Origin of the sequence: Nocardiopsis sp. NPDC057823 (genome assembly GCF_042797335.1) — a bacterium.
GTDB classification, from domain to species: domain Bacteria; phylum Actinomycetota; class Actinomycetes; order Streptosporangiales; family Streptosporangiaceae; genus Nocardiopsis; species Nocardiopsis changdeensis.
In genome coordinates this window covers 1-56,489 of sequence record NZ_JBHVLR010000003.1, presented here as the reverse complement: position 1 = coordinate 56,489, position 56,489 = coordinate 1, and the positions used below count along the sequence as shown (strand labels likewise).

At 72.5% G+C, this 56,489-nt stretch carries 54 protein-coding genes and 1 riboswitch (1 of these 55 running past the window's edge); of the genes, 29 read left to right on the top strand and 25 right to left on the bottom strand.

Annotation, left to right across the window (positions count from 1 at the left end; translation table 11 throughout):
- From sucB to ACFVNO_RS06750, 5 genes are all read right to left on the bottom strand, one after another.
- A protein-coding gene (gene sucB, locus ACFVNO_RS06770) for a 2-oxoglutarate dehydrogenase, E2 component, dihydrolipoamide succinyltransferase (protein ID WP_378890751.1) crosses the window boundary here: on the bottom strand, positions 1-911 show its 5' portion. The gene continues 823 nt to the left of window position 1, outside the view; only the first 911 of its 1,734 coding nucleotides appear in the window; its start codon is at positions 909-911; the stop codon falls past the left edge of the window.
- A 123-nt stretch (positions 912-1,034) separates the two neighbouring features.
- Entirely contained in the window at positions 1,035-2,411 is a 1,377-nt protein-coding gene (gene lpdA, locus ACFVNO_RS06765; protein ID WP_355265734.1) for a dihydrolipoyl dehydrogenase, read from the bottom strand.
- 122 nt (positions 2,412-2,533) lie between these two features.
- Positions 2,534-4,039, bottom strand: a complete 1,506-nt coding sequence (locus tag ACFVNO_RS06760; RefSeq protein WP_355265731.1) for a leucyl aminopeptidase — start codon at positions 4,037-4,039, stop codon at positions 2,534-2,536.
- A 300-nt stretch (positions 4,040-4,339) separates the two neighbouring features.
- Positions 4,340-5,128, bottom strand: coding sequence for an adenosylcobinamide-GDP ribazoletransferase (locus ACFVNO_RS06755; RefSeq protein WP_355265728.1), 789 nt, complete (start codon positions 5,126-5,128; stop codon positions 4,340-4,342).
- A complete protein-coding gene (locus ACFVNO_RS06750; RefSeq protein ID WP_355266006.1) occupies positions 5,125-6,114 on the bottom strand; it encodes a bifunctional adenosylcobinamide kinase/adenosylcobinamide-phosphate guanylyltransferase in 990 nt (329 codons plus the stop codon). The genes ACFVNO_RS06755 and ACFVNO_RS06750 overlap by 4 nt, the downstream gene beginning before the upstream one ends.
- 211 nt (positions 6,115-6,325) lie before the next feature.
- Here ACFVNO_RS06750 and ACFVNO_RS06745 point away from each other — a divergent pair, with 211 nt between their 5' ends.
- Entirely contained in the window at positions 6,326-6,532 is a 207-nt protein-coding gene (locus ACFVNO_RS06745; protein ID WP_378890056.1) for a hypothetical protein, read from the top strand.
- Between the two features lie 130 nt (positions 6,533-6,662).
- Here the strand turns inward: ACFVNO_RS06745 and ACFVNO_RS06740 are convergent, their stop codons facing one another.
- Together ACFVNO_RS06740 and ACFVNO_RS06735 are read right to left on the bottom strand one after the other, a co-directional pair.
- Positions 6,663-7,667, bottom strand: a complete 1,005-nt coding sequence (locus ACFVNO_RS06740) for an aldo/keto reductase family protein (protein WP_355265722.1) — start codon at positions 7,665-7,667, stop codon at positions 6,663-6,665.
- A gap of 215 nt (positions 7,668-7,882) precedes the next feature.
- Entirely contained in the window at positions 7,883-8,548 is a 666-nt protein-coding gene (locus tag ACFVNO_RS06735; protein ID WP_220559879.1) for a DUF3043 domain-containing protein, read from the bottom strand.
- Positions 8,549-8,644: 96 nt separating this feature from the next.
- Here ACFVNO_RS06735 and ACFVNO_RS06730 point away from each other — a divergent pair, with 96 nt between their 5' ends.
- From ACFVNO_RS06730 to rpsD, 8 genes are all read left to right on the top strand, one after another.
- Positions 8,645-9,415: a PspA/IM30 family protein gene (locus tag ACFVNO_RS06730; RefSeq protein WP_355265719.1), complete on the top strand. Its 771-nt coding sequence runs from the start codon at positions 8,645-8,647 to the stop codon at positions 9,413-9,415.
- Positions 9,412-9,690, top strand: coding sequence for a hypothetical protein (locus tag ACFVNO_RS06725; RefSeq protein WP_355265716.1), 279 nt, complete (start codon positions 9,412-9,414; stop codon positions 9,688-9,690). Before ACFVNO_RS06730 ends, ACFVNO_RS06725 begins: the two co-directional genes overlap by 4 nt.
- Positions 9,691-9,898: 208 nt before the next feature.
- Positions 9,899-10,816: a zinc metalloprotease HtpX gene (gene htpX / locus ACFVNO_RS06720; RefSeq protein ID WP_355265713.1), complete on the top strand. Its 918-nt coding sequence runs from the start codon at positions 9,899-9,901 to the stop codon at positions 10,814-10,816.
- A 25-nt stretch (positions 10,817-10,841) separates the two neighbouring features.
- Positions 10,842-11,438, top strand: a complete 597-nt coding sequence (locus ACFVNO_RS06715; RefSeq protein ID WP_220559883.1) for a hypothetical protein — start codon at positions 10,842-10,844, stop codon at positions 11,436-11,438.
- A 90-nt stretch (positions 11,439-11,528) separates the two neighbouring features.
- Positions 11,529-12,629, top strand: a complete 1,101-nt coding sequence (locus ACFVNO_RS06710) for a glycerate kinase (RefSeq protein WP_355266003.1) — start codon at positions 11,529-11,531, stop codon at positions 12,627-12,629.
- A 261-nt stretch (positions 12,630-12,890) separates the two neighbouring features.
- On the top strand, positions 12,891-13,238 hold the full coding sequence (locus ACFVNO_RS06705) for an iron-sulfur cluster assembly accessory protein (protein ID WP_306367561.1): 348 nt from the start codon (positions 12,891-12,893) through the stop codon (positions 13,236-13,238).
- A gap of 195 nt (positions 13,239-13,433) precedes the next feature.
- Complete coding sequence (locus tag ACFVNO_RS06700) at positions 13,434-14,405, top strand: carbohydrate kinase family protein (protein ID WP_220559885.1); 972 nt, start codon at positions 13,434-13,436, stop codon at positions 14,403-14,405.
- Positions 14,406-14,700: 295 nt separating this feature from the next.
- Positions 14,701-15,312 (top strand): 30S ribosomal protein S4, encoded by a 612-nt coding sequence (rpsD, locus tag ACFVNO_RS06695; RefSeq protein ID WP_220559886.1) that lies wholly within the window; start codon positions 14,701-14,703, stop codon positions 15,310-15,312.
- A 141-nt stretch (positions 15,313-15,453) separates the two neighbouring features.
- Here the strand turns inward: rpsD and ACFVNO_RS06690 are convergent, their stop codons facing one another.
- Positions 15,454-15,714: a sulfurtransferase TusA family protein gene (locus ACFVNO_RS06690; RefSeq protein WP_255646423.1), complete on the bottom strand. Its 261-nt coding sequence runs from the start codon at positions 15,712-15,714 to the stop codon at positions 15,454-15,456.
- A 571-nt stretch (positions 15,715-16,285) separates the two neighbouring features.
- Between ACFVNO_RS06690 and coxB the strand changes: the two genes are divergently transcribed.
- From coxB to ACFVNO_RS06670, 4 genes are all read left to right on the top strand, one after another.
- Positions 16,286-17,107, top strand: coding sequence for a cytochrome c oxidase subunit II (gene coxB, locus ACFVNO_RS06685; protein WP_355266000.1), 822 nt, complete (start codon positions 16,286-16,288; stop codon positions 17,105-17,107).
- Positions 17,107-18,783 (top strand): cytochrome c oxidase subunit I, encoded by a 1,677-nt coding sequence (gene ctaD / locus ACFVNO_RS06680; protein ID WP_378890046.1) that lies wholly within the window; start codon positions 17,107-17,109, stop codon positions 18,781-18,783. The genes coxB and ctaD overlap by 1 nt, the downstream gene beginning before the upstream one ends.
- Positions 18,784-18,789: 6 nt before the next feature.
- A complete protein-coding gene (locus tag ACFVNO_RS06675; RefSeq protein ID WP_220559890.1) occupies positions 18,790-19,215 on the top strand; it encodes a cytochrome c oxidase subunit 4 in 426 nt (141 codons plus the stop codon).
- Positions 19,216-19,390: 175 nt separating this feature from the next.
- Positions 19,391-20,677, top strand: a complete 1,287-nt coding sequence (locus ACFVNO_RS06670; protein WP_355265707.1) for an Ig-like domain-containing protein — start codon at positions 19,391-19,393, stop codon at positions 20,675-20,677.
- Positions 20,678-20,683: 6 nt separating this feature from the next.
- Here ACFVNO_RS06670 and ACFVNO_RS06665 read toward each other — a convergent pair whose 3' ends face one another.
- From ACFVNO_RS06665 to ACFVNO_RS06645, 5 genes are all read right to left on the bottom strand, one after another.
- Positions 20,684-21,808, bottom strand: coding sequence for a glycosyltransferase family 4 protein (locus tag ACFVNO_RS06665; RefSeq protein ID WP_378890042.1), 1,125 nt, complete (start codon positions 21,806-21,808; stop codon positions 20,684-20,686).
- Between the two features lie 92 nt (positions 21,809-21,900).
- A complete protein-coding gene (locus ACFVNO_RS06660; RefSeq protein ID WP_355265701.1) occupies positions 21,901-22,914 on the bottom strand; it encodes a C40 family peptidase in 1,014 nt (337 codons plus the stop codon).
- Positions 22,915-23,204: 290 nt separating this feature from the next.
- Positions 23,205-24,206, bottom strand: coding sequence for an NlpC/P60 family protein (locus tag ACFVNO_RS06655; RefSeq protein ID WP_220559894.1), 1,002 nt, complete (start codon positions 24,204-24,206; stop codon positions 23,205-23,207).
- A 274-nt stretch (positions 24,207-24,480) separates the two neighbouring features.
- Positions 24,481-25,854 (bottom strand): NYN domain-containing protein, encoded by a 1,374-nt coding sequence (locus tag ACFVNO_RS06650; protein WP_355265698.1) that lies wholly within the window; start codon positions 25,852-25,854, stop codon positions 24,481-24,483.
- Complete coding sequence (locus tag ACFVNO_RS06645) at positions 25,851-26,132, bottom strand: hypothetical protein (RefSeq protein WP_220559896.1); 282 nt, start codon at positions 26,130-26,132, stop codon at positions 25,851-25,853. Before ACFVNO_RS06645 ends, ACFVNO_RS06650 begins: the two co-directional genes overlap by 4 nt.
- A gap of 125 nt (positions 26,133-26,257) precedes the next feature.
- Here ACFVNO_RS06645 and ACFVNO_RS06640 point away from each other — a divergent pair, with 125 nt between their 5' ends.
- Genes ACFVNO_RS06640 through ACFVNO_RS06630 form a run of 3 tightly spaced genes read left to right on the top strand, consistent with a single transcriptional unit; the run spans position 26,258 to position 29,055 of the window.
- Positions 26,258-27,985, top strand: a complete 1,728-nt coding sequence (locus tag ACFVNO_RS06640) for a DEDD exonuclease domain-containing protein (RefSeq protein ID WP_355265994.1) — start codon at positions 26,258-26,260, stop codon at positions 27,983-27,985.
- On the top strand, positions 27,963-28,727 hold the full coding sequence (locus ACFVNO_RS06635) for a rhomboid family intramembrane serine protease (RefSeq protein WP_355265695.1): 765 nt from the start codon (positions 27,963-27,965) through the stop codon (positions 28,725-28,727). Before ACFVNO_RS06640 ends, ACFVNO_RS06635 begins: the two co-directional genes overlap by 23 nt.
- A gap of 52 nt (positions 28,728-28,779) precedes the next feature.
- A complete protein-coding gene (locus ACFVNO_RS06630) occupies positions 28,780-29,055 on the top strand; it encodes an Lrp/AsnC family transcriptional regulator (protein ID WP_220559899.1) in 276 nt (91 codons plus the stop codon).
- Between the two features lie 82 nt (positions 29,056-29,137).
- On the opposite strand, the gene trpD is transcribed toward ACFVNO_RS06630, so the two are convergent.
- Both trpD and ACFVNO_RS06620 read right to left on the bottom strand, forming a co-directional pair.
- A complete protein-coding gene (gene trpD, locus ACFVNO_RS06625) occupies positions 29,138-30,223 on the bottom strand; it encodes an anthranilate phosphoribosyltransferase (RefSeq protein WP_355270020.1) in 1,086 nt (361 codons plus the stop codon).
- A gap of 199 nt (positions 30,224-30,422) precedes the next feature.
- Complete coding sequence (locus ACFVNO_RS06620) at positions 30,423-30,860, bottom strand: hypothetical protein (protein WP_220559901.1); 438 nt, start codon at positions 30,858-30,860, stop codon at positions 30,423-30,425.
- Between the two features lie 554 nt (positions 30,861-31,414).
- Between ACFVNO_RS06620 and ACFVNO_RS06615 the strand changes: the two genes are divergently transcribed.
- From ACFVNO_RS06615 to ACFVNO_RS06600, 4 genes are all read left to right on the top strand, one after another.
- Positions 31,415-31,969 carry a heme-copper oxidase subunit III gene (locus ACFVNO_RS06615; protein WP_355270022.1) on the top strand — a complete coding sequence of 185 codons (555 nt, stop codon included), beginning with the start codon at positions 31,415-31,417 and terminating at the stop codon, positions 31,967-31,969.
- 95 nt (positions 31,970-32,064) lie between these two features.
- On the top strand, positions 32,065-32,958 hold the full coding sequence (locus tag ACFVNO_RS06610) for a c-type cytochrome (RefSeq protein ID WP_355270024.1): 894 nt from the start codon (positions 32,065-32,067) through the stop codon (positions 32,956-32,958).
- A complete protein-coding gene (locus ACFVNO_RS06605) occupies positions 32,951-34,066 on the top strand; it encodes a Rieske 2Fe-2S domain-containing protein (protein WP_355270026.1) in 1,116 nt (371 codons plus the stop codon). The genes ACFVNO_RS06610 and ACFVNO_RS06605 overlap by 8 nt, the downstream gene beginning before the upstream one ends.
- A gap of 3 nt (positions 34,067-34,069) precedes the next feature.
- Positions 34,070-35,722 carry a cytochrome bc complex cytochrome b subunit gene (locus tag ACFVNO_RS06600; RefSeq protein WP_378890032.1) on the top strand — a complete coding sequence of 551 codons (1,653 nt, stop codon included), beginning with the start codon at positions 34,070-34,072 and terminating at the stop codon, positions 35,720-35,722.
- Positions 35,723-36,383: 661 nt separating this feature from the next.
- Here the strand turns inward: ACFVNO_RS06600 and ACFVNO_RS06595 are convergent.
- Positions 36,384-38,183: an AMP-dependent synthetase/ligase gene (locus ACFVNO_RS06595; protein WP_355270030.1), complete on the bottom strand. Its 1,800-nt coding sequence runs from the start codon at positions 38,181-38,183 to the stop codon at positions 36,384-36,386.
- Between the two features lie 376 nt (positions 38,184-38,559).
- On the opposite strand from ACFVNO_RS06595, the gene ACFVNO_RS06590 reads away from it, so the two are divergent.
- Both ACFVNO_RS06590 and ACFVNO_RS06585 read left to right on the top strand, forming a co-directional pair.
- On the top strand, positions 38,560-38,961 hold the full coding sequence (locus ACFVNO_RS06590; RefSeq protein ID WP_355270032.1) for a hypothetical protein: 402 nt from the start codon (positions 38,560-38,562) through the stop codon (positions 38,959-38,961).
- A 130-nt stretch (positions 38,962-39,091) separates the two neighbouring features.
- Positions 39,092-40,033, top strand: coding sequence for an ROK family glucokinase (locus tag ACFVNO_RS06585; protein ID WP_220559909.1), 942 nt, complete (start codon positions 39,092-39,094; stop codon positions 40,031-40,033).
- Positions 40,034-40,102: 69 nt separating this feature from the next.
- Here ACFVNO_RS06585 and ACFVNO_RS06580 read toward each other — a convergent pair whose 3' ends face one another.
- A complete protein-coding gene (locus tag ACFVNO_RS06580) occupies positions 40,103-40,924 on the bottom strand; it encodes a lysophospholipid acyltransferase family protein (protein WP_355270034.1) in 822 nt (273 codons plus the stop codon).
- A 274-nt stretch (positions 40,925-41,198) separates the two neighbouring features.
- On the opposite strand from ACFVNO_RS06580, the gene ACFVNO_RS06575 reads away from it, so the two are divergent.
- The 3 genes from ACFVNO_RS06575 to macS are packed head-to-tail and all read left to right on the top strand — an operon-like array spanning position 41,199 to position 44,041.
- Complete coding sequence (locus tag ACFVNO_RS06575; RefSeq protein ID WP_355270036.1) at positions 41,199-42,002, top strand: alpha/beta fold hydrolase; 804 nt, start codon at positions 41,199-41,201, stop codon at positions 42,000-42,002.
- Positions 41,999-42,856 carry a hypothetical protein gene (locus ACFVNO_RS06570; protein WP_355270038.1) on the top strand — a complete coding sequence of 286 codons (858 nt, stop codon included), beginning with the start codon at positions 41,999-42,001 and terminating at the stop codon, positions 42,854-42,856. Before ACFVNO_RS06575 ends, ACFVNO_RS06570 begins: the two co-directional genes overlap by 4 nt.
- A 3-nt stretch (positions 42,857-42,859) precedes the next feature.
- A complete protein-coding gene (gene macS, locus ACFVNO_RS06565) occupies positions 42,860-44,041 on the top strand; it encodes a MacS family sensor histidine kinase (protein ID WP_378890743.1) in 1,182 nt (393 codons plus the stop codon).
- A gap of 73 nt (positions 44,042-44,114) precedes the next feature.
- Here macS and ACFVNO_RS06560 read toward each other — a convergent pair whose 3' ends face one another.
- A complete protein-coding gene (locus tag ACFVNO_RS06560; protein WP_370634683.1) occupies positions 44,115-44,660 on the bottom strand; it encodes a molybdopterin-dependent oxidoreductase in 546 nt (181 codons plus the stop codon).
- Positions 44,661-45,044: 384 nt separating this feature from the next.
- On the opposite strand from ACFVNO_RS06560, the gene aroF reads away from it, so the two are divergent.
- Positions 45,045-46,091, top strand: coding sequence for a 3-deoxy-7-phosphoheptulonate synthase (gene aroF / locus ACFVNO_RS06555; RefSeq protein ID WP_220559914.1), 1,047 nt, complete (start codon positions 45,045-45,047; stop codon positions 46,089-46,091).
- Between the two features lie 97 nt (positions 46,092-46,188).
- Here the strand turns inward: aroF and thiI are convergent, their stop codons facing one another.
- Positions 46,189-47,469, bottom strand: coding sequence for a tRNA uracil 4-sulfurtransferase ThiI (gene thiI, locus ACFVNO_RS06550; protein WP_355270043.1), 1,281 nt, complete (start codon positions 47,467-47,469; stop codon positions 46,189-46,191).
- Positions 47,470-47,675: 206 nt separating this feature from the next.
- On the opposite strand from thiI, the gene ACFVNO_RS06545 reads away from it, so the two are divergent.
- Positions 47,676-48,128, top strand: coding sequence for a hypothetical protein (locus ACFVNO_RS06545; RefSeq protein ID WP_220559916.1), 453 nt, complete (start codon positions 47,676-47,678; stop codon positions 48,126-48,128).
- Between the two features lie 244 nt (positions 48,129-48,372).
- On the opposite strand, the gene ACFVNO_RS06540 is transcribed toward ACFVNO_RS06545, so the two are convergent.
- The 6 genes from ACFVNO_RS06540 to thiO form a co-directional block, all read right to left on the bottom strand.
- Positions 48,373-49,398, bottom strand: a complete 1,026-nt coding sequence (locus tag ACFVNO_RS06540; protein ID WP_355270045.1) for a 6-phosphofructokinase — start codon at positions 49,396-49,398, stop codon at positions 48,373-48,375.
- 212 nt (positions 49,399-49,610) lie between these two features.
- A complete protein-coding gene (locus tag ACFVNO_RS06535; protein WP_220559918.1) occupies positions 49,611-50,273 on the bottom strand; it encodes a response regulator transcription factor in 663 nt (220 codons plus the stop codon).
- 121 nt (positions 50,274-50,394) lie between these two features.
- The gene (pknB, locus tag ACFVNO_RS06530) at positions 50,395-52,347 is read right to left on the bottom strand and encodes a Stk1 family PASTA domain-containing Ser/Thr kinase (protein ID WP_378890021.1); all 1,953 of its coding nucleotides are present in this window, start codon (positions 52,345-52,347) and stop codon (positions 50,395-50,397) included.
- Positions 52,348-52,867: 520 nt separating this feature from the next.
- Positions 52,868-53,626: a thiazole synthase gene (locus tag ACFVNO_RS06525; RefSeq protein WP_378890739.1), complete on the bottom strand. Its 759-nt coding sequence runs from the start codon at positions 53,624-53,626 to the stop codon at positions 52,868-52,870.
- Between the two features lie 14 nt (positions 53,627-53,640).
- Entirely contained in the window at positions 53,641-53,856 is a 216-nt protein-coding gene (gene thiS / locus ACFVNO_RS06520) for a sulfur carrier protein ThiS (protein WP_220565645.1), read from the bottom strand.
- A 5-nt stretch (positions 53,857-53,861) separates the two neighbouring features.
- Positions 53,862-55,052 (bottom strand): glycine oxidase ThiO, encoded by a 1,191-nt coding sequence (gene thiO / locus ACFVNO_RS06515; protein ID WP_378890735.1) that lies wholly within the window; start codon positions 55,050-55,052, stop codon positions 53,862-53,864.
- Between the two features lie 33 nt (positions 55,053-55,085).
- Positions 55,086-55,195: riboswitch (TPP riboswitch) on the bottom strand.
- Between the two features lie 100 nt (positions 55,196-55,295).
- On the opposite strand from thiO, the gene ACFVNO_RS06510 reads away from it, so the two are divergent.
- Positions 55,296-55,655 carry an Rv2175c family DNA-binding protein gene (locus ACFVNO_RS06510; RefSeq protein WP_220559921.1) on the top strand — a complete coding sequence of 120 codons (360 nt, stop codon included), beginning with the start codon at positions 55,296-55,298 and terminating at the stop codon, positions 55,653-55,655.
- A gap of 76 nt (positions 55,656-55,731) precedes the next feature.
- The gene (thiE, locus tag ACFVNO_RS06505) at positions 55,732-56,397 is read left to right on the top strand and encodes a thiamine phosphate synthase (protein ID WP_378890016.1); all 666 of its coding nucleotides are present in this window, start codon (positions 55,732-55,734) and stop codon (positions 56,395-56,397) included.
- Positions 56,398-56,489 lie beyond the last annotated feature (92 nt).

Sequence of the window (56,489 nt, the reverse complement as noted above, 5' to 3'; positions counted from 1 at the left end):
TTGCGGATGCGCCCGCCCACGCCGGTGCCCCGGACGCGGCTCAGGTCCACGCGGTGCTCGGCGGCGAGCTTGCGCACCAGCGGGGTCACGTAGCCCTCGGTGCCGGTGTCGGTCCCCGACGGGCCGGTGCTGCTCAGGGTGCCGATGTCCACCGACGGGGTGTCGGTGGAGGCCGGAGCGGGCGCCGGGGCGGCGGGCTCGGGGGCCGGCTCGGCCGCCGCGGGCTCGGCGGCCTTCGCCGGGGCCGGTTCCGGCGCGGCGGGGGCCGCGGGGGCGGCAGCGGCGCCGGCACCGCCGATGACGGCGATCCGGGCGCCGATCTCCACGGTCTCGTCCTCCTGGACGAGGATCTGCGTGAGCACGCCGGCCACCGGGGAGGGGATCTCGGTGTCCACCTTGTCGGTGGAGACCTCGAGGAGCGGCTCGTCCACCTCGACGGTGTCGCCGACACTCTTGAGCCACTGGGTGACGGTCCCCTCGGTGACGCTCTCACCCAGGGCGGGCATGGTCACGGGGGTCTCGGGGCCCTCCGCGGCGGGGGCCGCGGGCTCCGGGGCCTCGGCGGCCGGCCGCGCCTGCTCCTGCCGGGGCTCGGGCTCCGGCTCCGGGGCCGGCTCGGGCTCCGGGACGGCGGCCGGCTCCGGGCGCGCCTCCTCGGCGGCCGGGGCGGCCGGCGCGGCGGAGTCCTCCCCCGCTTCGCCGATGACGGCGATCTCCGCGCCGATCTCCACGGTCTCGTCCTCCTGGACGAGGATCTGCGTGAGCACGCCCGCTACCGGGGAGGGGATCTCGGTGTCCACCTTGTCGGTGGAGACCTCAAGGAGCGGCTCGTCTACCTCGACGGTGTCGCCCACGTTCTTCAGCCACTGGGTCACAGTCCCCTCGGTGACGCTCTCACCCAGGGCGGGCATGGAAACGGATGTCGGCATGGGTTCCTCGTTGGATATGGGCGCGGTGTCCTGCCCGATCCCGGTGATGGGCAGCGCGGATGTACGGCGGCGGGGGCGGGCCCGCCGGGCCCGCCCCCGGTGCGGTCAGTCGTGGACGTGGAGCGGCTTGCCCGCCAGCGCGAGGTGCGCCTCGCCCAGCGCCTCCGACTGGCTCGGGTGCGGGTGGATGAGCTGGGCCACCTCGGAGGGCAGCGCCTCCCAGTTGTAGATGAGCTGGCCCTCGGCGATCAGCTCGCCGACGCGGCTGCCCACCATGTGGACGCCCAGCACGGGACCGTCCTTCTCGGCGATGACCTTGACGGCGCCCTGGGTCTGGAGGATCTGGCTCTTGCCGTTGCCCGCCAGGTTGTAGTTCATCTCGACGACCTCCAGGCCGCGCTCCTTGGCGGCCTTGGTGGTCAGGCCGACCGAGGCGACCTCGGGCTCGCAGTAGGTGACGCGGGGGACGCCGTCGTAGTCGATCGGGGCCGGGTTGAGGCCCGCGATGTGCTCGGCGACGAAGATGCCCTCGGCGAAGCCGACGTGGGCCAGCTGCAGGGTCGGGATGAGGTCGCCGACGGCGTAGATGTTCCCGACGCCGGTGTGCAGGTTCTCGTCCACGGTGACGAAGCCGCGGTCCAGGGAGATGCCCTGCTCCTCGTAGCCCAGGCCGGCGGAGACGGGGCCGCGGCCGATGGCGACCAGCAGCACCTCCGCCTCCAGGGTCTTGCCGCCCTGGAGGGTGACGGTGACCCCGGAGTCGGTGGTCTTGACCGACTCGAAGGGGGTGCCCAGCTCGTACTTGATGCCGCGCTTGCGGAAGGCGCGCTCCAGCAGCTTGGAGCTGGACTCCTCCTCGACCGGCACCAGGTGCGGCAGGGCCTCGACGATGGTGACCTCGGCGCCGTAGGAGCGCCAGACGCTGGCGAACTCCACGCCGATGACACCGCCGCCCAGGACCACCACGGAGCCGGGGACGCGGTCCAGGCCCAGGGCCTGGTCGCTGGTCATGACCTTCTCGCCGTCGATCTCCAGGCCCAGGGTCTTGGGCTGGGAGCCGGTGGCCAGCAGGACGGCCTTGCCCTTGTAGACGGCGTCGCCGACGGTGACCTCGTCCTTGCCGGTGAGGCGGCCCTCGCCCTCGACGACGGTGATCTTGCGGGACTTGATCAGACCGGTGAGGCCCTTGTGCAGGCCGTTGATCACCTTGTCCTTGTACTTGTGCACGGCCTCGATGTCGATGCCCTCGAAGGTGGCCTTGACACCGAAGTTCTCGCTCTCCTTGGCGGAGTCGGCGACCTCGGCCGAGTGCAGGAGGGCCTTGGTGGGGATGCAGCCGCGGTGCAGGCAGGTGCCCCCGAGCTTGTCCTTCTCGATCAGCACGACGTTCATGTCGAGCTCCGCGGCGCGCAGTGCCGCCGCGTATCCGCCGCTGCCGCCGCCAAGGACGACGAGGTCGAAGGTGCCGCCGCTCTCACTCACGGGAACGAACTCCTTGTTGTGGTGGCTGGTGATTGCCGGTGGTTTCCGCGGCTCGGGGGGAGGGGACCGCGGTCGGGGCGGTCGGCGCGGGCTCAGGGAGCGCCGGCCGCCCCGGGGTCGGGCTATTCGGCGTAGGACTCCGCGATGCGGATCAGGGTCCGGGTGCCGGAGCCGGTACCGCCCTTGGGCGTGTACCCGTGCGGGCCGCCCTGGTTGAAGGAGGGGCCGGCGATGTCGAGGTGCGCCCACTTGACGCCCTCGCCGATGAACTCCTTGAGGAAGACGCCGGCGGACAGCATGCCGCCCCAGCGCTCGCCCGCCACGTTGGCGATGTCGGCGACCGCGGAGTCCAGCCCCGCGCGCAGCTCGGCGGGCAGGGGCATCGGCCAGGCGGCCTCGCCCTCGGCGCCGGCCGCCGCGACGACCTGCTCGCGCACCTCGTCGTCGTTGGCCATGACCGCGAACACACGGGTGCCGAGCGCGACCAGCTGGGCGCCGGTCAGCGTGGCGATGTCGACGACCAGGTCGGGGCCGTCCTCCTGGGCGCGGACCAGGGCGTCCGCCATGACCAGGCGGCCCTCGGCGTCGGTGTTGAGGACCTCGACGGTCTTGCCGCCGTAGATGGTCAGCACGTCGGAGGGGCGCTGGGCGGTGCCGCTGGGCATGTTCTCGGCGACGGCCAGGTAGCCGACGACGTTGACCTTCAGGCCCAGGGCGGAGACGGCCCGCAGGGCGGCGAGCACGGAGGCGGCGCCGGCCATGTCGGACTTCATCCAGTCCATGGCGGTGGCGGGCTTGAGGGACAGGCCGCCGGAGTCGAAGGTGATGCCCTTGCCGATGAAGGCGACCGTGCGGGTGGCCTCCGGGTGGGTGTGGGCCAGGCGGACCAGGCGCGGCGGGTTGGCCGAGCCCTGGCCGACGCCGGTCAGGCCGCCGTAGCCGCCCTCGGCGAGGGCCTGCTCGTCGAGCACCTCGATGTCCAGGCCGGCCTGCGCGGCGATCTCCTGGGCGGTCGCGGCCAGGTCCTCGGGGACCAGGTCGGAGGGGGCGGTGTTGACCAGGTCGCGGGTCAGCTCGACCGCGTCGGCCAGGACGGCGGCGCGCTCGACCGCGGCCTGCGCGCCCTCGGCGCCGCTCGCCAGCAGCAGCGCGGGGGCGGCCTTCTTCCCGGCCTTCTCGCCGGTGCGGTAGCGGTCGAAGGAGTAGGCGCCCAGCCGGGCGCCCAGGGCGACGGCCCCGGCCTCTTCGGCGGTGCCGGCCGGCAGGGCCAGCGCCACGCGGCCCGCGCCCTCGGGGCGGGCGGCCAGGGCGCGCAGCGCGGCGCCCGCGGCGCGGGCGAGGGTGTCGGCGTCGACCGGGCCGTCGGCGGGCCTGTCACCGAGGCCGACGGCGACGATCACCGGGGCGGCGACGGCCCCGAGGGAGGGAAGGGTGTGCACCTCCTCTGCGGCGCCGCTCGCTCCCAGGAGCGACAGGGTCTGGGCGAGGCCGCCGGAGAAGGCGGCGTCGACGTCATGAGCGCCCGACGCGGGCTCCGGGGCGTCGCCCCCGGAGTGGTAACCGACGACGAGGGCGTCGGCGTCGAGCGAACTGGGGGACTCCGTGTGTACTGACAACGTCGTGCTCACACCCACGATGCTAGTCGCCCCGTGCTCCGGTCGGTGACGTGGCGCTCCGGCCCCTGAGGGGGCGCTGCGCGGGGGAGCGGCGGGCGGGGCCGGTCGGGGGTCGGCCCCGGGCCGACCGGCCGGGGAGGGCGCCCCTGGCCGCCGGTGGGGGCCGTCACAGCCGGGCGGCGGGCGGACGGCGCGTTCCCCGGCGTGGTGGGCGGTGAAACGTGGTGTGAAAAAATGTGATGATGGCTACATCGGGTGCGCATTGATATTACCGATCGGTAGAAAACGCCTGGTGGCCGCGCGGTCCCGGCTTCACAGCCACGCGACCGCGCCGGTGAGCACCACCAGGGCCACCGTGGCCGCCGTCTCCGCCAGCGCCCCCAGCACGTCCCCGGTCACGCCGCCCAGCCGGCGCACCGCCCGCCGCCTCAGCAGGGCCGCCCCCGCCAGGCCCGCGACGAACGCCGCGGCGCAGGCCGCCGCGAACGCCGGACCCCGGAGCAGACCCAGCGCGCACACCGCGAGCGCGCACGCGGTCGCCGCCGCCGCGCCCGCCACCGGCACCGTCCCGGCCACCAGCGCGCCCAGCCCCTCCGGACGCGCCGCGGGCACCCCCGGCGTGCACGCCCACGTGATCGCCGTCCGGCCCGCGGTCCCCGCCGCCACCGCCCCGGCCAACGCCGCCCACGGGGACACCTCCGCCAGCCGGCCCAGCGCCAGCACCTGCGCGCCCAGCACGACGATCAGGGTGATCACACCGAACGGGCCGATGTCGGAGCGGCGCATCACCTCCAGCGCGCCCGCGGCCGGCCGGGCGCTGCCCAGCCCGTCGGCCAGGTCCGCCAGCCCGTCCAGGTGCAGCCCCCGGGTGAACAGCGCCCCGGCGCCCACACCGAGCAGCGCCGCCAGAGCCGGGGGCAGCCCCGCCGCCGCCCCCACCGCGGCCAGCGCCCCGGTCAGGGCGCCCGCCGCCGCCCCCAGCGCGGGGGCCCACAGCATCGCCCACCGGGCGGCCGCCCGGTCCACCCGCTCCACCCGGACCGGGACCACGGTGAACGTCCCCACCGCCAGACGCGCGCCCGCGCCGGCGGCACCGCTCACGGAAGCTCCAGCACGCGTCCGGCCGTGACCAGGACGACCTCCTCGGACTCGGCGGCCACCCACTGGTTCAGCCGCCCCAGGTGGTCGCGGAACAGCCGCCCCGACCGGGTCGCGGGCACCACGCCCGAGCCCACCTCGTTGGTCACCGCCACCGCGTAGGCCTGGGTGGCCCGCCACGCCTCCAGCAGGTCGTGCATCTCGGCCTCGACCCGCTCCTCGGCGTCCGGCGCCGGCTCCTCGTCCCACAGCCCGTGCTCGTCCATGACCGCCGTCAGCCAGGTGCCCAGGCAGTCGATGAGCACCGCGCCCCGCGCCCGCTTGAGCAGCGACGGCAGGTCGCGGGTCTCCTCGGTCTCCCACCACCACGGCCGGCGGGCGGCGTGCCGGGCCACCCGCTCGGCCCACTCCGGGTCACGCGCGGGGTCGGCGGGCTCGCCGGTGGCCACATAGGACACCTTCGGCTCGGTGAGCAGCCGCAGCTCGGCCTCGACCGACTTGCCCGAGCGGGCGCCGCCGGTGATGAGCACCCGGTGCGGGCCGTGCGGCCGCGACTGCGGCCAGACCGCCGGCGGGCACGACATGACGTGGCCGTCGCCGGGGGCGAACGCGCCCCACAGCCGGGCCCGGCGGGCGAACTCCGCGGGGGAGCGGACCCGGTGGTCGCCGCCGACCGCGACCACGGCCGTGGTCACACCGATCACCCCGCTGCGCCGCAGCTCACCGATGGTCTCCGGGCGCTGGGCGGCGTCCACGATGACCATGTCCACCTGCTGGGGCGGCGCCGACGCGAACCCCGAGCCGGGCGGGACCGCCTCCACCGGGGGCACCGCGGGCAGCACCGCGGGTCCGGAGCGGGCGTAGAGCAGCCGCCCGCCGTCGGGGCTCGCCACCAGGATGCCGTCGGGGGTGGGCGTCACCGAGTAGTCCGGTGGCACCGGGCCCACCGCACCGCTCTCGCGGAGCCGGAACCGGTCGTCGACGGTCACGCGCAGCGGCAGCCGGCGGTCGGCCTGGGCCTGGTTGCACGAGGCGCAGGTGCACTGCGGGGCGGGCCATCCGGCGTGGCCGGCCGTCCCCGGGAATCGGATTCGCACCTGAAGAAGTAAACCGCATGCTCCACCAAGCCTTGGTTAAGCTCGGGACTGGATCGCGGTGACCCGTAGACCGCGACCTATCGGGACGAAAGGGCGGTCGACGATGGCGTGGACCTGGCGGTACCGCGAGGCCGACGGGGCGGACCCGCCGGCGGGTGACCTCCCCGCGGAGTCGTTCACCTCGCGCGGCGACGCGGAGAGCTGGCTCGGCGAGAACTGGGGCGAGCTCACCGAGGGCGGAGTGGGCCGGGTCGTCCTGCTGGAGGACGGCAGGGAGGTCTACACGATGTCCCTGGAACCCGCCGAATGACCGACGGGCCCCGGCCCCTTCCGGGGGCCGGGGCCCTGTTCTCCCAGGGCCCTCCCGCGCCGGCGGGGTCCGCGGGCGCCGGAGGGCGCCGGGCACGGACCGCTGCGGAGCGGAGGTCCGGGGACTCCGCCTAGGCGCGGATGTCCTCCGGGCTGCGGGTGAGCGCCGGGTCGCGGTCGACGCTGTCGCCGAGGATCTCGTCGATCCGGGCCAGCAGCTCCGCGTCCAGCTTCACGCCGGCCGCCTGGACGTTGTCCCGCACCTGCTCGGGCCGGGTGGCGCCGACGATGGCGGTGGAGACGTTGTCGTTCTGCAGGACCCAGGCCACGGCCAGCTGGGGCAGGGTCAGACCCGCCTCGGCGGCCAGCGGGGCCAGCTTCTGCACCCGCTCCAGCAGCTCCTGGTCGCCGACCCGATCGGCGATGAAGTGCTTGCTGTTGGGGTCGGTGGCCCGGGTGTTCTCCGGCAGCGGCGCGCCCGGCTTGTACTTGCCGGTGAGGATGCCGCCCGCGATGGGCGACCAGACGACCTGGCCCAGCCCCTCGCGGCGGGACACCGGGACGACCTCGGACTCGATGACCCGCCACAGCATGTTGTACTGCGGCTGGTTGGAGACGATGCGGTCGAACCCGGACTCGTCGGCGATCTTCAGGGCCCGCTCGATCTGCTCGGCGTTCCACTCCGAGACGCCCACGTACAGGACCTTGCCCTGGCGGACCAGGTCCTCGAAGGCCCGCAGGGTCTCCTCCAGCGGGGCCCCGTGGTCGAACCGGTGGGCCTGGTACAGGTCCAGGTAGTCGGTGCCCAGGCGGCGCAGGGTGTCCTCCACGCCGCGGATGATGTGCTTGCGCGACAGGCCCCGGTCGTTCTTGCCCGGGCCCATCGGCCAGTAGACCTTGGAGAAGATCTCCAGGCCGTCGCGGCGCTCGCCCTTGAGCGCCCGGCCGAGGACCTCCTCGGCCTTGCCGCGGGCGTAGACGTCCGCGGTGTCGAACGTGGTGATGCCGGCGTCCAGGGCGGCGCGGACGCAGGCGACGGCCGCGTCCTCCTCGACCTGGGAGCCGTGGGTGATCCAGTTGCCGTAGGCGATCTCGCTGACGACGAGACCGCTCTTGCCGAGATGGCGGAATTCCATGGCGGGCACTCTAGCCGGGTACCGGGTCCTTCCGCGAGGGCGGCCCCGGCGGGTGTGGGAACGCTCCCACCGGCCTTCGCGGAGAACCCGGGGAAAGATCGGGGAAGCCCCGGGGTGGTCCCGGGGAAAGACGGGGGAGAAGGTCGGGGGCCGGTGCGCGTGCGCGCACCGGCCCCGGGTGTCCGTGGGGACGCGGGCCCCGTCCCGGGTCCGCGCTAGTGCGGGACCGGGACCTCGCCGACCTTGACCTTCGGCTTGGGCAGCCGCAGCCGGCGGAACTGGATCTGGCGCATGACCGCGTACCAGCCGATGCCGCGCAGCATGTCGTCGTCCGGGTAGTGCTCGGCGGCCTCCCGCTTGACCCGGCGCGAGGTGAAGACGCCCTCGATGATGAGCGACACCATCATCAGCGGCCAGGCCACGTACGCCACACCGACCTGGAAGATCGGGCTGGGCACCATGATCAGCAGGATGATGACGATCGACAGCGGCAGGAAGAACTCGCTGAGCGTGCGGCGGGAGTCCACCAGGTCACGGGCGTAGCGGCGGGCCGGGCCCAGGTCGGCGGGTCGGTAGAACCGGGCCTCGTCGGCGGGAACGCCCTTGAGGCCGCCGGAACTCACCTTGCTGACGCCTCGTTTACGTTCGGAGCGGGCGCGGTGGATCTCGTAGGCCTCCTTGCGGGTCTCCGGAGCCTTGACCAGCTTGCGCGGGTTCGACTCGGATTCCTTGCGCTTGGGGGTGGGCACACCCTTCTTAGGGGTATATCCCTTAGGTTGGGTGGCCTCAGAGGCCTCGGGGCTGGCGGATTCGGTGGTCTTCGAATCCGTGTCTGCGGAAGCGGAGCGACGTCGGAACACACCCTCAGGGTAGCCGGTCACAGCTTTATGGCGACCGCGGGTCAGACCGCGTAGGGTTGGGCGAAGCGCCCGCTGGGAACAGCCGATGTACGCACCGAGAAGGGGACGGCCACGCCGATGAGCGTGTTTCAGCGACTTTCCATGATCTTCAAGTCCAAGGCCAACAAGGCCCTGGACTCGGTCGAGGATCCCAGGGAGACCCTCGACTACTCGTACCAGAAGCAGCTCGAACTGCTGCAGAAGGTCCGGCGCGGCGTGGCCGATGTCGCGACCTCCCGCAAGCGGGTCGAGCTCCAGATCCAGCAGCTCGAGCAGCAGTCCTCCAAGCTGGAGAACCAGGGCCGGGCGGCCCTGACCCAGGGCCGGGAGGACCTCGCCCGCGAGGCCCTGACCCGCCGCTCCGGTCTCACCCAGCAGATCGACGGCCTGCGCGAGCAGCACGCCAACCTCCAGGGCGAGGAGCAGAAGCTCACCCTGGCGGCCCAGCGCCTCCAGGCCAAGGTGGACGCCTTCCGTACCCGCAAGGAGACGATCAAGGCGACCTACACCGCGGCCCAGGCCCAGACGCAGATCAGCGAGGCCTTCACCGGCATCTCCGAGGAGATGGGCGACGTCGGCCTGGCGATCCAGCGCGCCGAGGACAAGACCGCCCAGATGCAGGCCCGGGCCGGGGCCGTCGACGAGCTGCTCGCCTCCGGCGCGCTCGACGACGTCACCGGGTCCGGCCCGCGCGACGACATCCAGGCCGAGCTGGACCGCATGGCCAGCTCCAGCGGTGTCGAGGCCGAGCTGGAGCGCATGAAGCTCGAGCTGGGCGGCGGCGGGTCCTCCTCCACCCCGCAGATCGAGGGCGGCAACAGCGGCTCGGGACGGGGTGAGGGCGCGTGATCGTCCGCATCATGGGCGAGGGCCAGGTGGACCTCACCGACGCCGACCTCGACCTGCTCAACTCGTTCGACTCCGCCCTGGAGGCGGCGATCGAGAAGGGTGACGAGGCCGCCTTCCGCAAGGCGCTGCACGACCTGCTCGACAAGGTGCGCGAGCACGGGACGCCGCTGGCCGCCGACGCGCTGGAGCCCTCGCAGTTCATCCTGCCCCACGCCGACGCCGGCATGGACGAGGTCCGCCAGATGCTGCAGGACGACGGCCTGATCCCGGGCTAGGGCCGCTTTCCGCGGTCCGGGCCGTTTCGCCGGTCTCCGCCACCACCGTCCTCGGCGGGGCCGGCTCGGTGCCTGCGCATGCTGTTCCGGAGCCGCCGCGACCCCCCGGTCGCGGCGGCTCCGGCGTGTTCACGTGCGGTTTTCACCCCTTTCTCACCTTCGCGAACTAGACTCCGAGGCGTCCGGACCAGTGGGAGGGGCGCAGCGCATGGCGGGTTCCAAGTTCACTCCTGACCGAGGCCTGACCGGCCGGATGGCCCTCACCATGTTCCTGTTGGTCCTGGTGTACGTCGCCTTCGTCGTGGGGCTGGTCGCCGTCGGGCTGAACATCTGGCTGGTCCTGGTCATCGTCCTCGCGTTCGCGCTGTTCAGCTACTTCTCCTCGGACCGGATCGCCATGTTCGCGATGGGCGCCAAGGAGGTCTCCCCCCAGCAGGCGCCCGAGCTGCACGCGCTCATCGACCGGCTGTGCGCCATGGCCGACATGCCCAAGCCCCGGGTGGGCGTCGCCGACACCGACGTGCCCAACGCCTTCGCCACCGGGCACAGCAGCAGGACCGCCGTCGTCTGCGTGACCACCGGACTGATGCGCCGCCTGGACGGGCCGGAGCTGGAGGCGGTGCTGGCCCACGAGCTGTCCCACATCGCCCACCGCGACGTCACGGTCATGACCGTGGCCGGCTTCCTGGGCATCGTGGCCGGGTTCCTCACCCAGGCCGGGCTGCGCTTCGCCGCCTTCTCCGGGGCGAGCCGGGGGAACAACAACGGCCCGGCCCCTGCGGTGGTCGCCCTGCTGGTGGTGCTGGTCAGCGCCGTCGCGTGGGCGCTGAGCTTCCTGCTGACCCGGGCGCTGTCGCGCTACCGGGAGCTGGCGGCCGACCGGGCCGCCGCCTACCTCACCGGGCGCCCCTCGGTCCTGGGCAGCGCCCTGACCAAGATCACCGGCGACATGGCGCGGATCCCCAGCCGGGACCTGCGCCAGGTGGAGCCGTTCAACGCCTTCTTCTTCGCCCCGGCGTTCACCAAGGGGTTCAGCCTCAACAGCCTGATCGCCACCCATCCGCCGGTGGAGCGGCGCCTGGCGCAGCTCTCCGACATCTCCCGGCAGCTGGGCCGGGGCGCCTGAGATCCGTTCCCGCCGAGGAGGCAGTGTGAGTTTCTGGAGAGCCCTGCTGGGCCGGTCCGAGCCCGTCCGTCCCGACCTGGACGCCCTCTTCGGGCTGCCGTCGGCGGCGGTCACCCTGCGCGCGGCGGCCGGCTTCCGCCCCACCGGGACGGGGTCGGTCGCCTTCCGGCCCACGGAGGGGGCGGCCTTCGCCGACCTGGAGAAGGACATCACCGCGCTGCTGGAGGCCGGGGACGGGCCGCCGGTCGGCCAGGTCGCCGACGAGTACGGCTACACGTGGCTGGTGGTGCGCTCCGACCACCCGCCGACGGAGCAGGGCGAGGTCACCGACCCCGACATCACGGGGCTGGTCACCTCGCTGCACGCGGTCAACTCCACCCTGGAGGAGAACGGCTACGGGCCCTCGCTGCTGTGCTCGCTGGTGGGCTTCACCGACGGGCGGCGCTCGCTGGGCCTGGTCTACCTGTACAAGCGCGGGACCTTCTACCCGTTCGCGCCGCTGCCGGGGCAGCGCCGCGACAACGCCCTGGAGCTCCAGGCCGAGGCGGCCATCGGCGGAGACCTGCCGTTGGAGTCCGACCGGTCGCGCTGGTTCCCGGTGTACGGCGCACCCGGCCTCTGATTTCCGTATTCCGGAAATGAAAGTCCGGGATATGAATTTTTTTGGCGCCGAACCCTGGTGCGGAGCCGCGTGACCCAGCACACTGAACACGTGCACATCGTGATCGCACCGGACAAGTTCGCCGGAACCCTCAGTGCCCTGGACGCCGCCCGCGCCGTCGCCGACGGCTGGCGGTCCGTCGACCCCTCCGCCCGCATCGACCTGGTCCCGCTCTCCGACGGCGGGCCCGGCTTCGTCGAGGTCCTGCACACCGCCCTGGGCGGGACCCTGCGCGAGGCCTCCGTCACCGGCCCCCTGGGCGAGCCCGTCACCGCCCGCTACCTGCTCGTCGGCGACACCGCCTACGTGGAGAGCGCCCAGGCCTGCGGCCTGCACCTGGTCCCCGCCGGCCGGCGCGACCCCGCCCGGACCACCAGCGCCGGGGTCGGCGAACTGCTCGCCCGCGCCGTCGCCGACGGGGCCCGCACGGTCGTCGTCGGCCTGGGCGGCAGCTCCACCAACGACGCCGGGGCCGGGCTGCTCGCCGCCCTGGGCGCGACCCCCGCCGCCGACCTCGCCCGCGGCGGCGGGGCACTGGCCGACATCGACAAGGTGGACGTCGCCCCGGCCCGGGAGGCCGTCGCCGGGGTGCGCCTGGTCGCCGCCACCGACGTCGACAACCCCCTGCTCGGACTGCACGGGGCCAGCGCGGTCTTCGGCCCCCAGAAGGGCGCCGACCCCGCCCTGGTCCAGCGCCTGGACCTGGCCCTGACCGCCTTCGCCGACCGGGCCGACCCCGAGGGCGCGGCCCGCTCCGAGCCCGGCGCCGGCGCGGCAGGCGGCCTGGGCTTCGCCCTGCTGCTGCTCGGCGGCGCCGTGGAGTCGGGCATCGGCCTGGTCCTGGACGCCGTCGGCCTGGCCGGCCGGCTGGCAACGGCGGACCTCGTCGTCACGGGGGAGGGGTCCTTCGACTCCCAGTCCCTGCGCGGCAAGCTGCCCCACGGCGTCGCCCGCCTGGCGGGGGAGCACGCCGTCCCCTGCGTGGTCACCGCCGGGCGGGTGGCGGTGGGCCGGGCCGAGGCGGCCGCCGCGGGCATCACCGAGACCTACTCCCTGGTCGAGTCCGCCGGCTCGGTGGCCGCCGCGATGGAGCACCCCGCCCGGGGGCTGCGGGACCTGGCGGCCTCGGTCGCCCGCCGCTGGAGCCGCTGAGCACCGCGGTCCGGTCCCGCCGTCCGGTGTGGCGGCGGAGCCGGATGGGTACCCTGGTGGAACACGCGCAAGTCAGCCCGTACCGGACCCCGCGACCGGGGCCGGGAGGGCCGGACGGACACGGCGGCGGCGCGTCGGAATGCGGCGCCGGGTCCGGGTGTTGGCACCCGTTGAAGAGGACATCCGTCCCGGCGGCGGGCGTCAGACCGGGGCCGCGGGCGCAAGCGGGCCGCAACCCCTTTCCACGAGGAGCTTTACACGATGACGGTTCAGAGCGAGACCACCGAGGGGATCATCCTCACGGAGGACGCGTCCAGCAAGGTCCGGGCGCTTCTCGAGCAGGAGGGCCGGGACGACCTGCGCCTCCGCGTCGCGGTCCAGCCGGGCGGCTGCTCCGGGCTTCGCTACCAGCTCTACTTCGACGAGCGCGAGCTCGACGGCGACATCGTCACCGACTTCGGCGGCGTCGAGGTCGTGACCGACCGGATGAGCTCCCCCTACCTCGTCGGAGCCACGATCGACTTCGTCGACACCATCGAGAAGCAGGGCTTCACCATCGACAACCCCAACGCCACCGGTTCCTGCGCCTGCGGCGACTCCTTCAACTAGGGCGCGCGGCCCCGGGACGAGCCGGGGACGCCGACGGCCACCGACGGGAGGGCGGACCTGATCCGCCCTCCCGTCGCCGTGTGTGGGGCCGAACACGGGTCGGTACCCTGGGTCAGTCCGAAAGGGCGCCGTGAGCGCGCCCGGAGCAGTGTCCGGCCCCGGGCCGGCGCGTCCCGACCAAGGAGACCTCGTCCCGTGCGTATCGCGGTTGCCGGATCCATCGCCACCGATCACCTGATGTCCTTCGAGGGGCGGTTCGCGGAGCAGATCATCCCCGAGCAGATCCAGCAGTTGTCCCTCTCCTTCCTCATCGACGAGCTGGACGTCCGGCGCGGCGGCGTCGCCGCCAACATCTGCTTCGGACTGGGCGGGTTCGGACTGTCCCCCGTCCTGGTCGGCGCGGCCGGCGCCGACTTCGAGGACTACCGCGCCTGGCTGGACCGCCACGGCGTGGACACCTCCCACGTCTACATCTCCGAGCTGCGGCACACCGCCCGGTTCATCTGCACCACCGACCGCGACCAGAACCAGATCGCGTCGTTCTACGCGGGCGCCATGGCCGAGGCCCGCAACATCGAGCTCCAGCCGATCGCGGACCGCCTGGGCGGCCTGGACCTGGTCCTGGTCGGCGCCGACGACCCGGCCGCGATGGTCCGCCACAGCGAGGAGTGCCGCACCCGGGGCATCGCCTTCGCGGCCGACCCCTCCCAGCAGCTCGCCCGCATGGAGGGCCCGCAGGTGCGCACCCTCATCGAGGGCGCCGCCTTCCTGTTCACCAACGAGTACGAGAAGGCCCTCGCCGAGCAGAAGACCGGCTGGTCCGACGCCGAGATCCTGGCCCGGGTCGGCACCCGCATCACCACCCTGGGCGCCAAGGGCGCCCGGATCGACAGCGCGGGCGAGCCGAGCGTCCACGTGCCCGCCGCCGTCGTCGGCGACCTGGTCGACCCGACCGGCATGGGCGACGCCTTCCGCGCCGGATTCCTGGCCGCCCACTCCTGGGGCCTGTCCCTGGAGCGCGCGGCCCAGGTGGGCAACGCCACCGCGGTGCACTGCCTGGAGGTCGACGGCCCGCAGGAGTACACGCTCACCGGCGCCTCGCTGCTGGACCGCCTGGAGCGCTCCTACGGCGCGGAGGTCGCCGCCGAGGTCCGCCCGTTCGTCTAGGGTCCCCGGACCCCGTAGAGTAGACAGTCGTGACCCCGCGTCCCGTGCGTTCGCATGCCCGGGACGCGACCGCACGGCTCCCGTCGTCCTTCTTCGGCGGGTCCGCCGTGCCCGCCGGTGCGCTGAAACGCGTGCCGGTGCAGAGCCCGAACCGTTCGCGCGGGGTCACCGCGACGGTGGGGAACCCGCTCCGGTGGCGCCGCCAGGCGCACGGGGCCCGGGCGTGCCCGCACGCCTCCCAGTTCTAGGTCAGCCTTACCTGGGATTCCCCGCATTCCATGTGAAAGGACATTGCATGCGCTACACCGGACCCAAGGTGCGGTTGTCGCGGCGCGCCGGAATGCCGCTGACCCGTAAGGCGGTCAGCTACTTCGAGAAGCGCCCCTACCCGCCCGGCGAGCACGGCCGCCGCGTTCGCCGCAACAGCAGCGACTTCGCCGTCCGCCAGGCCGAGAAGCAGAAGGTGCGCTGGTACTACGACCTGACCGAGAAGCAGCTGGTCAGGATCTACGAGAACGCCAAGAAGCGCCCCGGCCGCACCGGTGAGGAGATGCTGGCCGAGCTGGAGCTGCGCCTGGCCACCGTGGTTCTGCGCGCCGGCTTCGCCGCGTCGATCTACGCCGCCCGCCAGTTCATCAACCACGGCCACATCACCGTGGACGGCAAGAAGGTCGACATCCCGTCGTACCAGGTCAAGCCGGGCCAGATCATCGAGGTCCGGGAGAAGTCCCGGTCCATGGTGCCGTTCGTCGAGGCCGCCGAGGGCGTCCACGCCGACGACAAGATCGCCGGGTTCCTGGCGGTCAGCCACAAGGACCTGCGCATCGCGGTCGTCGACCGCCCCAAGCGCGAGCAGATCCCGGTGCCCTTCGACGAGCAGCTCGTCGTCGAGTTCTACGCCCGCTAGCGGCCGGCGTCCCCGCGGCGCCGCCGGAGCGAGGATCGGCCGTACGGACCCCTGGGTCCGTGCGGCCTTTCTCGTACCCCACACCCCCGGGATTCGGTGTGCCCGAATCGTTATCCAACCGGAGCCGGAATCCGGAACGGTTCAGTACATGCGCCGGATGTGAAAAGCGCTACCCCGCGCGAGGGGCACCTCCGCGACGAACTCGTGCATCTTCATCCGGCACCAGGCGGGGATGTCCGCCTTGGCGGCGGGATCGTCCGCGGTGACCGCGATGACCCCGCCGATGGGCACTTCGTGCATGCGCTGCGCCACCCAGATGATGGGGATCGGGCATTTGCGGCCCACCGCTTCCACGGTCACCGACGCCGTGATCGCCCCGGGCAGCGGCCGTCCCTCGGACACGGGAACCCCCTGTGCGTTGTCGTTCCGTGTCCCAATCTTGACCCCTCCCGCCCGGTAAGGCGAACCCGGTTAAGGGTGCCGTAAACCCAGCGATACGCTCACCTTGTTCTCTCCCCGTGGGACGCCGGAGATCGGACGCACCCGCTGTGGACGCGGGCGCCGCCCGACACCCGGACGGGTGCCCCGGCCGCCTCACGGGAGAGGGGCCCGGGGGAACGCCGGGCCGTGCCTCGCCGACGCCGGAGGGGATCACCCCCGGCGCGCGGACGGGCCCGGCTCCGCGGACCACCGAGCGTCCCGTATCACGGGCCTTCGGCAACACGCTGACCAGGCAAGCCCATGAACGGGACCCTGGGCGGTTCGCGATAATGTTTCCCCCTGACAAGCTTTGGATACTTAGGCCGCCCGTGGAAGTCCACGGGCTACACCGCTGGGAAGGCAATCCGTGAGTCCGACCCGCCAAGAAAATCGGCGCTCCACTCTGCGCCGATGGGCACCACGCGGCGCCGCGCTCGCCGTGCTGGGGCTGGCCGCGACCGGCTGCGCGTCGAACGAGCTCACTCGTTTGGGCATGCCGGAGCCGATCACCGAGCAGGCCGAGCGTGTTCTCTCGCTCTGGCAGGGTTCCTGGGTGGCGGCGTTCGCGGTCGGCATTCTCGTGTGGGGGCTGATGATCTGGTCGATCATCTTCCACCGCAAGCGCTCTGAGCAGCTGCCGCCCCAGGTGCGCTACAACATGCCCATCGAGGCGCTCTACACCGTTCTGCCGATCGTCGTCATCGCGGTGCTGTTCTACTTCACCGCGCGCGACCAGAGCTACCTGCTGGACACCGAGCAGGAGGCGGACGTCCACGTCGAGGTCGTCGCGTTCCAGTGGGCGTGGCAGTTCAACTACCTGGACGCCCCCAAGGACGAGGGCGGCGAGGTGCTGTTCTCCGAGGTGGGCATGCCCAACCCGGACGGCACCGCCGACCCCTCCACGCAGTCCACGCTGGTGCTGCCGGAGAACGCGGTCGTGCACTTCGACCTGTACTCCCCGGACGTCATCCACTCGTTCTGGATCCCGGCGTTCGGTTTCAAGATGGACGTCGTCCCGGGCCGCGACAACGCGTTCCAGGTGAACCTCAACGACGGCACCGCCGGCGAGTACATCGGCCGCTGCGCCGAGCTGTGCGGTGTGGACCACACCCGCATGCTCTTCAACGTCGAGGTCCTGCCCGAGGACGAGTACGAGGCCTGGGCCGCCGAGCAGGAGCAGGCCGCGGCCGCCGAGGAGACCGAGGCCGCCGAGGCCCCCGACACCCCGGACTCGGGTGAGGGCTCCGGCGCCGAGGGCTCCAACGCGGAGGGCACGGGCTCCGGTGCCGACGAGGCCGAGGAGACCAACGAGTAATGAGCACGACCACCACCCCCACGCACAGCGCCACGCAGGGGCTGCCGGGCCGCAAGGGCTCGATGATCGTCAACTGGCTGACGTCGACCGACCACAAGATCATCGGGTACATGTACCTGATCACCTCGTTCGGCTTCTTCCTCTTCGGCGGGGTCCTGGCGCTCCTCATGCGCGCCGAGCTGTTCCTCCCGGGCATGCAGGTCATGTCCAACGAGCAGTTCAACCAGATGTTCACCATGCACGGCACGATCATGCTGCTGATGTTCGCGACCCCGCTGTTCGTCGGGTTCTCGAACATCATCATGCCGCTGCAGATCGGCGCCCCCGACGTGGCGTTCCCCCGGATGAACCTGTTCGGGTACTACCTGTTCCTGTTCGGCAGCCTCATCGCCATCAGCGGGTTCATCACCCCGGGCGGCGCCGCCAGCTTCGGCTGGTTCGCCTACACCCCGCTGTCCGACGCGGTCCGCTCGCCGGGCCTGGGCGGCGACCTGTGGATCCTGGGCCTGGCCGTCTCCGGTCTGGGCACCATCCTCAGCGCGGTCAACTTCATCACCACCGGCCTGTGCATGCGCGCGCCCGGTATGACGATGTTCCGCATGCCGATCTTCACCTGGAACACCCTGCTCACCAGCGTCCTGGTGCTCATCGCGTTCCCGGTCCTGACCGCGGCCCTGATCGCCCTGGGCGCCGACCGCATGGTCGGCACGCAGGTCTACAACGCCGAGCACGGCGGTGCCATCCTGTGGCAGCACCTGTTCTGGTTCTTCGGCCACCCCGAGGTGTACATCATCGCGCTGCCGTTCTTCGGCATCGCGACGGAGATCCTGCCGGTGTTCAGCCGCAAGCCGATCTTCGGCTACAAGAGCCTCGTGGCCGCGACGATCGCCATCGCGGGCCTGTCCGTCACCGTGTGGGCCCACCACATGTTCCCGACGGGCGCGGTCCTGCTGCCGTTCTTCTCGTTCATGACGTTCCTCATCGCGGTCCCGACCGGTGTGAAGTTCTTCAACTGGATCGGCACGATGTGGCGCGGCCAGCTCACCTTCGAGACGCCGATGCTCTTCACCATCGGCTTCCTGGTGACCTTCCTCTTCGGCGGTCTCACCGGTGTGCTGCTGGCCTCCCCGCCGATCGACTTCCACGTCACCGACTCCTACTTCGTGGTGGCGCACTTCCACTACGTGGTGTTCGGCACCGTGGTGTTCGCGATGTTCGCGGGCTTCTACTTCTGGTGGCCCAAGTTCACCGGCAAGATGCTCAACGAGTCGCTGGGCAAGTTCCACTTCTGGCTGCTGTTCCTCGGCTTCCACGGCACGTTCCTGGTCCAGCACTGGCTGGGCGCCATGGGCTTCCCGCGCCGCTACGCCGACTACCTGCCCGGTGACGGGTTCACCGAGCTGAACCAGATCTCGTCGGTGTCCTCGTTCGTCCTGGCCGCCTCGACGCTGATCTTCTTCTGGAACATCTACATCACCGCGAAGAAGGCGCCCAAGGTCGAGGTCGACGACCCGTGGGGCTACGGCTGCTCGCTGGAGTGGGCGACCTCCTGCCCGCCGCCGCGGCACAACTTCACGTCGCTGCCGCGGATCCGGTCCGAGCGCCCCGCGTTCGACCTCAACCACCCGCACGCCGCCGCCCCGGGCGCGGTCCCCGTCGGCGCCACGAAGGAGTAGGGGCTCATGAAGACACAGGCCTATCTGTTCATGGGCGTCTCGACCTTCTTCGGTCTGGCGGCCGCCCTGTACATCTACTGGTCCTGGCAGGACACCGGGGCCATCGAGTGGACCGGTACGACGGCGCTGGTCGTCTCCATCGGCTTCGGCTGGATGGTCGGCTACTGGCTCTGGCAGGCGGCCCGCCGCAGCGAGCACTTCCACGGCCTCCCCGCGGAGGAGCGGCTCGACGGCGAGATCGCCGAGAACGCCGGCGAGTACGGCTTCTTCAGCCCGCACAGCTGGTGGCCGATGTTCGTGGCCATGGCCGTGGCGTTCACCGCAGTGGGCGTGGCCATCGGCTGGTGGATGGTGATCATCGGCGGCTTCGCCATCATCCTCACCGCCATCGGCTGGGTCTTCGAGTACTACCGCAAGGAGTTCCAGCACTAGCCGGAACACCTGGCACCCGCCCCGGCGGCGACCGCACGGTCGCCGCCGGGGCTTTTCCGTGCCCGGACACCGCGGTGCGGCGGGTGGTCGAGGTGCATGAGTGGCAAATGCCGGGATTTCCCCCATGTCCGTTGTAACATCTTAATCACTTAACGTGACATCTGGGGGTTCTGTCATGAACCGACGAGTCCGGCTCGCGGGGCGCCTGGCCACCGGCACCGTCGCGGTGGCCCTGGCGGCCGCGGCCTGCACGGCCGCAGAAGAGGAGCCGAAGGAGGCGCCCGGCCCGCGGATCTCCATCAGCCCGGCCCCGGGGGAGTCCGGGATCGCGCCCAACACACCGGTGCGGGTGTCCGTGGAGGGCGGCGTCCTCACCGACGTCACCGTCGAACAGGTCGACCGGGAGCAGTGGGCCGCGGCGGAGGCGGGGCGGACGGACGGGCGGGGCCCCGCGCGGGCGCCGGTCACCGGCACGCTCTCGGAGGACGGCTCGGCCTGGGTCAGCGACTGGAACCTGGCCCCCGGCGGGGTCGTCTCCGTCTACGCCACCGCCCGGGACGCCGGCGGCGAGCGCACCGAGGTCGTCTCCACGTTCGGCACCCACGCGGTGGCCGGGGAGGACCGCCTGGCCGAGCCCTTCGTGCTGCCGCAGGACGGGCAGACCGTCGGGGTGGGCATGCCCGTCGTCGTCACCTTCGAGGAGCCCGTGGAGAACCGCGAGCAGGTCGAGAACTCCATGCACGTGACCTCGGAGGAGGCCACCGAGGGGGCCTGGAACTGGCCGAACGAGACCACCGCGGTGTTCCGGCCGAAGAAGTACTGGGAACCGCACCAGAAGGTCACCGTCGACCTGCGGCTGACCGGTGTGGAGGCCTCCGAGGGGGTGTTCGGCACCGAGGACCGGCGCATCGGGTTCGAGGTGGGCCGCGAGCTCATCGCCACCATGCACGTCCCCGAGCACCGGATGCACGTGGAGGTGGACGGGGAGCGCGTCCGCTCCATCCCGGTCAGCAACGGCAAGGGGGAGCGGCACTTCAACACCACCACGTCCGGGATCCACGTCCTGATGGAGAAGTACAGCAGGCTGGTGATGGACTCGGCGACCGTCGGCATCCCGGCGGGCTCGCCCGGCTACTACCGGGTCGAGGCCGACTGGGCGGTGCGCACCTCCAACAGCGGCGAGTTCACCCACGCCGCGCCCTGGAACGGGAGCATCGGCTACGCGAACCGGTCCAACGGCTGCACCAACATGTCGGTCTCCGACGCCCGCTGGTTCCACGACAACACCCTGATGGGCGACGTGCTGGAGACCACCGGCACCGCGCGGGAGCTGGAGTGGGACAACGGTTGGGGGTTCTACCAGCGCTCCTGGGAGGAGTGGCTGGAGCACAGCGAGACGGGCGAGCCGCAGGCGACCGACTCCGACAGCCCGCCCGGCGGCGTCCACGGAGAGGGCCTGTGAGGGTCCCTAGGCCGTCAGAAGACCTGTGAGGCGTGCGCGGGCGCGGTCCCAGGACCACTCCCGCTCCACCCACTCCCGGCCGCGTGCGCCCATCCGGGCGGCGCGGTCGGGGTCGCGCAGGAGCCGGACGAGCGCCCGGGCGGCGGGACCGGGGAGGGAGCCGTCGACGACGTGCCCGGTCTCCCCGGGCAGGACCGCGTCCGGGGCGCCCCCGGAGTCGCCCGCCACCACCGGCAGCCCGGTGGCCGACGCCTCCAGGTAGACGATCCCCAGGCCCTCCACGTCCAGGCCGCCCCGCCGGGTGCGGCAGGGCATCGCGAACACGTCCCCGGCGTCGTAGTGGGCGGGCAGCTCCGCGGCGGGGACCGGGCCGGTGAACACCACCGAGTCCAGGCCGGCGGCCGCCGACCGCAGCCGCCCCGCGTAGGGGCCGTCGCCGACGATCAGCAGCGCCGCATCGGGCACGTCGGCCAGCACCCGGGGCCAGGCGCGCAGCAGCGTGTCCTGGCCCTTGCGGGGCACCAGCCGGGAGACGCACACCACGACCGGGCGGCCGCCCAGCCCGTGCCGCCCGCGGATCCGCTCCCCGCCCGCGCCGGGGTGGAACCGGCCGGTGTCCACCCCCGGCGCGACCCGCCGCATCCGTGCCGCGGCGGGGGCGGACAGGGCGCGGGCCAGGCGCCGCCGGGAGTACTCGCCCAGGTAGGTGACGGTGTCGGTGGTGTCGCCGATGCGGCGCAGCGCCTCGCGCGCCCCCGGCACCAGCGCCCACCCCGTCTCGTGCCCGTGGGTCAGCGCCACCTGGCGGCCCACGGCCTCCCGCAGGGGACCGGCGGCCAGCCCCAGCGGTGCCGCCGCCCCGTACAGCACCGAGTCGCAGTCCTCCAGCCGGGCGATGGCGGCCGCCCGCCGCACCACCCGGGGCGAGGGGAGCAGCACCTTCGCGGCGTCGCGCACGACGGGGAACGGCAGCCGCAGGTCGAAGCCGGGGTCGGCGGCGCCGTCCGCGGCGGAGGGGGAGGACGTGTACACGACGACGTCGGGCAGGCGCAGCGCCACCTCGTGGACGAAGGCCTCGATGCCCCCGGCCCGGGGCGGGAAGTCGTTGGTGATGATCAGCGTTCGCGGCACGCCACGAGCGTAGCGGCCCCCGCGGCACGGAGCCCCGCACCGAAATGCCGGTGCGGGGCCCGAAGGAGCGGAGCGGGTCCGCAGGGCGCGCCCTACGGGCGGACGGCCGCGACGAAGTTGGACCGGTAGTAGTCGTTGAGGGCGACCTCGCCGATGGGCTTGCCCGAGGTCGAGGCGTGCACCATCATGCCGTTGCCCGCGTACAGGCCCACGTGGCTCGGGCTGGAGCCGTAGAAGAACAGCAGGTCGCCGGGCTGCTTGTTCTCCCAGGAGACGCGCTGGCCCGCGTTGACCTGGTCGTAGGTGGTGCGCGGCAGGCTCACGCCCGCCTGCGCCCAGGCGGCCTGGGTCAGGCCGGAGCAGTCGTAGCCGTTGGGGCCGGTGCCGCCCCACACGTAGGGCTTGCCGATCTGGGCGTAGGCGAAGTCCAGGGCGACCCGGGCGTTGCCCGAGGCCGGGCCGGTGTAGCTGGAGCCGCCCCCGCCGGAGCCCCCGGTGGAGCCGCCGGTGTTGGCGGTGTTGGAGGTGGCCGCGGCCCGCTCCTCCTCGGTCAGCTCGCCGAGCAGGGCCTCCTGCTCCTCCATCTTCTCCTCGGCCTCCTCGGTGGCCTCCTCGGCCTCCTTGAGGGCCTCGGCGGCCTCCTCCTCGGTCTCCTCGGCCTCGGCCTCCAGCGTCTCCAGCTCCTCCAGCTCCTCGAGGTACTGGTCGAGGCTGGCGTTGTGCTGCTCGGAGAGGTAGGTCAGGTCGGCCTGGTGGAACATCGCCTCCTCGGGGGCGCCCGAGCCGATCAGCTGGGTGGGGGAGGTGAAGTCCGTGCCGGTGTAGGCGAGGTTGGCCAGGGTGCGCACGCCGCGGCCCAGCTTCTCCACCCGCTCCTGGGCCTCCTCGAGGTCCTCCCGGATGTCCTCGAGCTTCTCCTCGGCGACCTCGTGGTCCTCCTTCGCCTCGTTGTAGGTCGCGTTGAGCTCGGCGAACTCCTCTTCGAGGCGTTCGATCTCCTCGCGGACCTCATCGGCGGTCGGCTCGGCGTACGCGACCGACGCGGGCAGCAGGAACGCTCCGCAGGACAGGACGGCAACGACCGATATGCGGCGCGATACGGACACGGTGGGAAACACCTTCCTCAAGGGAGGCGCCGACCGGAACAGGGGCTTCCGGGGTGCGGTGCGGGGGACCGGACCGGCGCGGTGAAGGGGCCGAAAGACGTTCGGCGTTGAACACTAGTGCATCCCCGGGGCGCTCTCAACCTTTTCGTGATGTTCAGAACCATGGCCGGATATGGCCGAAAAGGGGGCGTAAGAAACCGTGGCGAGAGCGGACACGACGGCCCTCCGCCCGGGAACGCCGCGAGGCCGCCCCCGTGGAAGGGGGCGGCCTCGGCGGGACCGGGAGTGCGTCAGGGGCGCACGGCGAACTCGAACACGCCGCCCCAGTAGGCGGCCAGACCGACCACCTCGATGTTGCGGCCGGTGCGCGGGGCGTGCACCATCTGCCCGCCGCCCGCGTACAGGCCGTTGTGGCTCAGTCCGGTGAAGAACATGATGTCGCCCGGCTGCAGGGCGTTGATGTCGTAGATGCGGTTGCCCACCTCGGCCTGCGAGTACGTGGTCCGGGGCAGGTCCACGCCGCCGGCGCGCCAGGAGGCCTGCACCAGGCCGGAGCAGTCGTAGCCGTTGGGGCCGGTGCCGCCGTAGATGTAGGGCTTGCCGATCTGGGCGTAGGCGAAGTCCAGCGCGGCGCCCGCGCTGCCCGAGGCGCCGCCCGTGTAGGACTGGCCGCCGGAGTCGTTCGCGCCCTCGGTGGAGGCGTCGGCGTCGGGGAACTCGGCGAGCAGCTCCTCCTGCGCCTCGATCTTCTCCTCCACCTCCTTCTTGGCCTCCTCGGCCTCCTCCAGCGCCTCCTCGGCCTCCTTCAGGGCCTCCTCGGACTCGTCCTTGAGGGAGAACAGGCGCTCGGCGGACTCGCCGAACTCGTCCAGCTGGGTCTGGTGGGTCTCGGAGAGGTAGGTGAGGTCGGCGTTCTGCTCCAGCAGCCCCTCGGGGCCGTCGGAGGTCAGGATGTTGGTGATCGAGTCCAGGTCGCCGGACTGGTAGGTCGCGTTGGCGAGCTTCTGGACCTTCTCCTTGAGGGCCTCGTAGTTCTCCTGCTCGTCCCCGACCTGCTCCTCGAGTTCCTCGTACCGGGCCTCGGCGACCTCGTGGTCCTCCTTGGCCTGGTTGTACTCCTCGACCGCGGTGGAGGCCTCCTCGTTGAGGCGCTCGATCTCCTCCTCGACCTCTTCGCGGGTGGGGTCCGCGTGGGCGGTGCCGGGGACGAGGAGGGAGCTTGCGACGACCGCTCCGATTCCGGTCGAGGCAGCGATGCGGCGAGCCGTACGCCGACCACCGGTGTTCTTCATGGCGGGCCACGCTCCTTGGGGTGTGAGAAGTCCGCACGGGGGTGCTGGGGAGAACACGTACAAGGGGAGCACCCGCGTCCGGGACGCGGGCACCGGGCGTGAGTGTGCGGGACCCACCGGGGACACACGGGTGGTGTTCTATCCGGTAGAGCACTCACGTTCCCGGTAGAACCTAGCGGACCGTACGGCACGGCTCAACCACACGGTCGAACACATGGCGAGGATCTCAAGGGGGCACGGAAGCGGGTGCGGTGCCCCGGGCACCGCACCCGCGTCAGCCGTGCGACTCCAACCTGCGCAGGAAGATGGGCGAGGAGATCGCCCGCGCCCCGGCCCGGCGCACCGCGCCCACGATCTCCCGGTCGGAGGTGACCACGGCGATCGGCCGCCCGGGCGGCTCGGCCCGCACCAGGCGCACGATCAGCTCGTCCGCCGTCTCCCCGGGCGCGCTGAACAGCAGCCGCACCCGGCGGGTCTGGGCCACCGCCGGCGGGGCGTCCACGTCGGCCCCGTCGAAGACGCAGGTGATCTCCGCCTTGGTGCGGCTGGCCAGCCCCTCCAGGGAGGACAGCAGCCGGGTGCGCTGGTCGGCCAGGGGCAGGGTCCCGTAGCCGGTCTTGGTGACGTTGTAGCCGTCCACCAGCAGGTGCACGCGCGGCACCGTCAGCAGGTGTTCGAGCAGGCCGGGGTCGTCGTCGGGCAGCCCGCCCAGCGACACCCGGCGGCGCTCGTCCGCCTCGGCCGCCACCAGGTCTGCGGGGGAGTCCACCGCGGCCGGCAGCGCGAGCTCGCGCCGCAGCCCGTGGGAGGCGTCGACCAGCACGTCCAGCAGCACACGCAGCCGCGCCTCGTCGGCGTTGCGGCCCGCCCGCACGGCCCGCCGCGCGTTCTCCACCTGCGCCTCCGCCGCCGACAGCCGGGACTTCAGCCGCCGGTTCTCCGACTCCAGGGCGCCGACCCGGCCGGTGGCCTCCGCGGCGCGCTCGTCGGCCTGGAGCGCCGCCTGCTCGGCGCGGGCCGCCGCCTCCCGGGCGCGGCGGCGCTCGGTGTGCACCTTCTGGCGCAGCTCCGAGATCTCGGCCTTGTGCTCCTTGAGCTGGGCGCGCAGCCGGTCCGTCTCGACCCGGTGCTCCTCGCGGGCCTGGGCCAGACGACGGTTCACCTCCTCCAGGGCCTCGGCGGCCTCGTCGGCCTCCTTGGCCCCGGCCTCGCGGTCCAGTTCGCGGTGGACGCCCTCGACGATGTCGGCCCACCCCGGCGGCCGCAGCAGGTACGCACAGGCCCCCACCGCCACGGGGTCGGCTGCCGGGGGCACCACGCCCGAGCGCAGCCCCTCGGCCAGCTCGGGCCACACCTGCTCGACCCGCTCGGCCACCAGGGACCGGAACTCCGGGTCGGTCTCCAGCTGCGCGGCGATCTGCGGTCCGGCCAGCCGGGCCCGGCGGCGCGGCTCGAACTTGGCCACCCGCCGCAGCGGGGCGGGCAGGTCGGCGGCGCGCATGCCGCCCAGCACGTCGGACCCGTAGTCGATGACCCGGGAGCGCACGGCCTCGGGCAGGGGGCGCAGCAGCCGCTCCCCGTCCTCCCCGCGGCCGTGCGCGGGGGCCGCCCCGTTCCCGGAGTCGCCGGCCTCCGGGCGGGTGCTCATGCCCGACCCGTCGGGCTCTCCGCCGAAGTGTCGGAGACCGACCGGTCGGCGTCGGGGCGGGCGATGGTCTCGATGCGGTCCGTGGCCCCGCACCAGCGGCACTTCACCTGCTCGATCGTCTCGGACAGCACGGTGCGCTCCTCCACCCGCCCCTCACCGGACAGGTCCAGGTGCACGAAGTCCTGGGAGCGGACCGTGCGCGTCACATCGAACCGCGTGAGGTTGCCGCATCCGGTGCACCGCCACCGCTCATTGTCACCCGGCATCGCGATCCCCACGGTTCCTCCTCTTGATCGGGTAAGTGCGGGACTTACGTCCCAACACCCACATCTTTCCACGTCGGGTGGCCCGGACCGGAGGGCGGCCGTGTTCGGTCGTCGCCTCCGATTACCCTGACCGGGTGATTCGACGGTCCGCGGCGCCCACGGGCGTGCAACTCGACATCGGCGACATCGGCACTCCGCTGGGCGCCGTGTCCTTCGTCGTGCTGGACCTGGAGACGACCGGCACCAGCGCCACGAACTCCCGGATCACCGAGATCGGCGCGGTACGGGTGCGCGGCGGACGGGTGGAGGAGGAGTTCACCACACTGGTGGACCCCGGTGTGCTCATCCCCGCCGAGATCACCCTGCTGACCGGCATCACCCAGTCCATGGTGGCCACCGCGCCGCCCCTGGAGGAGGTGCTGCCCCGGGTGCTGGACCTCCTCACCGCGCAGGAGCACACCGCCCTGGTCGCCCACAACGCCCCCTTCGACGTCGGGTTCCTCAAGGCGGCCTGCGAGCGCCACGGCGCGGCCTGGCCGGACCCGCCGGTGGTGGACACCCTGCGCCTGGCCCGCGCCGTCCTGCCCCAGGGGCAGACCCGCAACCACCGGCTGGGCACCCTGGCGGCGTTCTTCGGCTCACCGGTCACCCCCAACCACCGGGCCCTGGACGACGCCCGCGCCACCGTCGCCGTCCTCACCGGGCTCATCGACCGCCTCACCCCGCTGGGGGTGGGCAGCCTGGAGGAGCTGCGCGCGGTCACCAAACCGCCCACCAAGGCCCAGCGCGCCAAGCGGCACCTGGCCGAGGGGCTGCCCGAGCGCCCCGGGGTGTACGTGTTCACCGACGCGCGCGGCGCCGACCTGTACGTGGGCAAGAGCAACAACCTGCGCCGCCGGGTCGCCTCCTACTTCACCGCCGCCGAGAACCGCCAGCGCATCCGGGAGATGGCCGGGGTGGTGGCGGGCGTCACCCCCATCGTGTGCGCCACCGACCTGGAGGCGTCGGTGCGCGAGCTGCGCATCATCGCCGAGCGCAAACCCCCCTACAACCGGCGCTCGCGCAACCCCGAACGGGTCCGCTGGGTCACCCTGACCGCCGAGCCCTACCCCCGCCTGTCGGTGGTGACCACCGTCAAGGACGACGGCGCCCCCTACATCGGCCCCTACGCGTCGGCCCAGGAGGCCGAGCGGGCCAAGGAGGCGCTGCTGCACGCCCTGCCGCTGCGCCAGTGCACGCACCGGCTCACCCCCGGCGGCACCGGCGGGGTCGTCCCCTGCGTGCTCGCCCAGATGGGCCGCTGCGGCGCGCCCTGCGACGGCACCGAGCCCCTGGACGCCTACCTGGAGCACGCCGCGGCCGCCCGCACCGCCATGACCGGCGACCCCGGCGCCGTCGTGGCCGCCCACACCGAGCGCATCGCCGAACTCTCCGCCGACCTGCGCTACGAGGAGGCCGCGGCGCTGCGGGACCGGCTCGCCGCGTTCCTGCGCGGCGCCCGCCGCGCCCAGCGCATGGCCGCCCTCGCCGCCGTCCCCCACCTGGTCGCGACCCGGCGCGGCCCCACCGGGTGGGACACCTGCGTGGTCCGCCACGGGCGGCTGGCCGCCAGCGCCGTGCTGGAGCCCGGCACCGACCCCGCGGCGTTCCTGCGCGCCCTGGCCGCCACCGCCGAGACCGTCGAGCCGGCCGTCCCCCCGCAGTCCGCCGCCCTGCCCGGCGAGACCGAGCTGATCCTGGCCTGGCTGGACGACCCCGCGACGCGCCTGGTGGAGATCGACGGGGAGTGGACATGCCCGCTGCGGTCGGCCGAGGCGCACACGGAGATGACACACTGGGCGCATGGCCGCGCTACCGCTCAATGACGACCACCCGGTCCGCCGCACCCCCGTCGTCGCCTACCTGCTGATCGCGGCCAACGTGCTGGCCTACCTGATGTCGCCGCAGGCGACCACGGCGGTCTGGTACCCGGCCGACATGGTCGAGCGCTTCTGCTCGATCCAGGACTACTTCATGCGCTGGGGCGCGGTCCCCGCCGAGATGTTCGGGCACACCGACCTGGCCGACCCGGTCGTCCCCCAGTGCGGGAGGATCGAGGGCAAACAGGTGTGGCTGTCGGTGTTCGCCTCCATGTTCGTCCACTCCGGCGCCGCCCACCTGGTGGGCAACATGGTCTACCTGTTCGTGTTCGGGCCGGTGGTGGAGGACCGGATCGGGCGGCTGCGGTTCCTGGCGCTGTACGTGGTCACCGGCCTGGCCGCCGCCTACGGCTTCGCCCTGGGCGACCCGCAGGGCATGATCCCCATGGTCGGCGCCTCCGGCGCGATCTCCGGGGTGCTCGGCGCCTACCTGGTCGTGCAGTTCCGCAGCCGGGTCACCACCCTGGTGTTCGGGGTGGTCCCCATGCGCCTGCCCGGGTGGGCGCTGGTGGGCAGCTACTTCGTCCTTCAGTATCTTCTCTACGTCACCACATCGAACGCCCCCGGTGCGGGCTCCGGCGTCGCCTACGCGGCGCACGTGTACGGATTCGTGGCCGGGGTGGTCGCGGGATGGGTGGTCTACCGGCTGCGATGGCGCTCCGGGACGCGGCTCTCCGACGTCTACTAGCCGTGCGCGGCCCCGGGACCTCCGCCCGCGCCGACACCGCCCAGGAGGCACAGTGATCACCGCGATCGTCATGATCAAGGCCGACGTCCACCGCATCCCCGAGGTCGCCGAGGCCATCGCCGAGATCGACGGGGTGAGCGAGGTCTACTCGGTCACCGGCGGGGTCGACCTCATCGCCATGGTGCGGGTCCGCCGCCACGAGGACCTCGCCGAGGTCATCCCCGGGCGGGTCAACAAGGTGCCCGGCGTGCTCTCCTCCGACACCCACATCTCCTTCCAGACCTACTCCAAGCACGACCTGGAGTCCGCGTTCGCCATCGGCTGGTAGCCGCACGCGAAGGGGCGGGCGCCGCGCGGCGCCCGCCCCTTCGCGCTCTCCGGCGGATCCACCGGGATCCGCCGGACGCGCCCTAGAGGTCCTTGGCCAGCTCCTGGCTGGTCTCCACCCAGGTCGCCAGGGTCCGCTCGGCGGCACCGCCGTCGATCGCGGCCTCCGCCCGCTCGTACCCGTCGCGCACCGCGTCCACCAGCGGCCCCTCGACCCCGTCGACGGCGGCCAGCGCCGCGCCGGCGTTCAGCAGGACCGCGTCGCGCACCGGGCCGGGGCGGCCCGCCACCAGGTCGCGCACCGCGCGGGCGTTGAACTCCACGTCGCCGCCGCGCAGCGCGTCCGGCGCGGACCGGGGGATGCCCAGGTCGGCCGGGTCCAGCGTCTCGCGCCGGGCCGCCCCGTCGCGCACCACCCACACCGTGGAGGTGGTCGTGGTGGTCAGCTCGTCCAGGCCGTCGTCGCCGCGGAACACCAGCGCCGACGCGCCCCGCCCGGCGAACACCCCGGCCATCACCTCGCACATGCGCTCGTCGAACACGCCGATGGCGGCCGCCGTCGTCTGCGCCGGGTTGGTGAGCGGGCCCAGGAAGTTGAACACCGTCGGCACCGCCAGCTCGCGGCGCGGCTTGGCGGTGAACCGGAACGAGGGGTGGAAGACCGGGGCGAAGCAGAACGCGATGCCCGCCTCCTGCGCCACCCGCACGGTCAGCTCCGGCGGCAGGTCCAGGACCACGCCCAACCGCTCCAGCACGTCCGCCGTCCCGCAGGAGGAGGACGCGGCGCGGTTGCCGTGCTTGACCACGCGGGCCCCGGCCGCCGCGGCGACGATCGCCGCCATCGTCGACACGTTCACGGTGTGCGCCCGGTCGCCGCCGGTGCCGACGATGTCCAGGGTGGGGCCGGGCACCTCGATGCGGACGGCGTTGTCGAGCATGCCCCGGGCCAGGCCGGTCACCTCCGACACGCTCTCGCCCTTGGCGCGCAGCGCGATCGCGAAGCCCGCGATCTGCGCGTCGGTCGCCGAGCCCGACATGATCTCGTTCATCGCCCACGCCGTGTCGGCGGAGCTGAGGGTGGTCCCGCCCAGCAGGGCGGTGATGAGGTTGGCCCAGGTCCGCTCGGTGACGGCGGAGTTCTCTCGGGGCTCGGCGGCGGGGACGTTCATTTCGACTCCAGGGTGACAAGGGCGTGGGGCCGCACGGGCGCGGCGCGGTCACGACCGCGCCGCGGCCCTTCTCAGTGCAGCGGGGGACGGGGGAGGGCACCGCCACGCCATCGCCCGGTGTCGGCGCCGTGGTTCAGGGCACCGCCCACCGCGCGGCGACGGCGCATGCTCCCCTCGCCGTTGTCACTCGTCACGGAGGTCACCCGCTGAGCGCGGTGAGCCGGCGGCGCATCAGCTCCGCCAGCGAGCCGGCCAGCGCGACCGGGTCGATCGGGTGGCTGACCACCTGCTCCGCCTGCGACCAGGTCGCCAGCCAGCCGTCGTCGCGGCGGCCCACCAGCAGCAGCACCGGCGGGCACCGGTAGATCTCGTCCTTGACCTGGCGGCACAGGCCCATGCCGCCGACGGGGGCGGCCTCGCCGTCGAAGATCGCCACGTCGATGCGCTCGGAGGGGTCGGTCTCCTCCAGCTTGCGCAGCACCATCGGCGCCGTGGCGCACTCGACGAGCTCCACCCTGGGCACGTCCGCGGCCGGTCGGCGGCCGATCGCCAGGCGCACCTGCTCGCGGGTGTCGGCCTTGTCGCTGTAGACCAGCACGCGCATCCGGGCACCCGTGTCCGTACCGCTGTCCACCATCGCGCAACCGTCCCATCGCTTCGGACCAGGGCCGCCGCCGTGGGGGGTGCGGCCGAGGCGTTCGTAGGCTGTGTGCCTCTGACTCTATTGCCTTGGGGTCCCGGTGCCCAGGAGTTCCGGATCCGCCGGTGCGGGGCTGAGACCTTCGACACCACAGGATGCCAGTACCTCCCCGGGGTGCGCTAACCGGCCTCGCGCCGGGCGTTGTGCAACGGTGACCGTTTCGTTGTCCCGCCGTTGGACGAAGGGGATTGAAGGGGCATCCAGGGGGGTACGGAACGCCTTCGGTGCCCGAGGATCGCGTTCGGGGCCGGGCGCGGGCGCGTCGGAGGGCCGCCGGGACGGGCCGAGGCGGTACAGTAACGCCCGAGTCACGGTGAAACCCCTGCCCCGAGGCCGCGAGACGGTCGATACCGGTACCGATCCGCCTCCTTACGGGGGGTCGAGTACGGACCTTCGCGAGATGCCGTAATAATGCTCCCGTGGCGACAGCAACCGCGAAACCAAAAACAGCACCGACACCAGCCCATGGTGCGGCAAAGCGTCCTGACCTGGTGAGCGTTGGCACCATCGTGTGGTTGGCCAACGAGCTCATGTTCTTCGCTGCGCTGTTCGCGATGTACTTCACCATCCGATCGGTGATCAACGGCAACCCCGACCTGGGGGCCTGGCCCGACACGCACCTCAACGTGCCGTGGGCCTCGACGATCACCGTGGTCCTCGTGGCTTCCAGCTTCACCGCTCAGGCAGGCGTCTGGGCCGCCGAGCGCGGTGACGTGAAGAAGCTGCGCATGTGGTTCTTCCTCACGTTCTTCATGGGCCTGTTCTTCGTTCTGGGGCAGGCGTACGAGTACTACGAACTCATCGCGCACGAGGGCCTCACCCTGCAGTCCAGCCCCTACGGGTCGATGTTCTACCTGACCACGGGCTTCCACGGACTCCACGTCATCGGTGGTCTGATCGCGTTCCTCATCATGCTGGGACGTACGTACGCAGCGAAGCGCTTCACTCACCAGCAGGCGACCAGTGCGATCGTCGTGTCCTACTACTGGCACTTCGTCGACGTGGTCTGGATCGCTTTGTTCTTCACCATCTACTTCATCCAGTAACCCGAAACGGGGAAACCGTGAAATGGATTACCGCGCGGCGACGGCATCCCCTTGCGGGGTATGTCGTCGTCATCCTCGCGCTAGCCCTGTTCGGGGTGGGGTACGCCGCAGTGGCGCCCACCTCCGACCAGGCGCAGGCGCAGACCCTCGCCGCTGACGCCCCGTCCCCCGAGGACGTGGACGTCGCCGAGGGCAAGACCATCTTCGACCAGACCTGCGCCTCGTGCCACGGCCTGGACGGTTCGGGCGGCGAGTTCGGCCCGGACCTGCGCGACGTTGGTCCCGCGGCGATCGACTTCCAGGTCAGCACCGGCCGCATGCCGTCCATGAACCCGGACGCGCAGATGCCGCGCAAGCCGATGGTCATGACCGAGCAGGAACTGGCCAACCTGATCGCCTACTACAACGAGTCGATCCGCAACGGCGACAACGGCGCCGAGGTCCCGTACGACGTTCCCGACGTCGCCCCGGACTTCGCCGACTTCGAGCCGCTCCGCAGCGACTTCGACAGCGATGAGGCCTACCACGAGGCCGTCGAGGAGGCCGAGGCCGAGTACCAGGCGGCCCTCGAGGAGTACGAGGCCGAGTACGACGACTACATCTCCGGTGCCGATGACACCGAGATGGGCATGCGCCTGTACCTGACCAACTGCGCCCACTGCCACGGCTGGTCCGGCGGCGGCGGCGCGCTCACCGACGGCCGGTGGGCGCCCGAGATCCACGACTCGACTCCGCGTGAGATCTACGAGGCCATGGTCAGCGGCCCCGGCGCCATGCCGATGTTCAGCGACGGCGTCCTCGCGCCGGAGGAGAAGCAGGAGCTCATCTCCTACGTCAAGACCCTCCAGGCCGAACCGAACGCCGGTGGCATTTTCGACCTCCAGCGGGTCGGCCAGGTCGCCGAAGGCCTGATCGGGTGGGTCGTCGGGCTCGCCCTGATCGTCGCCTGCGCGATCTGGATCACCGCGAAGCAGCGTGCCCATGACTGAGAACAACACCAACAACAACGGTGACGAGACGCCCGAGCGCGTCGTCGGCACCCCCACGGACGACAAGCCCGTCGTGACCGACGGCCCCCGTCCGGAGGAAGAGCACGCCGGCCCGTACCCGGCGTCGGAGACCCACTTCAGCTCCGAGGAGGAGCAGCGGGCCGGAGAGAGGGTCGCCTCCCTCTGGTTCGTCCTCGCCTTCCTGGGCGGGATGGGGTTCCTGGTCTCCTACTTCCTGTTCACCCCCGGCGAGATCGCCGACCCGCAGCTGGGCCAGTACTCGAACATGCTCCTGGGCGGCACGCTCACCCTCGCCATGTTCGGCGTCGGCGCGGGCATGACGGTGTGGGCCCGCAAGGTCATGCCGCACTACGAGGTCTCCTCGCCCTACGACGAGCTGCCCTCCAGCGACCAGGAGAAGGGGTCCTTCAGCGACTTCTTCATGCGGGGCGCCGACGAGAGCGGGTTCACCAAGCGCCCGCTCATGCGCCGCACCCTCATCCTGGCGATGGTGCCGCTGGGCCTGGCCCCGCTCGTGCTGCTGCGCGACACCGGCCCGCTGCCCGGCGACAAGCTGAAGAACACGCCGTGGGAGAACGGCCGCCGCATGTACGTCGAGGGCACGCACCGCTACGTGCGCGCCGAGGACTTCGAGAACGACCCGTACGGGATGATCTCCGCCCTCCCCGCCGTCGACGACGACCACTACCCGCACGGGATCAGCCTCAACGACTCCGCCAAGTCCGTCATCCTGCTCATCAAGATGCCGGCCGAGGACTGGAAGCCGAGCATGGAGGACGAGATCGAGGTCGACGGGGAGGTGGCCCCGCGTCTGAATTGGACGCACAATGGGATCATCGCCTACTCGAAGATCTGCACCCACGTGGGCTGCCCGGCCGCGCTGTACGAGCGCACGACGCACCGCATCCTGTGCCCGTGCCACCAGTCCACGTTCGACGCGTCGGACGCCGCCAAGGTCGTCTTCGGCCCGGCCCACCGGCCGCTGCCGCAGCTTCCCATCGGCGTCGACGATGAGGGCTACCTCATCGCGCGGGGCGACTTCACCGAGCCGCCCGGTCCGACGTTCTGGGATTACGCGAAGGACTAGTCGATGAGCAAGACCACCCAAGCACCCAAGGCGCTGCGCGGCGTCGGCAACTTCATCGACGACCGCTTCCACGTCGCCAAGATGGGCGAGAAGAACCTGCGCAAGGTCTTCCCGAACCACTGGTCGTTCATGCTGGGCGAGATCGCGCTGTACTCGTTCATCATCCTGCTCGTCACCGGTGTCTTCCTCACGCTCTGGTTCAAGCCGAGCATGATCGAGGTCGTCTACGACGGGCCCTACGAGCGCCTCAACGGCGTCGTCATGTCGGAGGCGTACGCCTCGACGCTGCACATCGACTTCGCGGTGCGCGGCGGGTTCCTGGTCCGCCAGATCCACCACTGGGCCGCGCTGATCTTCGTGGCCTCGCTCGTCGTGCACATGCTCCGCGTGTTCTTCACCGGGGCGTTCCGCAAGCCGCGCGAGATCAACTGGATCATCGGCGTCGTGATCTTCACCCTGGCGATGCTCGAGGGCCTCTTCGGCTACTCGCTGCCGGACGACCTGCCCTCGGGCATGGGCGTCCGCATCCTCCAGGGCGTGATGCTGGCGCTGCCGCTGGTCGGCACGTACATCTCGATGTTCCTGTTCGGCGGGGAGTTCCCCGGCGAGGACATCATCACGCGCCTGTACATGCTGCACGTGCTGGCGATCCCGGCGCTCCTGCTGGGGCTCATCGTCGCGCACTTCATGATCCTGTGGCACCAGAAGCACACCCAGTACCCTGGACCGGGGCGTACGGATAAGACCGTGGTGGGAACCCCGATGTTCCCCGGCTTCGCGGTCAAGGCCGGCGGGTTCTTCTTCTTCACCTTCGCGGTGATCGCGGGTCTGAGCGCGTTCGTGCAGATCAACCCGATCCACCTGTTCGGGCCCTTCACCCCGACGTCCATCACCTCCGGGCTCCAGCCCGACTGGTACATGGGCTTCATGGAGGGTTCGCTGCGCATCTTCCCGAACTGGTTCGACTTCCAGATCTTCGGCTACGCCGTTCCCATCGGCGTGCTGGTGCCCGGACTCGTCATCCCGGGCATCATCTTCGGCGGTCTGGGCGCCTGGCCGTTCCTGGAGCAGTGGATCACCGGCGACAAGCGGGCGCACAACGTGGCCGACCGGCCGCGCAACGCCCCGGTCCGCACCGCCGTGGGCGCCGCGGGCATCACGTTCTACGGGATCCTGTGGCTCGCCGGGTCGAACGACATCATCTCGGAGACGTTCTCGATCAGCCTGTACGTGACCACGTACATCTTCCGTGTACTGGCCATCGTCGGGCCGATCATCGCCTTCATCGTCGCCAAGCGCATCTGCCTGGGCCTGCAGCGCCGTGACCGGGACAGCCTGGAGCACGGGTACGAGAGCGGCATCATCCAGCAGCTGCCCAGCGGTGAGTTCATCGAGGTGCACAAGCGCAACTCGGAGGAGACCACGGAGATCCTGGCCAGCAAGCCGGAGATCACCTCCACGGCCCTCACCGAGCCCGAGACCGACGACAAGGGCGTCAAGAACCCCGCGTCGCGCAAGGCCAAGGGCCGCCTCCGCCGCGCCCTCGCAGAGTGGTACACCAAGGACAACGTGTCCCTGGACGGGGTGGAGCCGCACAGCGGCCACCACCTCCACCACTCCGACGAGGTCGTGAAGGAGCACGCTTCCCACCACTGACCGAGGTGAAGCCCCACAGGGACCCGGCCGACGGCCGGGTCCCTGCGTTTTCGGGGGGTGCCCGCCCGGGGCCCTCAGGGGGCTGTTGCCGGGCCTCCGCTGTAGGGGCCCACGGGGGCGGTCGATGGGCACCGTGGGGCCCGCACCTCGACCGGACGGGCGACCCCATGCCCTTTCAACGCTGTGGTGGGTGACGGGTGGGTCTGTCGGGGGCCGAGCCACTACCGGAGGGCGAATCATCTCCTTCGACCCCAGGGGGTCGGGGTGGACACACCCTCCGTCCCGGACACACGGGGGTGAGGGCCGCGCGTACCTGCGGGCCCCGGCCGTAGGGGGTCGTCCACCCGACCGGGAACCTGAGCCACAGCCGGAAGGCGAACCGCTACCCCCGCCGCAGGGGGTTTCCCACCCGTCCGGGGCCCTTGGCCACCGCCGGAGGGCGTCGCGGGGCCTCCGCCCCCGGGTGTGCGCGCCGCCAGGGCGCCCGCTGTCTCGGGCCGGGGAGGCGGTCCTCCCTCCGGTCGTGGCTCGGCCCCCGATCGCCCCGCCCCCGGCCGCGGGTGGGGCCGGTGGGATCGGTGTCCGGTATGTCGGGGGTTTCGGCGGGCCCGAAAAAACCGGTCCCCCTCGAAGAGGAGGACCGGCCGGTGAAGGGTGGAGATCAGCCCGCGTAGATCTCCTCGATCTCCTTGCTCCACTCCTTGTTCACCACGTGGCGCTTGACCTTCAGGGAGGCGGTCATCTGGCCGCTCTCCTCGGTGAAGTCGCTGGGCAGGATCTTGAACTTCTTGATCGCCTCGGCCTTGGACACCGCCTGGTTGGCGTGGTCGACCGCCTCCTGGATGGCCGCGACCAGGTCCGGGTCCTCGGTGAGCTCCGGGATGCCGCCGGTCTTCTTGTTGGCGGCCTTCCACTGCTCGAAGGACTCGGGGTCGATCGTCACCAGCGCGGCGATGAACTTGCGGTTGTCGCCGACCACCATGCACTGGCTGACCAGGGCGTGGGCGCGGATGCGGTCCTCGAGCACCGCCGGGGCGACGTTCTTGCCGCCCGCGGTGACGATGATCTCCTTCTTGCGCCCCGTGATGCTGAGGAAGCCGTCGTCGTCCAGCGATCCCAGGTCGCCGGTCCGGTAGAAGCCGTCCTCGGTGAACGCCTCCTGGGAGGCCTTCTCGTTGTTCCAGTAGCCCACCATGATGTGGTCGCCCTTGAGGAGGATCTCCCCGTCCTCGGCGATGCGGATGGTGGTGCCCGGCATCGGCTGGCCGACGGTGCCGATCTTGTTGAACTCCGGGCTGTTCACGGAGGTCGGGGCGGTGGTCTCGGTGAGGCCGTAGCCCTCGATGATGGTGAACCCGATGCCGCGGAAGAAGTGGCCCAGCCGCGCGCCCAGCGCGGAGCCGCCGGAGACCGCGTACTCGGCGTTGCCGCCCAGCGCCGCCAGGAGCTTGCCGTAGACCAGCTTGGCGAACAGGGCGTGCTTGAGCTTGAGCGTGAGGGGGATGCGCCCGGTGGCCAGCGCCTGGCTGTAGGCGATGGCGGTGTCGGCGGCCGCGGCGAAGATCTTGCCCTTGCCCTCGGCCGTGGCCTTCTGCTCGGCCTTGGTGTACACCTTCTCGAACACGCGCGGCACGGCCAGCAGGAAGGTCGGCTTGAACACCGAGAACTGCTCGATGAGGTCGGGCCCGGTGGAGGGGTAGTGGCCCAGGGTGGCCTTGGCCTCGATGACCATCACCTGCACGAAGCGGGCGAACACGTGCGCCAGCGGCAGGAAGAGCAGGGTGGAGGGGTTCTCCCGGCCGCGCAGGACCTGCTTGGCGGGGCCCTCGAGGGCGCTGTGCGCGATGAAGAGGAAGTTCCGGTGCGTCAGCTGGCAGCCCTTGGGGCGCCCGGTGGTGCCGGAGGTGTAGATGAGGGTGGCGAGGTCGTCGGCCTTGACCGCGGTACGGCGCTCCTCCAGGTCCTCGTCGGAGACCCCGGACCCGGTGTCGCGCAGCTCGGCGAACTCGGGGCCGTCGAAGCGCCAGATCTCCTTGAGCTCGGGGGCCTTGTCGCGGACGGAGGTGATGCGCTCCGCGTGGGCCTGGCTCTCGACGAACACGGCCTTGGCGGCCGAGTCGGAGAGGATCCACTCGATCTGCTCGGCGGAGGAGGTCTCGTAGATGGGGACGGTGACGGCGCCGACGGACCAGATCGCGTAGTCGACGACGGTCCACTCGTAACGGGTGCGCGACAGCAGGGCGACGCGGTCGCCGTGCCCGATGCCGGCGTTGATCAGGGCCTTGGCGTAGGCGGCGATGTCGCCGTGCAGCTCCGCGACGGTGACGTCGCGCCACTGGCCGGACTCCTGCTGGCGGGCGGCGACGGCGCTCGGCTCACCGGCCGCGCGCGCGTAGAGCGTGTCGGTCAGCCGCGCGTCATCGGAGATCTCGGCTTTCGCGGGAGAGCTGTATTCGCGCACGTGATGCTCCTGGACGTGTACGGGTTCTGGATGTTCAAGGACGTGACGACCGTAACAACACCATGCTACTCGTGAGTAGAACGGGTTGCCGTTCGGTATCCAACAGTGATCCCCCGTTGGGCGGGTCGTATGTACGCGGGTGCGGCCTGTGACGTCCGGTGAGCGTGCAGGTCAGGAACCCGTTACGCACGCGAACTATACGCTCGGGTCGTGCTTTGCGCACATCAGTGATCGTTCGCGTCGTGTGTCCGTTTCGTTTCTCGGTGTGGAACATCGGGGCTCCCCTGATCCTTCCCTGATCCCTCCCGGGGCACCCGGCGCGGCGTCCCCTGGGCGGTTAACGTGAAGCGAGAACCGGCCTGTCGAGGAGGACCTGATGGCGGAGAACACCGGCGACATCATCGATGACGCCCTGAGGATCGTTGACGGCCTGCAGCGCAGACTGCTGATCGCCGGGGTCAAGCGCGGTGTCGGCGCGGTCACCTCCCCGCCGCCCAAGGGCGACGTGTGGGAGGAGGCCATCCGCCTGGAGACCGAGCCCGAGCCGCGCCCCCTCGTGGAGGAGGTCCTGGGCATCGTGCGGGAGTCGGCCCCGGAGATCGCCGGGCACCTGGGGCGCGCGGGCCTGGGCATGGTGGGCGCGCTGGGGAGGACGCTGGGGGCGCTGGAGCGCTCCCTGGAGCGCGAGCGGCGCGCCTCCGAGCACGCCCCGGACACCTCCGCGCCCTGGCGCGCCGAGGAGCGCCCCGAGGGGGAGGGGCGCCAGGTCACCTCGTAGCACAGCCGGGGTGTCCACAGCGGTCCGAGCCTGGTTTAATCGAATGGTTTACACCATTTGAAAAGACCCATGCCATGGGCCTGGCTACTTATGTCAGAGTTCGGGCGTAAGTGAGAAGGAGCCGCCCCTCATGCTGACCATCGGAGTGGACATCGGCGGGACCAAGGTCGCCGCCGGGGTGGTCGACCACGACGGGCGGATCCTGGACCGCGTCAAGTACCCCACCCCCGCCAACGACCCCCGCGGGCTGGCCGACGTCGTCGCCAAGGCCGTGGACGAGCTGCGCGGCCGCCACGGCGAGGTCCAGGCCGTCGGGGTCGGCGTGGCCGGGTTCGTCGACGAGGACCGCGCCACCGTGCAGGTCGCCGTCAACCTGGGCCTGCGCGACGACCCCCTCAAGGAGCGCGTCCAGGAGAGGGCGGGCCTCCCCGTCGTCATCGAGAACGACGCCAACGCCGCGGCCTGGGCCGAGGCCCGCTTCGGGGCGGGCCGGGGCAGCGACCACCTCGTCTGCGTCACCCTGGGCACCGGCATCGGCGGCGGCCTGGTCATGGGCGGCCGGCTGCACCGCGGGCGCTTCGGCGTGGCGGCCGAGGTCGGCCACTACCGGGTCGTCCCGCACGGACGCCGCTGCGCCTGCGGCAACCACGGCTGCTGGGAGCAGTACGCGAGCGGCCGCGCCCTGGTCGCGGCCGGCCAGGACCTGGCCCGGACCGACCCGGCGGCCGGCCGGCGGATGCTGGAGCTGGCGGGCGGCGTCGTGGAGCACATCGAGGGCCACGTGATCACCGAGGCGGCCGGCGAGGGCGACGAGGGCGCGCTCTCCTGCTTCCGCACCATCGGCGAGTGGGCCGGCGTGGGACTGGCCGACCTGGCGGCCATCCTGGACCCGGAGTGCTTCGTGCTGGGCGGGGGCGTGTCCGACGCCGGGGAGTTCATCCTGGAGCCCATCCGCGACTCCTACGCCCGCCACGTCTCCGGGCGCCCGGGCCGCCGACTGGCCGAGGTGCGCCTGGCGGAGCTGGGCGGCGAGGCGGGCATCGTCGGCGCGGGCGACCTGGCCCGCCACTGACCCCGCGAGGATACCGACCCGCAGGAACGGCGAAGGCCCCGGTGCGCGCACCGGGGCCTTCGCCGTGGCCTATTCGGCGGGGGAGTCCCCGGCGGCCTTCGCGGCCTTCTTCTCCGCCCGGCGGGCCCGGCGCTCCTCCTTGCGGCGCGCCTTCTCGGCCCGGCGGCGCTCCCTGCTGTCGGCGCTCTGCTCCTTGCGGGCCTCGCGCGCCTCCTCCTCGAGCTCGGCCTTGACCGCCTGCGCGTAGCGGTCCACGTACTCCTGGCCGGACAGCTCCATGAGCGCGTACATGATCTCGTCGGTGACGGCGCGCAGGACCCGCTGGTCCTTCTCCATGCCGTAGTACCGCGAGAAGTCCAGGGCCTTGCCGAACTTCACCACCGGGCGGATGCCCAGCTTGGGGACGGTGCGCCCGGGGGGCATGATCTTGTCGGCGTTGATCATCGCCATCGGCACCACCGGGACCCGCGCCTCCAGCGCGATGCGCGCCACGCCGGTGCGGCCCCGGTACAGGCGGCCGTCGGGGGAGCGGGTGCCCTCGGGGTAGATGCCCAGCAGGTCGCCGCGCTTGAGCACCTTCAGCCCGGTGCGCAGCGCCGCCTCGCTGGCCTTGCCGCCGGAGCGGTCGATGGGGATCTGTCCCACGCCGGAGAAGAACGCCCGGCTGGCCAGCCCCTTGACCCCGGTCCCTGTGAAGTACTCCGCCTTGGCCAGGAACGTGATCTTGCGCGGCAGCGGCAGCGGCCCGAAGAAATGGTCGGAGAACGACAGGTGGTTGCCCACCATGAGGGCGGGCCCGCGGCGCGGCACGTTCTCCACGCCCTCGGCGCGGGGCTGCCACAGCACGGCCAGGATCGGCCCCAGGATCGCCTTGACCACCCAGTAGAACATCTCTTCGGATCACCCCTGCACACGCGGGGAGCTCCGGGCAGGGTCTGCCGCGATCCGCTGTCCCGCTCGGCCAGCACTGCGATGAGGATACTCAGTTCGTGCCACGTGATGCGCGACACCCCTCTTTGGGGACGAGAGCGGAACATGGGTGCCCACCCATGACAAACGGTCCGCGGAACGGTTAGCCTCACGCCTGTGAAGCCGGGGTGACCACCGCGGCACCGTCGTCCTGTCACGCGCGCCGCGGCGCCGTACGCATCCCTGGGGGAAGTCCGTGAGACCGACCGAAGACACCGCGCTGATCCCCGGGGCGGAGCCCTTCAGCCACCACGGCTCCGATGTGGGCGTCCTGCTGTGCCACGGGTTCACCGGCTCCCCCCGCTCCATGCGCCCCTGGGCCGACCACCTGGCCGCGGCGGGCCTGAGCGTGGAGCTGCCCCTGCTGCCGGGCCACGGCACCGTCTGGACCGACATGGCCCTCACCACCGGCGACGACTGGTACGCCGAGGTCGAACGGGCGCTGCTGGAGCTGTCCTCGCGCTGCTCCGAGGTCTTCGTCATGGGCCTGTCCATGGGCGGCGCCCTCTCCCTGCGCCTGGCCCAGGAGCACCCGGACCTGGTGCGCGGCCTGGTCCTGGTCAACCCCTCGCTGGCGGTCGAGGACCCGCGGCTGCCGCTCATCGCGCCGTTCCGCACCCTGGCGGCCAGGTTCCTGCCCTACACCCCCGGCCTGGAGAGCGACATCGCCAAGGACGACGTCGGCGCCGGTGAGGGGGGCTACGACCGGGTCCCCACCGCGGCCGCCGCGACACTCCCGAAGCTGTGGCGCGCGGTTCAGGAGGGCATGTCCGGTTTGCGCGCGCCGATTCTGGCCTACCGGAGTCCCCAGGACCACGTTGTCGGACCGCGCAGTCTGCGTATCCTCGCTAGGAGAGCGGTCAACACCCGGCTGACGATCCACCTGCTCCACGACAGCTACCACGTGGCGACCCTCGACCATGACGCCGCCGACATCTTCGACGGAAGCCTCGCCTTCGTGCGGGCCCACGCCAGAAGCGGGGAAGGAGCCGACCGATGACGCAACGTCGGGGTAACGGCCTGCTCGCCGACGCCTACGTGCCCCTGATCCTGCTCGCGCCCACGCACGCCGACCTGATGCTGGAGGCGCTGCGGCGCAGCGGTATCGCGGCCTACGCGGTGCCGCTGGCGGAGGACGTCCTGGAGCCCCCCGGGGGCGACGGGGACGACCCGCCCACCGACCACCTGTACGTGGACGCAGAGGAGCGCGTCGCGGCCGAGCGGGTCCTGGGCACCGAACTGCCGGAACTGGGGGTGCGCGCGGTCCCCGAGGCCGAGGAGCGCCGCGAGGAGGCCGACGCCGACGACCAGGAGGCCGCCGTCGGCGGGGACCTGCTGGACGGCCCGCCCGGGAACGTCGACCCGGACGCCCCTCCGGCGCGCTCCGCCGACGAGGACGCGGTGTGGAACGACCTCGTCGCCCGCTTCTACGACGACGACGCTCCGCCCTCCCGCGGCGCCCGGTGGCCCGACGCCGAGAACGCCGGTCCCCCCGCGCCCCGCGGGAGGACGGAGACGCCGACGCCGGGGGACATCCTCGCCGGCGACCCCGACGACCAGGACGACGACGAGGAGGCGCTGCGCCGCGCCGAGGACGAGCTGGAGGGCCACTACGAGCCGCCGCCCCCGCCGCCGCTGCTCCAGGGCGACCGGCTGGGCATCGCGGCCTGGTTCGGCCTGCTGGGCGGACCGGTCCTGGTGTTCGGCGCGGCCTTCCTGGGGCTGACCCTGCCCAACTGGCTGATGTTCATGGCGGTGGTGGCGTTCCTGGCCGGGTTCGTCATCCTCATCCTGCGCATGACCGACGGCAGGCCGCCGGGTGACAACGGCCCCGACAACGGGGCGGTGGTCTGAGCCCTGGGCTTCGACATCCCCCTGTGGCGCGGCATCTCGCTGTTCCGCGCCGCGGCCCTGGTCTATTCGCTGCTGCTGCTCGTCCAGCACCACGAGCACCTGACCCGCCCCTGGCTGGGCTGGACGGTCCTGGTCGCCATGGCGGCCTGGACGGTGGTCGCCTCCTCCGCCTACGCCCGCCCGGAGCTGCGCACCGGGCGGCTGCTCCTGGCCGACCTGGCGGTGGCCTTCGCCTGCCTGTTCGCCACCGCCCTGGCCGCCACGCCCTTCTACCTCACCCAGGCGCCGCCGCTGAGCGGCTACTGGTTCGCCGGGGCGGCGCTGGCCGCCGGGGTCGTCTGGGGGCGCCGGGGCGCGGGCGCCGTGGCCGTGCTCTACGGCGTCGCCGACATCACCCTGCGGGTCGTCATGGGCGCCCCCATCACCCCGGCCACGGCCCGCGGCGTGGTCCTGCTCCTGCTGGCCGGGTTGGCGGTCGGCTACATGGCGCGCGTGGCCGGGCAGGCCGAGGAGAGGTTCGCCCGGGCGGTGGCCCTGGAGGCGCGCCTGCGCGAGCGCGAGCAGCTGGCCCGCTCCATCCACGACTCGGTGCTGCAGGTGCTGACCCTGGTGAGCCGCCGCGGAGCCGAGGCCGGGGGAGAGGCCGCCGAGCTCGGACGCCTGGCCGGGGAGCAGGAGGTCCGGCTGCGCGCCATGATCACCGACGGGCTCACCGACCTCACCGGGGCCCCCTCCGGGCCGGGGGCGGCGCGGTCCGCCGCGGCGCCGGGCCCGGCGGACGCGGGGGCCGGCGGCGACCCCGAGGTCGACCTGCGCGACCCCCTGCGCCGCCTGGAGTCGGTGCGGGTGTCGGTGTCGGCCCCGGCCACCCCGGTGCCGCTGCCCGGCGCCGTCGCGGCCGAGCTGCTCGCCGCGGTCGAGGCGGCGCTGGCCAACGTCGGGCTCCACTGCCCGCCCGGGACCCGCGCCTGGATCCTCGTGGAGGACGAGGGGGACGCCGTCACCGTCACGGTCCGCGACGAGGGCCCGGGCATCCCGGAGGGGCGCCTGGAGGAGGCGGGACGGGAGGGGCGGCTGGGCATCGCCCAGTCCGTGCGCGGGCGGCTGCGCGACCTGGGCGGCACGGTCGAGGTCTTCTCCGCCCCGGGCCAGGGCACCGAGGTGGAGATGCGCCTGCCCCGCTGACCGCGGGGCCGGACCCGCCGGACCCGCTGGGCGCGCGGGCCGCCAGGGGGCGGTCCGTCAGAGGAGGGGGAGGTCAGAGGGGCGGGCCCTGGCCCGGCTCCTCCTGGTGGAAGAAGCGCTGCTCGCGCCACGCCTCGGCCAGGTTGTGGTAGCCGCGCTCCTCCCAGAACCCGCGCCGGTCGGCGGTCATGTACTCCACCGCCCGCAGCCACTTCACGCTCTTCCAGCCGTACAGGTGCGGCACCACCAGCCGCAGCGGGTGGCCGTTCTCCGCGGGCAGCGGGGCGCCGTCCCGGTGGGTGGCCAGCAGCACGTCCTCGCGCAGGAAGTCGTCCAGGCGCAGGTTCGCGCTGTACCCGTACTCGCCCCACGCCATCACGTGCGTCACCTCGGGCGCGGGCGGCGCGGCCTCCACCAGGTCCAGGGCGCGCACCCCCGACCAGCGCACACCGGGGATGCTGAACCGCATCACGCAGTGGAAGTCGCTCACGCGGTCGGTGCGGGGCAGGCGGGAGAACTCCTGCCAGGTCCACCGGTACGACCCCAGGTCCTCGGTCGCCCCCATGACCCGGAAGTCCCACTTCTGCGGGCGGAAGGCGGGCACCGGACCGTAGTGCAGGGCCCGGTGCCGGGCGGTGCGCGCCGCCTGTCCGGGCGGCAGCCGCCGGTCGCCGTGGTCGTCCAGGTCCTCCGCTGACTCGGACACTCGGCCTCCTGTTCCTCTCGTCCAACCGCCATCCTGCCAGGCGGCAACGAGAGGTAGGTCACGCGCCCCCGTCGTGCGACGACGCCGCGACCGTGCGCTATAGTCACAGCCATGCAGCGGAACTTCTGGCGCTTTTATGGCTACCGGCCCTACACCCCGGTCGCCTGTAAAGCGCTGCGCTGACACAGACGACAGGAGCCCCGGGCCGGTAGCGGCCCGGGGCTCTTTGCGTTCCGGCACCGCGCACCGGGCCACGGCTCTCCCGCACCACATCCAACGACAGGCAGGGAAACCCACATGGTCATCGTGATGGCGCCGGGCGCCACCTCGGACGACATCGACTCGATCGTCGAACTGGTCGCCTCCTCCGGCGGCGAGGCCTACGTCACCCGCGGCGTCAGCCGCACCATCATCGGCCTCGTCGGCGACGTGGAGCGCTTCCAGGACCTGGGGCTGGCCGCCAAGCCCGGCGTCGCCGACGTCCTGCGCATCTCCGCCCCCTACAAGCTGGTCAGCCGGGAGAACCACGACAGCCGCAGCGTCGTCAGCGTCCGCGGGGTGCCGATCGGCGGCGACAACGTCACCGTCATCGCGGGCCCGTGCGCGGTGGAGACCCCCGAGCAGACCCTGGCCGCGGCCCGGATGGCGCTGGAGGCCGGCGCGTCCCTGCTGCGCGGCGGCGCCTACAAGCCCCGCACCTCCCCGTACGCCTTCCAGGGGCTGGGCGAGGCCGGCCTGAGGATCCTCGCCGACGTCCGCGAGGAGACCGGGATGCCGATCGTCACGGAGGTCGTGGACGCCGCCGACGTCGAGCTGGTCGCCTCCTACGCCGACATGCTCCAGATCGGCACCCGCAACATGCAGAACTTCGCCCTGCTCCAGGCGGCGGGCGCCGCGGGCAAGCCGGTGCTGCTCAAGCGCGGCATGAGCGCCACCATCGAGGAGTGGCTGATGGCCGCCGAGTACATCGCCCAGCAGGGCAACCTCGACATCGTCCTGTGCGAGCGCGGCATCCGGACCTTCGAGAAGGCCACCCGCAACACCCTGGACATCAGCGCGGTCCCGGTCGCGCAGAACCTGTCCCACCTGCCGGTGATCGTCGACCCGTCCCACTCCGGCGGCAAGCGCTCGCTGGTGCTGCCGCTGTCGCGGGCCGCCGTCGCGGTCGGCGCCGACGGCGTCATCGTCGACGTCCACCCGCACCCGGAGACCGCCCTGTGCGACGGCCCGCAGGCCCTGGTCCAGGAGGACCTGGCCGAGCTGCGCGACCTCGCCGGGACCCTGGCGGCGCTCACCGGGCGCACGCTCACCCCGGCGCCCGGCCACGAGCTCGCCGGGCTCTGAGACCCCGCGGCCACGACGACGGGGCCGTGCGCGGACCGTGGACCCACGATCCGCGCACGGCCCCGTCGTGTCGGGCCGGCCGGGCCCGCCGGGAGCGTCAGACCCTGACCGCCGCGGCCTTGGCGGGCTCCAGCCGGGCCGGGGCGGCCTCGCCCAGGAAGCTGGGCTTGTGCACCTGGGCGGTGGTCACCAGGTACTCGGCCAGCTCCTCGGCGTCCAGGCGCTTCTCGATCTGGCGCAGGTCGGGGATCTTGGCAGCCGTCTCCACCTGGCGCGGGGTCAGCATGGTGCAGCAGTCCTCGTCGGGCAGCTCCGAGATGGACAGGGTCCCGATCCGGCGGGCCTGGTCCATGATCTCCGTCTTGTCCATGCCGATCAGCGGGCGCAGGATGGGCAGGTCCACCGCGTCGTCCAGCGCCGTGAGGTTGGTCATGGTCTGGCTGGAGACCTGTCCCAGGGCGTCGCCGGTGATCAGGCACTCGGCCTTCAGGTCGTCGGCGAGCACCTCGGCGGTCTTGAGCATGAGCCGCCGCTGGGCGACGATCTGGAGCCGCTCGACCCCGGAGCTCTTGAGCTGCTGCTGGGCCTTGCCGAAGGGGATCACGAACAGGCGCGAGCCCACCTGGTAGCGGTCCAGCTGGCGGACCAGGCTGTAGGCCTTGTAGATCGACTCCGGGCCGGTGAACGGCATCCCGGAGAAGTGCAGGAAGTCCACCTTGAGCCCGCGCCGGATCATCCGGTGCGCAGCCACCGGCGAGTCGATGCCGCCCGACATCAGGACCAGGCCGCGCCCGCTCATCCCGGCGGGCAGCCCGCCCTGGCCCGGGACGCCGTCGGTGAAGACGAACGCCTCGTCCTTGTCCACCTCGACGTACAGCGTGTTGTCGGGGCGCTTGAGGTTCACGGGGTAGCCGTGCGCCTTGACGATCTCCGAGCCCAGGTACCCGGCCAGCTCGGAGGAGGTCATCTCGAAGCGCTTGTCGCGGCGGCGGGCGCGCACCGCGAAGGTGCCCTCGCGGCCCTCCATGGAGCGCACGGCCACGTCGGTGACCGCGGCCAGGTCCTTGGGCACCCGGCGCACCAGGTGCACCCAGACGACGCCCATGACGTTGGCCATGCGGTCGGCGATCTCGGCGACCTCGAGGTCGGAGGCGCCGGGCTTGCGCACGATGATCACGCCGGAGCCGCGCTGGGAGACGCGGATCTCGCCCAGGTCGCGCACGGACGAGCGGATGTTGTTGTGCAGGCGGCGCTCGAACAGCTTGCGGTTGGAGCCCTTGAGGACGATCTCGCCGAGCTTCATGAGCACGCAGAGTTCGCCCAGCCCGTCCCCGGCTCCTCCGACGGGGACCGGCGCGGACTCAAGCGACGCGGACATGGGTGCTACCTCCGGATAGACATGCGTGGGTGCCCGGTTGCCGTGATCGGACCGGCGGTGGCGGGAAACCGGGATCGCCCATCGCCGTACTTCTACCAGTATCGAACATCTCCGCCACCGCTCCATCCAAATTTCGGTCCGGACGGAAGACGACGCACCCGGTTGACCACCGTGCGTATCCGCCGGGGGAAACCTAGGATCGCGGCATGGCCTTGTTCGTCCACCTCACCCCCGCCGCGAACACCGTGCGCCTGCGCCGCTCGGGGGTCCGTGCGGCAGGCCGCGGCCGCGGCCGGGGACGCGGCGTGTACTGCTTCCCGGTACTGCCCTGCTACACGCTCACCCACCAGTGGCTGCGGGAACTCGCACGTGACGACGACCACCGGCGGTTCGTCGCGGTGCACATCCGGCTGGACGACGACCAGCCGGTGACCGTCGGGCACTACGCGAACCGGCCGCTGCGGGTCACCGCGGGGGAGGCGGTGCGGATCGTGCGGGCCCTGCCGGACCCGCGGGGCTGGGAGGTCTTCGTCCCCCGCACCGTCACGGTGCGTGAGATCCACCGGGTGCGCGGAGTGGCCCCGGACGCGGGCCGGCACCCGGAGGGCGCCTTCGACTGCCCCTGCGCCGTCCGGCTCGGCGAACCCGTGCTCTCCTGAGGCGCCCCGAACGCGGCCGCCCCCTCCCGGGAGCCGTGGGAGGGGGCGGTGCGCGGCGGGCCCCTGAGGGGCCCGCGGGGGAGCGTGTTCCGCCGCTCCCCGAGAACTCCGGCCCGGCGCCTGTTCTCTGAACGCCCTCCTGCGCCGCCGGGGGTTCGTGAGGCGCCCGGAGGGGCGGGGGTCCCCGCCCTCAAGGGGCGCCGGGCACGAACCGGGGCGGAGCGGAGGTTCGAAAGAACACGGCCTAGCCGAAGAAGACCTCGGCCTCGGCGTAGCGCTCGACGGGGACCGTCTTGAGGGTGTCGGTCGCCTCGGCCAGGTCCACCCGGACGATGTCGGTGCCCTGGAGGCCGACCATCTTGCCGAACGCCTTGTCGTGCACGGCCTCGATGGCGTTGACGCCCAGGCGGGTGGCGAGCACGCGGTCGAACGCGGTGGGGGTGCCGCCGCGCTGCACGTGGCCCAGGACCACCGAGCGGGCCTCCTTGCCGGTGCGCCGCTCGATCTCGTCGGCGAGGGTCTGGCCGATGCCGCCCAGGCGCACGTGGCCGAAGGAGTCCTTCTCGCCGGTGGCCAGCTCCATCTGGCCCTCCTTGGGGTGCGCGCCCTCGGCGACCACGATGATCGGCGCGTACTGGGTGCGGAAGCGGCTCTCGACGTGTGCGACGACCTCGTCGATGTCGAAGGGGCGCTCGGGGATGAGGATGACGTTGGCGCCCGCGGCCATGCCCGAGTGCAGGGCGATCCAGCCGGCGTGGCGGCCCATGACCTCCACGACCAGGGCGCGGTGGTGCGACTCGGCCGTGGTGTGCAGGCGGTCGATCGCCTCCATGGCGATGTTGACGGCCGTGTCGAACCCGAAGGTGTAGTCCGTGGCGTTGAGGTCGTTGTCGATGGTCTTGGGCACGCCCACCACGTTGACGCCGCGGTCGTGGAGCTGGCGGGCCACGCCCAGGGTGTCCTCGCCGCCGATGGCGACCAGGGCGTCGACGCCCAGGCCGGCCATGTTGTCCTTGACGCGCTCGACGCCGCCCTCGATCTTCATGAGGTTGGTGCGGGAGGAGCCCAGGATGGTGCCGCCGCGCGGGAGGATGCCGCGCACCGCCTCGACGTCCAGGGGCATGGTGTCGCCCTCCAGGGGGCCGCGCCAGCCGTCCCGGAAACCGACGAACTCGTAGCCGTAGTCCTTGATGCCCTTGCGGACCACGGCCCGGATGACCGCGTTCAGACCAGGGCAGTCGCCGCCACCGGTCAGCACCCCGACGCGCATACGAATCTCCTCGACGTTGTGGGTTCCACGGCGCTTGGCGCCATATGGTCTAGACCATAGTGGTACGGGCGATCCCAGGCCAACCCGGGCCGGTGAACACCGTCCGAACTCCGCCGCGGTCCGCCCGGAACGGGCCCCCTGTACCGCTTTGCGCCGTCCGGAGGGCCCCGTCGCGCGGTCCTTTCGGGGCCCGTCCCCCGACCCGCGCCGGGTCAGTCGTCGAGGCCGCGGTCGATGGCGTAGCGCACCAGCTCGACCCGGTTGTGCAGGTGCAGTTTGGTGAGGGTGTTCTGCACGTGGTTCTGCACCGTGCGGTGGGCGATCGACAGCCGCTCCGCGATCTGCTTGTAGGCCAGCCCCTTGGCGACCAGGCGCAGCACCTCGGTCTCGCGCGGGGTCAGCGCCGGGGCGCCGTCGTCGGCGTCGCGCTCGCGCGAGGACGAGAGCCTGCGGTACTCGCCCAGCACCAGCCCGGCCAGGCCCGCGGTGTAGACGGCCTCGCCCCGGTGCACCCGCCGTACCGCGTCCAGGAGCTCGTCGCGGCCCGCCGACTTGACCAGGTAGCCGGTGGCCCCGGCCTTCACGGCGGCCAGCACGTCGTCCCCGGCCCCGCTCGCCGACAGCACCAGCACCCGGGGAGGCTCGGCCAGGGCCGTCAGGCCCGCCGTCAGCTCGACCCCCGTCATGTCCGGCAGGTGCAGGTCGACGATGGCCAGGGTGGGCCGGGCCGCGGGGGCGATCCGCAGCGCCTTCGCGCCGTCGCCCGCCGTGCCGACCACGGTCAGCCCGGCCTCGTCGAGGTCGCGCGCGACCGCGTCGCGCCACATGGGGTGGTCGTCCACGACCAGGACCCGGATGTCCTCACTGCTCTCCATGGCGGTGACCCTATCCCGCCCCGGTCCGTGACGCCCCCCGCGCGTCCGCACCCGGCCGGGCCCCGGACGCGGGAGGGGCGGCGCTCCGGCGCGCCGCCCCTCACACCTCACCCGTACCGGGTCAGTCGTCGTCCTCGCCCTCGAACGCGAAGGGGGTCGCGGTGAGCGTGATCTCGGTGCCCTCGGGCGCCCTGCCGGTGTGCGACTGCTCCGCGACGATCCGGCCGCCCAGGATGCGCTCCACCTTCACCTTGAACCCGGCCTCCTCCAGCTCCTCCTTGGCGTCGCGGACGTTCATGCCCACGACGTTGGGGATGTCCACCCCCGGCGGACCGGTGGAGACGGTCAGCTCGACCACGCTGCCCGCGCTCAGGGTGGCGCCGGTGTCGGGGTTCTGGCTGATCACCAGGCCCTCGTCGACGCTGTCGCTCTCGACCTCGACGATGTTCACCGTCAGGCCCAGTTCCGTCAGCGTCCGCTCGGCGTCCTCGACCTTCTGCCCGGCCACCGGCGGGACGTCGATGCCGCGGCTCACCTCGAAGGTGACGGTCGACTCCCGGTCGGCGACCTGCCCGGGCTCCGGGTCGGTGGAGATGACCTGGCCCGGCGGGACGTCCTCGGCGTCGACGACGTTCTGCTCCAGGTTCTCCGGGGCGAACCCCAGCTCCTCCATCTCCTTGAGCGCGTTGGAGATGTCCTCGCCCGTGAAGTCCGGCATCTCGACCTCGCGCGGCCCCTTGGACAGGCTGATGGTCACCTCGTCGCCGGGGGAGAGCCGCTCGCCGGCCTCGGGGTCCACCGTGCCGACGGTTCCCGCCGCCTCGTCGCTGTAGACGGCCTCGTCGGCCACCAGGCACTTCAGCCCCGCGTCGCGCACCGCGGCGCAGGCGGCCTCCTGCTCGGCGCCGACGACCTCGGGCACCTCCTCGAACCGCCCGACCAGGAACCACCACCCGGCGACGAACACGATCAGGGCCAGGGCCGCGGCGCCCGCGCCCAGCAGCACCCCGCGGCGCCGGCCCGGGGGGCCGTCCCCGGGGTAGTCGTCCGCGTAGTCGTCGTCATCGCGGTAGGGGGCGCCCGGGCCCATCTCCACGACCATGGTGGCGTTCTCGGTCCCGGGCCCGGCCCCGCCCGCGATGAGCTGCGGGGCGGTGACGGCCGCCGTCGCGGCGGCCGCCGGGGCGACCGGGGGCAGCGGGCCGCCCGTCTCCGGGGTCTGCGGCAGCCGGTGCAGCACCTCCAGCACCTTGGCCAGGAACTGCCCGGCGTTGCCCGGCCGGTAGCGGGGGTCGCGCTCGGTGGCCTTGGTGACCAGGGCGTCCACCTCCGGCGGCAGGCCCGGCAGGAAGTGCGAGGGACGCGGGACGTCCTCGTTGACGTGCTGGTAGGCGATCGCGATGGGCGTCTCGCCGGTGTGCGGCTGGCTGCCGGTGAGCAGCTCGTAGAGCATGATCCCGGCCGCGTACACGTCGGTGCGCGCGTCGGCGGTGCCCCGCTCGATCTGCTCCGGCGCCAGGTAGGCGGCGGTGCCCATGAGCGTCCCGGTGCGGGTCAGGCCCTGGGTGGACTGCTCCACCGCGCGCGCCAGGCCGAAGTCGGCGACCTTGATCCGGCCGTCCTCGGTGATGAGCACGTTCTCGGGCTTGATGTCGCGGTGCACCATGCCGGCCTGGTGGGCGGCGCCCAGCGCGGCCAGCACCGGCGCCATCACCTGGAGCGCGTCGCGGGCGGACAGCCGCCCGCGCTCCTTGAGCAGGGCGCGCAGGGTGCGCCCCGGCACGTACTCCATCGCCAGGAACACGTGCCCCCGGTCCTCGCCCTGGTCGAAGACCTGGACGACGTTGGGGTGGGAGAGCTTGGCGACGGAGTGCGCCTCGTTGATGAAGCGCTGGACGAAGGTGGGGTCCTGGGCCAGCGAAGGGTGCATGACCTTCAACGCCAGCCGGCGGTCCAGCCTCAGGTCGTGGGCGACGTAGACGGTCGCCATCCCGCCTCCGGCGATCCTGGACTCCACGAAGTAGCGTTGGTCCAGAGTGGCGCCCACGAGCGGGTCGGAAGTCGTCATGTCCACGGCGGAGTAGTGTCCTTGCTGCGGGGAGCGCGGGCTGTCGCGGTCGGTGGCGCGTACCCGACACCGGGTGTCGAACCGACACGATAGCGGAAGCCCGTCCCGGGTCTGCCCCGCGGTTCACGGCCGCGCCGCCCCTGCTCCACGGGGGGTGGGGCGTGCGGTCCTGGGTCGTCCTGGGGTGCGCCGGGCCCCGCTTCCGGGCGGTGCGCACCCCTCTTCACGGTAGGGGATGGGGGCAACGCCGCGGTGCCGCCGCACCGGTGGCCTTCCCGATGGCCCCCGGTCAGTGCTCTGACCAGCGATGACGCCGTGTGCGGCCGGGTCGGTGCGGTGCGCTCCGGCCTGAGCCGGACCGCCGGTCGGTGACCGCGTCCCCCGTGTATCTTCGTCGCTCGCCGAGCGCATTCGGTTCCGGATCGCTCGCATGATCACGGAAGGGACCCGGTCCCCACGTGTTCGAGGTCTCTTCCGGCGGGCCCCGCCTCGCCGGAGGCGGGGCCCGCGCGCATCGGGGTTCCGCTCAGTCGGCGGCCGGGGAGGAGGCGCGGGCGTGCCGCCGCACGGGGATGCGCCCCGCCAGCCGGGCGGCGCGCCCGGCGCGGACCGCGTCGCGCATCGCCCGGGCCATGAGCACCGGGTCCTCGGCGCGGGTCACCGCGCTGGCCAGCAGCACCGCGTCGCAGCCCAGCTCCATGGCCAGGGCGGCGTCGCTGGCGGTGCCGATCCCGGCGTCCACGATCACGGGGACCCCGGCCTGCTCCACGATCAGCTCCAGGTTGTGCGGGTTGCGGATGCCCAGCCCCGAGCCGATCGGCGCGGCCAGCGGCATCACCGCCGCGCAGCCGACCTGCTCCAGCCGGCGGGCCAGCACCGGGTCGTCGTTGGTGTAGGGCAGCACGGTGAACCCCTCGTCCACCAGCCGCTCGGCGGCCTCCAGCAGCTCCACCGGGTCGGGCAGCAGCGTGTGCTCGTCCGCCACGACCTCCAGCTTCACCCAGTCGGTGTCCAGCGCCTCCCGGCCCAGCCGGGCGGTGCGCACCGCGTCGGCCGCGGTGAAGCACCCGGCGGTGTTGGGCAGCGGGCGGATCCCGTTGCGCTCCAGCACGTCCCAGACCGAGCCGCGGGCGCCCGGGGTGACCCGGCGCATGGCCACGGTGGTCAGCTCGGTGCCGGAGGTGGTCAGGGCCTCCTCCAGGACCTCCAGCGAGGGCGCGCCGCCCGTGCCGGTGATGAGCCGGGACCCGAAGGAGACCCCGGCGATGACCAGGGGGTCGTCGATGTGCTCGGTCACGGTCAGCCCCCCTGGACGGCGGTGAGGACGTCGACGCGGTCGCCCGCGCCCAGCCGGGTACCGGCCCAGGCGGCGCGGCGCACCACCTCGTCGTTGACGGCGACGGCGATGCCGCCGGGGATGGCGCCGCCGTCGGCGGCGGTCAGGTCGCGCACGATCTCCTCGACCGTGGTGGTGTCGGCGGCCTCGCGGCGGTCGCCGTTGACGATCAGCTCCACAACTCTCACTTCCACGTCGTCTCGCCTGCGCGGTCGGCGGCGAACCGCTCCGCGTACTCGGGCAGGGTCCCGGTGGTCAGGGCACGGGCCATGACCTCGCCGGTGACCGGGGTCAGCAGCACCCCGTGCCGGAAGTGCCCCCCGGCCAGGTGCAGGCCGGGGACCCGGGTGGGGCCCAGCAGGGGTTCGTTGTCCGGGGAGCCGGGGCGCAGGCCCACACAGGTCTCGGTGACCTCCAGTTCGGTCACGCCGGGGACCAGCTCGCGGGCGTCCCGGAGCACCTGCCACAGCCCGCCCGCCGTCAGGGAGGTGTCGTAGCCCAGCTCCTCCTGGGTGGCGCCGATGACGATCTCGCCGTCGGCGCGCGGCACCAGGTAGACGGGGAAGCCCCGGACCAGGCCGCGCACCGTCCGCTCCACGAGGGGAGGCTCCCCGGCGGGCACCCGCGTGCGCAGCAGCTGCCCCTTGACCGGGCGCAGCGGCGGCACGACGGGCTCGGGCAGGTCGATCCGGTCGCTCCAGCACCCGGCGGCGACCACCACCTGGTCGGCGGGCAGCTCCCGGCCGTCGTCCAGGACCGCGCCCAGCCGGGCGCCCCCGGCGCCGGGCGAGCGCACGGCCGTGACACGCCCGCGGACCTCCGCGGCCCCGGCGCGCTCCCCGGCCACCGCCAGGGCGCGCAGCAGCAGGCGCGGGTCCACCGAGTGGTCCCGGGGGGCGAGCACGCCGCCGCGCACCGCGGGGGCCAGCATCGGCTCCAGCCGCCGGCACTCCCGGCCGCTCAGGCGCTCGGTCTCCACCCCCAGGCGCTTCTGGAGGTCGTGCAGGCGGTCCAGGACCGCCATGTCGTCGGCGTCGAAGCCGACCAGCAGTGTTCCGGTGGTGCGGTAGCCGACGCCGAGCCCGCTCGCGGCCTCCAGTTCGGCGACGAAGTCCGGGTACAGGGAGGCCGACCGGATGCCGAACTCCATGAGGGGCTCCTCGCCGAACACCGCCTCGGTGGCCGGCGTGAGCATGCCCGCCGCGACGGTGGACGCGGCCCGGGCCCCGGCCGGGTCGGTGACGGGGTCGGGTTCGACCAGGGTGACCCGGTGCCCGGCCTGTGCCGCCCGCCAGGCGGTCACGCGGCCGGCCAGGCCGCCGCCGACCACGACGACGCCGTGGCCGCCCTCCGGCCCTCCAGAGGTAGGACGAATCGTGTCGGGGCGCCGTTCGGTCTCAGGGGTGCGCACGGTGCTGCCTCCGCTCCCTTCGCCGGCATGATCCGGATCAGGTTCGTGCGGTCGGGGGCGGCAGCCCCCCTCTCAGCCGGGTCCACCCGGCTCCCGCGGGACGTCTGTGTTCGCCCCACATACTACGGCCCCCCGATCCGGGGGCCGGAGCCGGTGTCCGCGGCGTGCGTGGTGTCCGCGGGACCGGGCCTGTGGCAGATTGGTGGGGTGACATCTAGCGATACCAATCTCGACACCCTGGTCGGCGAGTGGCTGACCCTCAAGGAGGCGGCCGCGCCTCTGGGCGTGAGCCCGAACCGCATCAAGACGCTCATCCGCGAGAACCGGCTCATGGGCGTGGTCCGCGGCGGCGAACTCTCGATCCCGGCCGCCTTCGTCGACGGTGACGACCTCGTGAAGGGGCTGCCCGGCACGCTGGTCCTGCTCAGCGACGCGGGCTACTCCACGGAGGAGGCGCTGCGCTGGCTCTTCACGCCGGACGACACGCTGCCCGGGACCCCGATCCAGGCGATGCGCGAGAACCGGGGCACCGAGGTGCGCCGCCGCGCCCAGAGCCTGGCCTTCTGACGCCCCTGCCGGGGTGGGCGCGCCCGCGTCGCCCGCCCCCTTGGGCCCGCCGGGGCCAGGGCCTAGGCTGGTGGGCGTGAGGACCAGCCACGGAACCAGCCTGCGCAAGCGCCTGGACGCATCCCTTCTGTACCTGTGCACCGACGCCCGCCGCGAGCGCGGCGATCTCGCCGAGTTCGCCGACGCCGCGCTGTCCGGGGGAGTGGACATCGTCCAGCTCCGGGACAAGGGCCTGGAGGCGCGCGAGGAGCTCGCGGCCCTGGAGGTGCTGCGGGAGGCGTGCGAACGCCACGGCGCCCTGCTCGCGGTCAACGACCGCGCCGACATCGCCCGCGCGGTGCGCGCCGACGTGCTCCACCTGGGGCAGCGCGACCTGCCGGTGCCCATGGCCCGCGACGTCATCGGGGCCGACCCGCTGATCGGGCGCTCCAACAACGACATCGACACCGCCCGTGCCTGTGCCGAGGAGCCGGGCAGCGACTACTTCTGCGTGGGCCCGGTCTGGGCCACGCCCACCAAGCCGGGCCGCCCGGCGGCCGGGACCGGGCTGGTGGAGCGGGCGGCCGCCCTGGGCACCGACCGCCCCTGGTTCGCGATCGGCGGCATCGACCTCGACAACGTCGACCAGGTCCTGGACGCCGGCGCCCGCCGGATCGTGGTGGTGCGCGCCGTCACCGAGGCCGAGGACCCGGCGGCCGCGGCCGCGGCCCTGCGCGACCGCGTCGCGGCCCGGCAGGGCTGAGAGCGGGCGGCCCCCGGACCGCGGGGCCGGGGGCCGCCCCGGGGCCGGGGGGGGCCGGGGCGGAGGGGCCCGGGGGGGGGGGGGGGATCCGG

What these genes read in the sequence shown, in the direction of transcription:
- ACFVNO_RS06745 (WP_378890056.1), top strand. Translation starts at nt 6,326, where the DNA reads ATGGCGTGGACCTGGCGGTACCGCGAGGCCGACGGGGCGGACCCGCCG.
- ACFVNO_RS06740 (WP_355265722.1), bottom strand. Translation starts at nt 7,667, where the DNA reads ATGGAATTCCGCCATCTCGGCAAGAGCGGTCTCGTCGTCAGCGAGATC.
- ACFVNO_RS06730 (WP_355265719.1), top strand. Translation starts at nt 8,645, where the DNA reads ATGAGCGTGTTTCAGCGACTTTCCATGATCTTCAAGTCCAAGGCCAAC.
- htpX (WP_355265713.1), top strand. Translation starts at nt 9,899, where the DNA reads ATGGCGGGTTCCAAGTTCACTCCTGACCGAGGCCTGACCGGCCGGATG.
- ACFVNO_RS06705 (WP_306367561.1), top strand. Translation starts at nt 12,891, where the DNA reads ATGACGGTTCAGAGCGAGACCACCGAGGGGATCATCCTCACGGAGGAC.
- rpsD (WP_220559886.1), top strand. Translation starts at nt 14,701, where the DNA reads ATGCGCTACACCGGACCCAAGGTGCGGTTGTCGCGGCGCGCCGGAATG.
- coxB (WP_355266000.1), top strand. Translation starts at nt 16,286, where the DNA reads ATGCCGGAGCCGATCACCGAGCAGGCCGAGCGTGTTCTCTCGCTCTGG.
- ctaD (WP_378890046.1), top strand. Translation starts at nt 17,107, where the DNA reads ATGAGCACGACCACCACCCCCACGCACAGCGCCACGCAGGGGCTGCCG.
- ACFVNO_RS06675 (WP_220559890.1), top strand. Translation starts at nt 18,790, where the DNA reads ATGAAGACACAGGCCTATCTGTTCATGGGCGTCTCGACCTTCTTCGGT.
- ACFVNO_RS06670 (WP_355265707.1), top strand. Translation starts at nt 19,391, where the DNA reads ATGAACCGACGAGTCCGGCTCGCGGGGCGCCTGGCCACCGGCACCGTC.
- ACFVNO_RS06655 (WP_220559894.1), bottom strand. Translation starts at nt 24,206, where the DNA reads ATGAAGAACACCGGTGGTCGGCGTACGGCTCGCCGCATCGCTGCCTCG.
- ACFVNO_RS06650 (WP_355265698.1), bottom strand. Translation starts at nt 25,854, where the DNA reads ATGAGCACCCGCCCGGAGGCCGGCGACTCCGGGAACGGGGCGGCCCCC.
- ACFVNO_RS06635 (WP_355265695.1), top strand. Translation starts at nt 27,963, where the DNA reads ATGGCCGCGCTACCGCTCAATGACGACCACCCGGTCCGCCGCACCCCC.
- trpD (WP_355270020.1), bottom strand. Translation starts at nt 30,223, where the DNA reads ATGAACGTCCCCGCCGCCGAGCCCCGAGAGAACTCCGCCGTCACCGAG.
- ACFVNO_RS06620 (WP_220559901.1), bottom strand. Translation starts at nt 30,860, where the DNA reads ATGGTGGACAGCGGTACGGACACGGGTGCCCGGATGCGCGTGCTGGTC.
- ACFVNO_RS06605 (WP_355270026.1), top strand. Translation starts at nt 32,951, where the DNA reads ATGACTGAGAACAACACCAACAACAACGGTGACGAGACGCCCGAGCGC.
- ACFVNO_RS06600 (WP_378890032.1), top strand. Translation starts at nt 34,070, where the DNA reads ATGAGCAAGACCACCCAAGCACCCAAGGCGCTGCGCGGCGTCGGCAAC.
- ACFVNO_RS06590 (WP_355270032.1), top strand. Translation starts at nt 38,560, where the DNA reads ATGGCGGAGAACACCGGCGACATCATCGATGACGCCCTGAGGATCGTT.
- ACFVNO_RS06585 (WP_220559909.1), top strand. Translation starts at nt 39,092, where the DNA reads ATGCTGACCATCGGAGTGGACATCGGCGGGACCAAGGTCGCCGCCGGG.
- ACFVNO_RS06580 (WP_355270034.1), bottom strand. Translation starts at nt 40,924, where the DNA reads ATGTTCTACTGGGTGGTCAAGGCGATCCTGGGGCCGATCCTGGCCGTG.
- ACFVNO_RS06570 (WP_355270038.1), top strand. Translation starts at nt 41,999, where the DNA reads ATGACGCAACGTCGGGGTAACGGCCTGCTCGCCGACGCCTACGTGCCC.
- aroF (WP_220559914.1), top strand. Translation starts at nt 45,045, where the DNA reads ATGGTCATCGTGATGGCGCCGGGCGCCACCTCGGACGACATCGACTCG.
- thiI (WP_355270043.1), bottom strand. Translation starts at nt 47,469, where the DNA reads ATGTCCGCGTCGCTTGAGTCCGCGCCGGTCCCCGTCGGAGGAGCCGGG.
- ACFVNO_RS06545 (WP_220559916.1), top strand. Translation starts at nt 47,676, where the DNA reads ATGGCCTTGTTCGTCCACCTCACCCCCGCCGCGAACACCGTGCGCCTG.
- ACFVNO_RS06540 (WP_355270045.1), bottom strand. Translation starts at nt 49,398, where the DNA reads ATGCGCGTCGGGGTGCTGACCGGTGGCGGCGACTGCCCTGGTCTGAAC.
- ACFVNO_RS06535 (WP_220559918.1), bottom strand. Translation starts at nt 50,273, where the DNA reads ATGGAGAGCAGTGAGGACATCCGGGTCCTGGTCGTGGACGACCACCCC.